The following is a 57671-nucleotide window of genomic DNA, read 5'->3' as shown; positions in this document are numbered from 1 at the left end:
GGTCGTGGGCGGCGCTGCGGTCACCGAGGAATTCCATCCCGGCTTCCGCAACTCGGTTGCTGCCTACACCGTCAGCCTGCTGAACCCGCAGGTCATCGCCGACCTGAAGCTGCACGCGCATGGGCTGCGCATTGTCGAACGACGCGCGCAGAATTTCCTGCCTGCGCCCGACGGCAGCTACCTCCTGACCGGCGAAGGCCGCACGCAGGCATCCATCGAAAGATTGAGCGGACAGGACGGCGCCGTCTATGCGGCCTTCACGCGCGAACTGGAGGCGATCGCCGACGTGCTGCGCAAGCTCGTGCTGCGCGCACCGCCGAACCTCGTCGACGGCTTCGGCCTGCCAGCCATGCGCGAAGCCGTCAGCGCGCTTGGTGCCGCAAATCTCCTGCGCGGCCTCTCACTCGACGACAAACGAATGCTGCTCGACCTGATGACCTGCTCAGCCGGCGAGATGCTCGACGAGCGGTTCGAGAGCGCACTGGTGAAGGCGCTGTTCGGCTTCGATGCCATTGTCGGCAACTATGCGAGCCCCTACACACCCGGCTCGGCCTACGTCATGCTGCACCACGCGTTCGGCGAGGTGAACGGCAGGAAGGGTGTCTGGGGCCACGCCATCGGCGGCATGGGTGCGATCTCGCAGGCCATGGCGAAGGCGGCCCGCGCCCACGGGGCGGACATCGAGACCGACGCCTCCGTGAGCGAGGTCATCATCGAGGGCGGGCGCGCTGTCGGCATCGCGCTCGCCGACGGTCGCGCCATCCGCGCAGGCAAGATCGTCTCGAACGTCAATCCGAAGCTGCTTTACACGCGGCTGCTGCCGGCAGACGCCCTGCCGGGCAACTTCCTCGCGCGCATGAAGAACTGGCGCAACGGCTCCGGCACGCTGCGCATGAACGTCGCCTTGTCGGCCCTCCCCTCGTTCACGGCGCTGCCAGGCGAAGGCGATCACCTGTCGTCCGGCATCATCATCGCACCAAGCCTCGGCTACATGGACCGCGCCTTTCATGACGCGCGCGAGCGCGGATGGAGCCGCGAGCCGGTGGTCGAGATGCTCATTCCGTCGACGCTGGACGACACGCTCGCCCCGCAAGGCGCACACGTCGCCAGCCTGTTCTGCCAACATGTCGCACCAGAACTGCCTGACGGCAGTTCGTGGGACGATCATCGCGACGAGGTGGCGGACCTGATGATCGCCACCGTCGACCGCTACGCCCCGGGCTTCGCACGAAGCGTGATCGGTCGCCAGGTGCTGACCCCGCTCGATCTGGAGCGCGAGTTCGGCCTCCTGGGCGGCGATATCTTCCACGGCGCGCTGACATTGAACCAGCTGTTCTCGGCGCGGCCGATGCTGGGCCACGCCGATTATCGCGGACCGATCAAGGGGCTCTATCACTGCGGCTCCGGCGCGCATCCGGGCGGAGGCGTCACCGGCGCGCCCGGCCACAATGCTGCGCAGGTGATCCTGCGTGACCATCGCGCCCTGTTCGGATGAGCCCGCTGGATAACCATTGGGACAAGCCGGGCATAACCAGCTGGACAACGGTGTTGGCAAGCTGTTGAAGACCTTGGGGACAGGCTGTGCAAAAGCCCGGGATGAAATGTGGATAAGTTGGCGACATGAGCTCTGAACGTTCCACCCGCGCAATCCTGGCGATGGCCGACGAGCACAATGCGCGGCGCATCGCCGATATCCTGTCGGAAGCGTTCGATAACGGCGAGACCGCGGTTGCGACCTTCGAGAACGCCGGCGGCGGCTGGGACATCACCATCCATTTTGGCGAGCCGCCGGACGAAACGGCTGTACGCCACCTCGTGGCGCTGGCTTCAGACGATGCCACCGCGGCGACGATGCGCTTCGAGGCGGTCGAGGCGAAGGACTGGGTGAAGGCAAGCCTTGAAGGGTTGCAGCCGGTCGAGGCGGGCCGCTTCATCGTGCACGGCTCGCACGACCGGCATCGCGTCGCGGGCAACCGGATCGGCATCGAAATCGAGGCGGCGCTCGCCTTCGGCACCGGCCATCACGGCACGACGCGCGGCTGCCTCGAACTGCTCGATGACGTGCTGCAAGTGAGGCAGCCGCGACGGGTGCTCGATCTCGGCACCGGCACCGGTGTGCTGGCGATCGCAGCGGCAAAGGCCTTGCGTCAACGCGTTCTCGCCAGCGACATCGATCGGCGCGCCGCAATCACCGCGCGCGAGAACGCGCGCCTGAACCGGGCCGGCAATCTGATCGAAGCAATCTGCGCACCGGGTTTCGGCGCGCCGGCGTTCAAGCGTCGCGGCCCGTTTGATCTGGTGCTCGCGAATATTCTGGCCAATCCACTGAAGCGGCTCGCCACGCCAATGCGCACACATCTCGACAGGACGGCGACCGTGATCCTGTCTGGCCTGCTGCCCTCCCAAGCAAACGGCGTTGTCAGCGCCTACCGCGCAAACGGGCTGATCTTGCAGAGGCGCATCGAACTGGAGGGATGGACGAGCTTGCTGCTGAAACGCGGATAAGATGCCGGCATCAAGCTCACCGCTGCTTGCGGTATTTATGCCTCAATCTTTGAATTTTACGAAACTGGCTTTCGCGAACCTGGCCATCGGGTTTCCGCAGCCGTGCTGCCGTCAGCCGGTCAAAAAAACGGGCGATTGCACTCCGGCGTGCAGGAGCAGAGATCGATCCGTGCGTTTCGAGCTCGGCGGGCGGCGAAATCTTCTCGAACGTAAAGGCAGGCATGGTGCTTCCCCTCGTCGTTGAGCTGGAACACCTCTAAGGCATTTCCCCAGTCGCGTTGTCATTGAAACGTCGTATGTTTAGTCAGTTCCGGGCCGGCTGGCAAAGCCTTCGGGCGGTTTTGCGCATGCAATCCTGTGCGGGTCCTGAACGTGCTATGCATGGATCGTGCGGGATTTTGACGATAGAAACGCGATGATGTTTGAAGCGCATTTCCAGACGTTCGAGGATCCGGAAGGCGGCGTGGCGCTGGGCGCCCGCTTGGCCGCCCTGCGTGAGGAGCTGACGCGCCGCAATCTGACGGGATTCGTGGTCCCCCGCGCCGACAGCCATCAAAACGAGTATGTCCCGCCCTCGGACGAACGCCTGGCCTGGCTGTCGGGCTTCACAGGGTCGGCTGGGCTTGCAGTCGTGCTGGCCGACCGCGCGGTGCTGTTTGTCGACGGCCGCTATACGCTGCAGGCCGCCCAGCAGATCGACACGGCCGCCTGGACGGTTGCTTCACTCGTCGATCCGCCGCCGGAGCTCTGGCTGGCGCAAGAATTGAAGCCCGGCGATCGCCTTGGATTTGATCCCTGGCTGCACACTTCGGCGGCAGTGGAGCGGCTGCAGACCGCCTGCATCAAGGCCGGCGCAGAACTGGTCGCGGTGGAGACCAACCCGGTCGATACGGTCTGGCTGGAACGGCCGGCCCCGCCGCTCGGACAGGTCTCGGTGCATGAGCTGAAGTTCGCAGGTGACGCTGAGACCGTGAAGCTCGCCCGCATTCACGACGAGATCGCGAAAGCGCGCGCCGATGCACTGGTGATGTCCGATCCGCACGCGGTGGCATGGACGTTCAACATTCGCGGCGCCGACGTCGCGCATACGCCGCTGCCGCTCTCCTATGCGCTGGTGCCGAAGGACGGGCGGCCGACGGTGTTCATCGACGCGCGCAAGCTGTCGAACAGCGCACGCGATCATCTCGAGCGCAATGCCGACGTTACCGAACCGGATCAGCTTGTGCCGCATCTGAGGCGCCTGGCAGAGAGCGGAGCTGCGATCGCCATCGATGCCGCCACCGGCGCCGATGCGTTGAGCCGCTTGATTATCGAGGCCGGCGGCAAGCCCTTGCGCGGCAGCGATCCGGTCGCGCTTCTAAAAGCGGTGAAGAACACGACCGAAATTGCCGGCACCCGCAGCGCGCATGAGCGCGACGGCGCGGCGCTGGCGCGGTTCCTGTTCTGGCTGGATCGCGAGGCGCCCGGCGGCCAGTTGACGGAGATCGATGCAGTCGAAGCGCTAGAAACCTTCCGCCGTGACACCGGCGCATTGAGGGACGTCTCGTTTCCGACCATCGCCGGCTCAGGCCCCAACGGCGCGATCGTGCACTATCGAGTGACGCGCAGGACCAACCGCCGCATTCGCCCCGGCGAGCTGCTGCTGATCGATTCCGGCGCGCAGTATCAGGACGGGACCACCGACGTGACGCGCACGATAGCGGTGGGCGAACCGACCGCGGAAATGCGCGACCGCTTCACTCGCGTGCTGCGCGGTCATCTTGCGATCGCGCGCGCGATTTTCCCTGATGGCACGACCGGCGCGCAGATCGACGCCTTCGCGCGGCAATACCTCTGGCAGACGGGCCTCGATTTCGAGCACGGCACCGGGCATGGCGTCGGCAGCTACCTGTCGGTGCATGAGGGTCCGGCGCGCATATCCAAGCTTGGCACGACACCGCTGAAGCGCGGCATGATCCTGTCGAACGAGCCGGGCTACTACAAGACCGGCGAATACGGCATCCGCATCGAAAACCTGGAGCTAGTTGTGGCGAAGGAGATCGTCGGCGCCGAGAAACCGATGAACGGTTTCGAGGCACTCACGCTCGCGCCGATCGACCGACGGCTGATCGATGTCGCCTCGATGAAAGACGAAGAAATCGCCTGGCTGGACGCATACCACATGCGCGTGCGCACCACGTTGCGCGGCGCGCTCGATGATGCGACCCGTGACTGGTTGGATGCGGCGACCATGCCGCTTGCCGGCTAGTTCCATCACATCGAGGTTGCGCGTCGCAGGCTTTGCCTGCGGTCCCGGAACGTCGAGGCGATCCTGGATTCTCATCGCGGTGACTGACGACACACTCAAGGCCGACAGTGCCGCCTCGAAAGCTGCAGCGACCCCTGCCACAGGTGTACCGGCCGGATTTCTGGTCCTGCTGATCGCCATGAGCGGCCTTGGGCCGATGTCGATGCAGGCGATCATGCCGGCGCTGCCGGCGCTTGCCGCCTACTTCCGCGAGGACATCGCGGTCGCGCAACTGACCATCTCGCTTTATCTCGTCGGGCTCGCCTGTTCGCAACTGGTGGTTGGACCTCTATCCGACAAATTCGGCCGAAGGCCGGTGATCCTCGCCGGCCTGCTTCTGATGGTGGTGTCGAACGCTGCGGGCATTTTCGCCGAAACGCTGCCGCAGGTCATCGCTGCGCGGATCGTGCAGGCGCTGGGCGCAGCCTCCGGGCTCGCCGTCGGCCGCGCGATGATTCGCGACCTCTATGACCGGGACCGTGCCGCATCGATGATCGGCATCGTCGTCGGCAGCATGATGATCGCACCGATGATCGGTCCGTTCTTCGGCGGCGTGCTCGAGACTGTCTATGGCTGGCGCGCGATCTTCTGGTTTCTCGGCGCGGTGTCGTTGTTGGTTTTCCTGTGGGCCTGCGTGACACTGCCGGAAACGCGCCGCGCTCCCGCCGGTCCCGGCCCGGCCGGCTTCCTGTCGGACGTGCGGGCCTTGATCGCGAGCCCGCAATATCATGGCTTCGTCATCGCGCAAGCGCTCGCGGCGGCAACGTTCTTCATCTTCGCCTCCGGCGGCGCCTATGTCGCGATTATTCAGATGGGCCGGTCCAGCGCCGAGTACGGCGCCTGGTTCGCGCTGGGATCGATCGCCTACATGGCCGGAAACCTCACGTCGGCGCGGCTGACACCGAAGCTCGGCGGTCACCGCATGATCTGGATCGGTCTGGTCATGCAGATCGCCGGTTCGGCATTGAACCTGACGTGGGGCCTTGCCGGCCTCAACACCGACCCGGCGTGGTTCTTCGTCACGCAGATGATCGTCGCTTACGGCAACGGCTACGTCATGTCGAACGTCGCCGCAGGCGCCGTCAGCGTACGACCGCAGGCGGCAGGCACCGCGTCCGGCGTGCTCGGCTTCGTGCAGATGGGCTTCGGCGCTATCGTCTCGCAGGTCGGCGCGCATCTCGGTGGCGACTATGCGACGACAGTGCCGCTCAATCTGGCGGGCCTGATCCTGTCGCTGTTGTGCGCGGCCGTGGTGGCGGTGCTAATCTCCAGATACGAGCGGCGATAGCCGTCGTTGCGAGGCATAACCGTTCGAAGAACGGCGTCGCCATGGCCATTCTCGTCATTGCGAGGGCGCCGCCCGAAGCAATCCAGCGCGGCGGCCGCGGCAGACACAGTGCTGGATTGCTTCGCTGCGCTCGCAATGACGAACTCGGGGCAATGACGGAGCAACTACCACGTCGCGCGAGCCGCCGTTGCCTTGCACGATCTCCGCTATGCCTTCCCGATCAACTTGAACCAGTCGTCCTCGGAGAGAACTTGCACGCCATGCTTTTGCGCGTCCTTCAGCTTCGAGCCGGCGCCGGGTCCCGCGACCACGAGATCGGTCTTCTTCGAGACCGAGCCCGACACCTTGGCGCCGAGCCGCTCGGCCATCGCCTTTGCTTCCTCGCGCGTCATCTGCTCCAGCGAACCGGTGAACACCACCGTCTTGCCCGACACAGGTGAATCCTTCGCCGCCCTCTCGGCGGCCAGCACCTCGATTTCCTCGAGCAGATCGTCGAGGGCCTTGATGTTGCGCGGCTCGGCAAAGAACTCGACCACCGCATCGGCCACCACCTCGCCGACGCCTTCGATCGAGTTCAGGTCTTCGTAGGCTTCAGTGGTGTTCGCATCCGCCGACTGTCCCTTTGCAGCCGCGCGCATCGCTTCGACGAAGGCATCGAGCGTACCGTAGTGCCGTGCCAGCAGCTTGGCATTGCCCTCGCCCACGTGGCGGATGCCGAGCGCATAGATCAGGCGATGCAATTCTATTTTGCGCCGGGCGTCGATCGCGGCGAACAGGTTGCGAATCGATACTTCGCCATAGCCTTCGCGATCTTCGAGCTTCTTCTGCGCGCGTGCATCGCGCTTTTCCAGCGTGAAGATGTCGGCCGCCGACATGATGATGCCCGCTTCATAGAATTCCTGCACCTGTTTGTCGCCGAGCCCGTCGATGTCGAAGGCGTTGCGCGAAACGAAATGCTTCAGCCGCTCTACCGCCTGCGCCGGACACACGAGTGCGCCGGTGCAGCGGCGAACCGCCTCACCCTCCTCGCGCACCGCATGACTGCCGCAGACCGGACACTTCTGCGGAAACTTATAGGGCTTCGCATCCTTCGGTCGCTTGTCCAGCACGACGCTGACGATCTGCGGGATCACATCGCCGGCGCGCTGCACCACAACGGTGTCGCCGATACGAATATCGACACCGTCGCGGATCGGATTGCCGTCATTGCCCACCGCGCGGATATAGTCCTCGTTGTGCAACGTCGCGTTGGAGACGACCACGCCGCCGACCGTGACCGGTGCGAGCCGCGCCACCGGTGTCAGCGCGCCGGTACGACCGACCTGGATCTCAATGTCATTCAGGACCGTCATGGCCTGCTCGGCCGCGAACTTATGCGCGATCGCCCACCGCGGATTGCGCCCGGCAAACCCTAAACGCTGCTGCCAGTCGAGGCGGTCGAGCTTGTAGACGACGCCGTCGATATCATAGCCGAGCTTCGCACGGCCGGCGCCGATTTCTGCGTAGAACGCCAACACCTGCTCGATGGTCTTGCAAAGTTTCGTCAGCGGATTGGTGACAAGCCCGGCCTTCGCGATCCACTTGAGCATGCCCGACTGGGTGTCGTGCGGCATTTCGCTCATCTCGCCCCAACTATAGGCGAAAAACTTCAGCGGGCGCGATGCGGTGATCGACGCATCCTTCTGCCGCAGCGAGCCTGCCGCGAAGTTACGCGGGTTCGCAGCCATCTGGATGCCGGCCTTCTCGGCTCGCTTGTTGAAGCCGATGAAGTCCTTGCCAAGGATATAGACCTCACCGCGGATCTCGCAGACCGCAGGAACGTCTCTGCCTTTGAGCTTGTGGGGGATGTCGGATATGGTTCGGACGTTGGCCGTGACGTCCTCACCGATGGTGCCGTCGCCACGCGTCGCGCCGCGTACGAGCTCGCCTTTCTCATAACGCAACGAGAGCGACAGGCCATCGATCTTCGGCTCGGCCACTATGGCGGGCATGTCGTTGTCGGGAAGCCTCAAGAATCGCCGCACACGATCGACAAAATCAGCCACGTCCTCATCGCTGAAAGCGTTGCCAAGCGAGAGCATCGGCATTGCGTGCTGCACCTTGGCAAACCGGCCGGACGGCGCCGCACCGATCTTCAGCGACGGCGAGTCTTTTGTCACCAGTTCGGGAAACCGCTCTTCGATCGCGCTGGAACGCGTGCGCAACGCGTCATATGCGGCGTCCGATACGGTCGGCGCATCGTCCTGATAATAGCGCTTGTCATGATCGGCGATCTCGGCCGCGAGCCGCTTTAGCTCCGCCTTCGCCTGCGCGGCGGTGAGATCATCGATCGGAAGCTTGGTGGTGTCTTTGGTGGCCATCTTTCTCATGGCCAGTATATCCGGCCATCCAAGTCTCATCGAAAAGGAATTTCTTGTCGGAAGGGAATTTAGAGGCGCGGACGCCCGGGACAAGCCCGGTCAGGAGGCCAAGGCGCACAAACTATCCCGCCGCCGCCTTCATCAGCCGCTCCGCGGCGGCGCGAGCTTCGGCGGTGATCTCGGCGCCGGCCAGCATGCGCGCGATCTCCTCGCGACGCTTGTCCGCGGCAAGCGCTGCGACGCGGGTCGTCACGCGCTTGCCCTTGTCGAGCGCATCCTTGGTGATGAGCAGATGCTGGTCAGCACGTGCAGCCACCTGCGGCGCATGCGTTACCGCCATGACCTGCACCTTCTGTGCAAGCCGCGCCAGGCGTCCGCCGATGGCATCTGCAACTGCCCCACCGACGCCGGTGTCGATCTCATCGAACACCAGCGTAGGCGCCGAGCCGCGATCGGACAGCACCACCTTCAGCGCCAGCAGAAAGCGCGAAAGCTCGCCGCCGGAGGCGACCTTCATCATCGGCCCCGGACGCGTGCCCGGATTGGTCTGCACCCAGAATTCCACGCGATCGAAACCGCTCGGCCCTGCGCCTTGCGGATCGGTCTCGACCTGGGTCGAGAATTTCGCCCGCTCCAGCTTCAGCGGCGCAAGCTCGGCGTTGACGGCCTTGTTCAGCTTCTCCGCCGCCTTGGTCCGCGCGGCCGAGAGCTTTTCCGCCGCCGCCCGAAAGCGTTTGTCGGCCTCAGTGGTGGCCTTCTCCAGCTCCTTCAGCCGTTCAGCACCTTTGTCGATCAGCACCAGGTCGGCCGCGAAGCGCTGCGCGAGCACCGCCAGGTCGTCGACCGGCGTCGAGAACTTTCGCGAAGCGGCACGCAACGCGAACAGCCGCTCCTCGATCCGCTCCAGTTCTGCCGGATCGAAGTCGGCTGCGCTGAGCGCGGCGTTCAGGTGCTGGTCCGCTTCCGCAAGTGCATTGAGTGCGGCATCGATGGCGGCGATTGCCGGCTGCACCAGTTGCGGCGAGTTCGCAGCGCGGCGTTCCAGCTTGCGTGCCGCGGCCGCCAGCAGCGGCACCGGCGATTGCTGACCGCCGACCGCAGCCTGCGCCTCGCGCAGGTCACCGGCGATCTTCTCGCTCTGCATCATCGTCGTGCGCCGTTCGGCGAGCGCGGTTTCTTCGCCAGCCTGCGGCGCGAGCCGCGTCAACTCTTCTGACGAGTGGCGCAGATAATCGGCCTCGCGCGCGGCGCGTTCGATTCCTGCGCGATGCGCCTCGAGCGCCGACGACGCCTCGCGGCGCGCCTCCCACAACGCGAGAACGGTTGCGGCGTCCTTCTCGAGACCTGCGAATGCGTCGAGCAGCCGACGGTGCGTCGAGGCATCGACCAGCGCGCGCTCGTCGTGCTGGCCGTGAATTTCAACCAGCGCCGCACCGACGGCCTTGAGCGTCTGCACGCTGATGGCCTGGTCGTTGATGAATGCGCGTGTGCGGCCGTCCGCCAACTGAACGCGGCGCAGAATCATCTCACCGGTGTCGTCGAGACCGTTCTCGCTAAGAAGTTTCGCGGCCGGATGCTGCTTGGGCACGTCGAATGCCGCAGTCACCTGCCCCTGCTCCACACCCTGCCGCACGAGGCCGGCATCGCCGCGCCCGCCGAGCGCCAGCGCGAAGGCGTCGAGCAAGATCGACTTGCCGGCGCCTGTCTCGCCGGTCAGCACCGCAAGGCCGCGCGCGAAATCGATATCGAGCCGTTCGATCAGCACAATGTCGCGGATCGAAAGACGCGAGAGCATTCAGGGAGAACCTCAGCCGAGACCAATCTTCCGGAGCGCCCGGCTCATCCAGGACCCCTTGTTCTCGCTCGGTTCGAGACCCTGCGATTTTACAAGATTATACGTGTCCTTGTACCACTGGCTTTCAGGAAAGTTGTGGCCAAGCAAGGCAGCCGCAGTCTGCGCCTCGTGGACGATGCCGATCGCCATATAGGCCTCGGCCAGTCGCGCCAGCGCCTCCTCGACGTGACGCGTACGTTGATATTGCGTCACCACGGTCTTGTAACGATTGATCGCACCGGTGAAATCGCGCCGCTCCATATAATAGCGGCCGATGTCCATTTCCTTGCCGGCGAGCTGGTCGCGTGCCGATTCCAGCTTGCGCCGTGCGGCGCCCGCATATTCGGAATCCGGATACTTGCGCACGACCTCTTCCAGCGAGGCGATCGCCTTTTCCGTGCGGCCCTGATCGCGGGCGATGTCCGGAATCTGGTCGAAATGCGAGGCGGCGATCAGATACTGCGCATAGGCGGCATCCGGGCTGCCCGGATGCAGCGTGATGTAGCGCTGAGCCGCACCGATCGTCGAATCATAGTCCTGCGCCTCGTAATGAGCGTAGGCGGACATCAGCAGCGACTTGCGCGCGAGGTCCGAATAGGGATGCTGTCGGTCCACTTCCTCGAAGCGCTTGGCGGCGGCGACCGACTTCTTCTCCTGGTTGAGAAGGTAAAGTCCTTCGTTGTAGAGCTTGTCCGCCGGCTGATCGATCGGCACGTCTTCCTTGCCGAAAATCTTGTTCCAGGCGCCGCCCATGCTGTCCATGGAGCTGCCCAGAGAGCTACCGAGAGAGCTGCAGGCGCCAAGCGGCACGGTCAGCGCCAGCAGGGCTACCCCAAACCGCAGTTTGCGCCCGCCGTTCGCTGGAGATTTCAAGGGTTCAGCCTTCATACGCAGGGCCAAGCAAGGTCCAGTCACTGGTCAACGGAAAATAACCGAAAAGTCTACCCCAACCAACCGGATACGCAGACATTTCGCCCGCATTAAGGCGGCATGGTTGAGAGCCTCTCGTCATCCCCTGCGCTGGGTGCTCGCCGGCGACGTCAGAGCAGACGAACCGCGTCAGGATACGTCGGGGCCATATGCCGGCGCAGCGAGGCCGCCGACGGCCTCCACATGGCCGCGCGCGCGACGCGGACGCTCGGCCTCGACAATCCGCCACGCAGTCCGATCAGCCATCAACGCGCACAGCACGGCATGATTGAGCTTGTGGCCACCGCGCACCGAGCGGTACGCGCCGAGCAACGGCAGGCCCGCAAGCGCAAGGTCACCGATCGCATCCAGCACCTTATGCCGCACAAACTCGTCGGCGTAGCGCAGGCCTTCAGGATTGAGGATACGGTCCTCGTCCACGACGACCGAATTCTCGAACGACGCGCCGCGCGCATAGCCTGCGCTCCAGAGCTTCGCCACGTCGGCCATGCAGCCGAATGTACGGGCCCGGCAAATATCCTTGCGGAAAGCTTGCGGCGTCACATCGAGGCTGTAGGCCTGACGACCGATCATTGGATTGTCGAAGGCAATTTCGAGCTCGGCGCGGAAGCCGTTTGCATAAGGCCTGATTTCACCCGACGACTTGCCGGAGGTGACCTGCACGGTCTTCAGCACCTCAATGTAACGGCGCGGCGCCGACAGTTCGACGATGCCGGCCTGATCGATCGCCGCGACAAACGGCGCGGCGCTGCCGTCCATGATCGGCGCTTCCGGGCCGTCGACTTCGACGATCGCGTTGTCCACACCCATGCCACGCAGCGCGGCCAGGATATGTTCGGCGGTCGAAACCAGCGGGCCATTCCGGTCGCCGAGCACGGTCGCGAAATCGGTGGCGATCACGGCTTCAGGGCGCGCGGAAATTTCGCGGTCACTGCCATCGAGGCCTGTGCGAACGAAGACGATGCCGCTATTGGCGTCGGCGGGATTGAGGGTCAGGGTGGCCGGCTGTCCAGAGTGAACGCCGAAACCGGCCGCACTGACGGGCAACCTAAGCGTGGTTTGCCGGCTGAATTTCATCCCCGCGTCGCCTACTTCTGAACACGGCCAGCTCACGGAGTGGGCCGGTTCAACCCCAAAATTTGACGTTGATTCCCCGAACGTCGCGGCGAACATACCGACAAAGGTAATTTTCGCCACTCACGCTTGCTTACCGATTGTTACCCAAAACCCGCCGCAATCACGCCCGGGCTTAACCAGATTTGGACCACCGCTTGCGCTGCAGAAGTTCGGCTGGGCGTTCAAAAATATCGCCAAGAATCAAAGAGTTAGAAGGTCAGAACGAACGCGTTGCGGTGAAGAAAGTATCCCGGCTGCGAGGAGCCGGGATACGCGTGGCCTGTGGCCGATTGTTACAAAAAGTCAGTTCGTTTGCCGCCGCAAAAAGGCGGGGATATCGAGATGATCCTCCGCCGGTTGCGGACTGACGGGAGCCTGCCGGCCGTGCGAATCAAGTCCCTGCGGCGGCGCGCGTCGAGCATACTCTGATACCGGATCGGCCGGCCGGTGTTGCTGCTGCGGCACCGGACGTTGGGGCATCGGCATGCGCTGCGGCGCCTGCGGCATGGTGGGCATCGCCGGACCTGAGGCGCGGGCGGCGATCGGCGGCTCGCTCTCCTCGTCCCGCCGGCCGAGGCCGACATTTGCCAACCGCTGCAGCAGCGAGAGCCTGGTCTTCTGCGGATGGTCGGCCGCCACCTCGCCCCGCGCCTGGCGGATTTCGTTCTGCGCAGGCATCGGCAGGTCCTCGAACTTCGGCATCCGCGCAGGCCGGACCGGCATCTTCTCCGGCGCGGGCGGGATGAAGTTTGCAGCCGGCTCTTCATAGTGCGCCACCGGCTCCGGCTTCGGCTCCGGAAGCATCGACGGCTTCGGGGGCACGGGACGAATCGAGACGTCGCCGTAGGTCGCCGGTGCCGCATGCGCAGCGGCCGGAGCCACCGCGGCGGCGATCGCCGCCAGCGCACCGCGTTCGTGCTCGGCCGGCGCGCGGTTCTGCGGGACTTCCGCCGAACGCGAGGCCTCCTGCGGGTGGGCGGCACGCTCGACCATCCGGGCGGTGTCGGCACGCAGTCGCGCGGTCAGATCGGCAAGACGGTTTTCCGGAGCGGCAGGCGCTTGCCCCGTCGCAGGCGCCGGCTTCGCGCGCGCAACCGGTTCGGCATCGATGCCGGTCGCCACCACAGACACGCGGATGATTCCCTCCAGCGTTTCGTCGAAGGTCGCGCCGACAATGATGTTGGCGTCGTGGTCGACTTCCTCGCGGATGCGGGTCGCAGCTTCGTCCACCTCGAACAGCGTCAGGTCCTTGCCGCCGGTGATCGAGATCAACAGACCGCGCGCACCCTTCATCGACGAATCGTCGATCAGCGGATTGGCGATCGCGGCTTCGGCGGCAGTCAACGCACGCTTCTCGCCGCCAGCTTCGCCGGTGCCCATCATCGCCTTGCCCATCTCGCGCATCACCGCGCGCACGTCGGCGAAGTCGAGATTGATCAGACCTTCCTTGACCATCAGATCGGTGATGCAGGCAACGCCGGAGTACAGGACCTGGTCGGCCATCGCGAAGGCGTCAGCAAACGTGGTCTTTTCGTTGGCGACGCGGAACAGGTTCTGGTTCGGGATGATCAGGAGCGTATCGACGCCCTTCTGCAGCTCGACGATGCCGTATTCCGCCGTGCGCATGCGGCGCTGGCCTTCGAAGTGGAACGGCTTCGTCACCACGCCGACGGTGAGGATGCCCATCTCGCGCGCGGTCTTGGCGATCACCGGTGCGGCGCCCGTGCCGGTGCCGCCGCCCATGCCAGCGGTGACGAACACCATATGCGCTCCAGCGAGGTGATCGCGGATCTCGTCGATGACCTCGTTCGCTGCGGCTGCGCCGACGTCGGGCTGCGACCCGGCGCCGAGGCCTTCAGTCACCTGCGTGCCCATCTGGATGATGCGCTCGGCCTTCGACATGCTCAGCGCCTGGGCGTCGGTGTTGGCGACGACGAAGTCGACACCCTGAAGCCCCGCTGTGATCATGTTGTTGACGGCATTGCCGCCGGCGCCGCCGACGCCGAAGACGGTGATGCGCGGCTTGAGCTCGCGAATGTCGGGAATCTGCAGATTGATCGTCATGGTTGCCTCTCTTACGCGCGCGGCGTGCCGGGGGACGCTCCGTGCTCCGACGAAGTCCGGATGGTGAATTGGCGGGTGAATGTGCTCATGGCCGTCAGAACCCCTCGCGAAGCCATCGTCCGACCTTTCCGAAATAGCCGTCCGTTCCGGTCGCGGCGCGGCGCCTCGGATGCGGTTCGGTGAATTCGAGGTGCGCGAACTGCGGATAGACCAGCAGTCCGGCCGGCACGGCGAATGTCGCGCTTTTGGCTTCGTTCGGAAGCCGGCTCAGGCCGAGCGGTCGGCCAACGCGGGCGGGACGATTGAGGATGCGGCTTGCGAGTTCCGGTATACCGGTGAGCTGCGACGCACCGCCGGTGAGCACCACACGGGCATCCGGCTCTGCCGCGAACGGAGAATCCGCGAGTCGATCACGGACCATCTCGAAAATCTCCTCGGCCCGTTGGCGAATGATGTTTGCGATCCTGCCGCGCGACACGATCTGCGGGGCGTCCGCCTCGTGACCGCCTGCCGACGGAACGGTCATCAGTTCACGTGCATCGGAGCCGCCAGTCAGAACCGTGCCATATAACGTCTTGATTCGCTCGGCATCTGCAATGTTTGCGCCGAGACCGCGGGCAAGGTCCATCGTGATGTGATTGCCCCCGAGCGCAAAACCGGCGGAGTGAATGAAGCGGCCGGCGGAATAAACCGCAATTGTCGTCGTTCCTGCGCCCATTTCGACCACGGCCGCGCCGAGCGCGGTCTCGTCGTCCGCCAGCACCGACAGGCCTGCGACATAAGGACTCGCCACCACCGCCTCGATCATCAGGTGGCAGCGTTCGACCACCAGCATGAGGTTGCGGGCGACCGCAGCGTCCGACGTCACCACGTTCATCTCGATGCCGAATTGCTTCGCCACCATGCCGCGAGGATCGCGAATGCCCTTCACGCCATCGAGCGAATAGCCGACCGGCAGCGCATGCAGCACAGTGCGCCCCTCCCCGGTCGCATACATCACTGCCGTGCTCATGGCGCGCGACAGATCGTGCGGCGTCACCGTACCGTCGCGCGCGTCCGCGCTGGCTTCGATCAGTTGCCCATGCATACGCCCGGCCGAAACCGACAGCAGAACCGACTCGACCCGCACGCCGGCCATCTGCTCCGCGAGCGCCACGGCCTGACGAACGGACTGCTCGGCTTCGCCGGCATCGACCACTGCGCCGGCCTTGATACCGCGCGATTGAATGTGGCTGATGCCGATCACATCGATGGCATGGCTGCGTCCGACCAGCGCGTCGCGCGGCTGACACGGCCGCAAGCGTCCAATCAGGCAGGCCACCTTGCTGGTGCCGATGTCGAGGCCGGCGACCAGCGTCGCGCGATTGCCCGCGACCGGCCGCATCTTCGGCGTGAGACCGCGATCGAGCCCCGTCATGCTTCGCTTGCCTTCTTCTTGCGGGCCTTTTCCTTCTCCTTCAGCAGATCAGCACGCGCTTTCGCAGCGTCCTCTGACAGCCGCACGGTCAGCCGATCGGGCAAGCGCAGATCGATCGCCGTAATGTCGCGCGAGAACAGCTTCTCATCCTGGTCGAGCTTCGTGAGGGTTACGAGCGCCGTGTCGACGCCCTTCTCCGGCAGGCGCACGTCGATGCCGTCTGCGAGCCGCAAATTCCAGCGCCGCTCACCCACATAGACGACGGCCTTCACCTGCTGCCGCACGTGCGGGTACTGCGCCAGCAGATCAAGGAAGTCCTTGGCTTTCGTCTCGGCCCCCTTGCCGACCACGAGGGGAAGCGAGCGGAACGGGCCTGGCGCATAGGGCTGCAGCACGATGCCCGTCTCGGAAATCACCGACACTGCCCCGTTATATTGCCAGAGCGCGAAGGCATTGCGCTCGACGATGTCGATCTGGATGCTGTCGGGATAGAACTTCAAGACCGTCGCGTCGGCGATCCAGGGGCTCGACTTCAGTTTTTCGCGCACGTCGGCCGGATCGATGAACAACAGCGAACGGCGTCCGGTCACGCCGCCGATCGCGAGAATTTCGTCCTGCGAGAGATTCTTGCGGCCCGAGATTCCCACATGGGCTATGCGAAATCCCGCGGCATTGGCGACCGCGTCGCGCGCATCGCGAAAGGCCTCGACCGCCAATTCCACGTGGCCGCCGCGCACGATGCCGACGGTGAGGCTGCCGAGCAGAATGAGCAAGGTTGCGACCGTGCCGAAGTTGCGCGGCAGCTTCGCCTCGAGCCTGGCGATAAAGCGATCGTCGCGCTCGCTACCAACGCGAAGCGGCGCCGGCTTGCGGCTGAACTGACGGCCAACCAGACGGCCAAGCCGGCTGCGGACAGAATTCGCCCCTGTCTGTCTCAGCGACCCAGCGAGGCGTCCTCCACCATCCATTGCACGAGCTCGTCATATGTTGTGCCCGCATCGGCTTGCGGACTCCCGGAACACGTGACGCATGGCTCACGCCCGGCAACCAGGCGCACGATGCGCCGCCAGCGTTAACCTTCGGGCTTCCTGGTAAACAAAAGGTAAATTCGGGGAAGGTAGGGCGCATTTTGATACGCCTTTTGAATACTTTGCCCCGCGATCGCTCAAATGCTCCCTATGGAACCCAGCGTGCGCCGCTCCGCCAGGGCGATCTGGCCGGTCAGGAAATCGATGAAGGCGATCCCCTGGGCCTTGAGCGCCTTCGGATAGAGCGAGGCCGCCGTCAGGCCCGGCAGCGTGTTCGTCTCGAGGTACACCGGACCATTGTCTGTGATGATGAAGTCCGAACGGGAATAACCCCTGCACGACAATATCTTATGGGCCCTGACGGCATGGTCCATGAGCTGGGCGCTGACCTGTGGCGAAAAGCGGCCGGGGCAGATCTCCTGGGTGCTTTTGGCGATGTATTTCGCGGTGTAGTCGAAGGCCCCTTCCGCAGGAATGATTTCGATCGGCGGCAACGCCATGAGCGCGCCGTCCGGCTGCTCCAGGACCGCGCAGGTCGCTTCCACACCAGCGACATACGGCTCGATCAGGTACTCTTCCGCTTTCGCCGCTCTTCGAACGGCAACGAGATCCTGCTTGGCATTGACGAAGATCAGGCCATAGCTCGATCCATCCCGCGCCGGCTTGGCAATCAGCCTGCCGTACTCCGCCAGGGCCGCATCGACGTCGTCCAGTTGCAAGGTTGTCGTGGTCTTAAGCCCCGCAATTCGGGCAAAGCGCTTTGCCGCGTCCTTGTCGAAGGCAAGATACGACGACGCCGACCCCGAACCGGTAAACGGGATGCCGCGCAGTTCGCACATGGCCTGAAGCTCGCCATTTTCCGCCATCCCACCGTGCAGTCCGAGCACCAGCAGGCGGCTCTCGGCCTTTGCCCGGTCGAGTGCCTGCGCGATCCCGCCAAAAGCCGGATTGCCGGAGTTGAAGGGCTCTTCGAAAGGCCGCTTGTGGCTTTGAAGCAACTGCGCCTGCGTCTCGTGCACGGTGTCACCAACGTCCCAGAACCACAGGTCGGCGTCCGGCAGCGCCGCATTCAGGGCCTGGGTGCTGGCGACAGCAACAAGGCGCTCCCGGTTCAGGCCGCCGAAAAGGATGGTCGTCCGCATCATGTTGTTCCGCCGATCTTCCGCCGCAGGATTTCAACCCGACGCTTTCTTGACAAACAAAGACTTCCGCGCTGTTAAACCACGATCGAAATTAGGCGTCAGATTTCACCCGGTTAGCAACGACATTTCACCGATTTCCTCGATTCGGAGAAGTGCTATCGCCCTCGCATCGAAGCCCCCGAAATGACCACAACCGCGAAGCGGCTCCGCGTCGCGATGATGATCTCCGGTACCGGCATCAACGGCGCAATCATTCACACCCTGCTCCTGACCCGCTACCTCGCGCGGCAAGGCCACAAAATTCTGCTGCTGCACCGGCCCAATGCATGGATCACCCAGCAATCGGGCCTCAATGAGGTGGAACTGTTCGAAACGAGCTTCGGCCGGTCACCGCACGAATTGATCCGCGTGACGCGTCGTATCAATCGCTTCGGACCCGAAGTGATCCAGACCCACATGAGCAGCGCCCATACTTACGGGATGCTGACCCGGATCCTGAGCCGCCGGCCGGTGGTCGCAACCGCGCACTCGCAGTCGATCCAGTTGCACTGGTGCTTCAATAATATTGTCATCGCGACGTCACCCGGGGCAGCCGAACACCATCGCCGCCGCAATCTCGTGCCGCGTTCAGCCTTGCGCGTTCAGGCCAATTTCATCGAGACGACACGGTTTCCGCTGGCTTCGGACGCGAAGCGCAAGGAAGCGCGCCGGGCCTTCGGCTTCGATGAGAATGCCTTTGTGATCGGTTCGGTGGGCTTCATCGATGATCGCAAGAACCAGCTCGATCTGGCGCGGGCGCTTGGAGAAATCGTTCGCGCAGTACCTGAAGCGCGGCTGTTGCTGGTTGGCGGCGAGGAGCCCGACTATGGGCGAGAAATCCGCCGCACCGCGGAGCAGCTGGGCGTCTTACAGCAGATCGTCTTCACCGGGCCGCGGCAAGATATTGCCGATGTGTTGGCGGCGATGGACACGTTCGCGCTGGTGTCGCGCAAGGAGACCGGTCCGCTCGCCGCACTCGAAGCGATGTCCTCCGGGCTGCCGGTGCTTGCGACCAAGATCGGCATGCTGCCGGACTTCGTTCGCGATGGCGCGGCCGGTTTCATCGTCGAGGTCGGCGACATTCCGGCAATCGCCGACCGGCTGATCACGCTCGCCCGCGATCCGGCCCGGCGACGAGCGATGGGACATGCCGCCCATGAGATCGCGCGCAACGACTATGACGTCGACATCGCCGGGCCGAGGATCGAGGCCATTCTCGCCGAGGCGGCGCAGATCAAGAACAGGCCATTGCTCGGCTTTGTCGCAGGGCTGTGCGGGAAGGAATGAGCCGCAAACGGAACGCTGCTACGCAGCCGTTCCGATCCGCTTGATCTCCCACTGCAACTCGATGCCGGAGTTTTGCTTCACGCGCGTCCGAATCGTTTCGCCAAGCGTTTCAATATCATCGCCGGACGCATTGCCAGTGTTGATGAGGAAGTTGCAGTGCATTTCCGACACCTGCGCGCCGCCGACGCGGAAGCCGCGCAGGCCGGCCGCATCGATCAGCTTCCATGCGCTGTGGCCGGGTGGATTCTTGAAAGTCGAACCACCGGTCTTCTCGCGGATCGGCTGTGCCGTCTCGCGATGCTGTTGCACCTCGTTCATCCGCGCACGGATGCTCTGCGGATCGGCGACACGTCCGCGGAACCGCGCGGAGGTGAAGATCACGCCCTCCTCGACGCCACTGTTGCGGTAGACGAACTTCATGTCGGCGTTGGAGAAGACGCGCTTCTCGCCCTTGCGGGTGACACCGGTCGCTTCGACCAGCATGTCCTTGGTCTCACCGCCATTGGCTCCGGCATTCATGCGCAGCGCGCCGCCGATCGAGCCCGGAATGCCGAAATAGAACTCGAGGCCGGCGATATTCGCCGAAGCTGCGACTTCCGCCACACGCTTGTCGAGCGCCGCGGTGCCGGCATGCACGGTGTCGCCCTGTGCCGTCGTCTCGCCAAAGCCGCGCGGCGAAAGCCGGATCACGACTCCGGGCACGCCGCCGTCGCGAACGATCAGGTTGGAACCGACGCCGACCGGATAAACCGCAATATCCTGCGGCAGCCTGGCCAGAAAATACGCCAGGTCATCCTCGTCCGCCGGCGTGAACAACACCTGTGCCGGCCCGCCAACACGAAACCAGGTCAGCGGCGCCATCTCCTGATTGGCTGCAAGTCGTCCTCGCAGCTCGGGCATGTCGGCCTTGAGAGCGGCGGTGATGTCGGGAAAACTCATGCCGCTCACCCCAACGCCTTCAACTCGCCCGGCAGCGCGTAGGCCCATTGGGTAATGTTGCCAGCGCCGAGGCACACCACGTAATCGCCTTCCGCCGCGAGCCCGCGGACGACGCCGGCCAGCGCCGCAGAGTTTTGCAAGGGGATCACCTCGCGATGGCCATGCGCGCGCAGGCCCAGCACGAAATGATCGCGGTCGATGCCGGCGATCGGCGCCTCGCCCGCCGGATAGACCTCCGCGACCACCACCGCATCCGCGTCGTTGAAACAGGTGCAGAATTCATCGAACAGCGACTGTAGGCGGGTGTAGCGGTGCGGCTGCACCACGGCGATCACCTTGCCCTTGGCGGAATCGCGCGCGGCCTTGAGGACCGCGGCGATCTCCACCGGATGGTGGCCATAGTCGTCGATCACCGTAACGCCCTTCCACTCGCCGGTCCTGGTGAAGCGCCGCTTCACGCCGCCGAATCCCGCCAGTGCCTTGCGGATCGCATCGTCGGAGAGGCCGAGCTCGCGCGCGACCGCGATCGCCGCCGTCGCGTTCGACGCGTTGTGCCGTCCCGGCATCGGCAGCACGAGATCCTTGATCTCGTGCGTCTTGCCGCTGGTCCGGTCGCGGAAGATCACATTAAAACGCGAGCCGCCGTTCGCGGCGGACAGATCAGCCAGTCTGACGTCGGCTTGCGGATTGATGCCGTAAGTGATGATGCGGCGGTCTTCGATCTTGCCGACCAGCGACTGCACCACCGGATGATCCGTGCACATCACGGCGAAGCCGTAGAACGGCACGCCTTCGACAAAACTTCGGAACGCGTCCTGCACGGCATCGAAGGTTTTGAAATGGTCGAGGTGCTCCGGATCGACGTTGGTGACGATGGCGATATCGGCCGGCAGCTTCAGGAACGTGCCGTCGCTCTCGTCGGCCTCGACCACCATCCAGTCACCGGCGCCGAGCCGCGCGTTGGTGCCGTAGGCATTGATGATGCCGCCATTGATGACGGTCGGATCAAGACTTCCCGCATCGAGCAGGGTCGCGACCATCGAGGTCGTGGTGGTCTTGCCGTGGGTGCCGGCGATGGCGACGCAACTCTTCAGCCGCATCAGCTCTGCCAGCATCTCGGCGCGGCGAACCACAGGTATCCGCTGAGCCCGCGCGGTCATCAGCTCCGGATTGTCGCGCTTGATCGCGGTCGAGACGACCAGCACTTCGGCACCGCCGACATTTTCGGCGCGATGGCCGATGCTCACAACTACGCCCTTCTCGCGCAGGCGGGTCACATTGGCGCCTTCCGAAGCATCGGAGCCCTGCACCGTGTAGCCGAGATTGCACAGCACCTCGGCAATGCCGCTCATGCCGATTCCGCCGATGCCGACGAAATGAATGGGACCGATCTGGCTCGGCAGTCTCATGTCTTATCCCTGATCACTATCCTGGTCGCATCGCCGCCGAGGCGCGCTTTTGCTCAAATTGCGCGAGATTTACAGCTGCTGTCAGGCCTTGGATGCCTTGCTTCTGCAGGCCGTGACAAGCCGAAAAATGCCGGAAAGCGCCATAATCTTAATGACGCATGACCTTTTGAACCAAGTCTGCAAGGCGATCCGCGGCATCGAGGGTCCCCGCTGAACGCGCGCCGCGCGCCATATCCGCCAACCGATGCGGCTCGGCGGCAAGCGCGGAAATTTCGGATGCCAGCCGATCCGGCGTGAATTCGCTCTGCAGCAAGCGGATCGCGCCGCCCGCCTGCATCAGCACACCTGCATTGGCGAACTGATCCTGGTCGATGGAACCCGGCAGCGGCACGAGGATCGAGGGCCGGCCGACGCCAGCAAGTTCGGCCACCGTCCCCGCTCCGGAACGGGAAACCACGAGATGCGCCGCGGCAAGCCGCGTCGGCAGGTCGGTGAAAAACGCCGCCAGTTCCGCTTCGATCTTCAGCCGCTCGTAAAGCGAACGCACCCGCGGAAGATCCTCTTCGCGCACCTGTTGCACCAGCGACAACCGCCGCCACAAACTGGGCTCGAGCCGTTCGATAGCGGGCGGCACGATATCTGCCATGATGCGCGCGCCCTGACTACCGCCCACGACCAGCAGCCGAAGCGGACCATCCACCTCCGGCATCGCATAAGGCTCTCCCGCCGCCGCCAGCACCGCAGGCCGTAGCGGCGTGCCGGTCAGCGTCGCCTTCGACGCGAGCGCAGGATCACGATCGAACACGCCGGGCAGCGACGTGGCGATCGCTTCGACGCGCGTCGCAAGGAAGCGGTTGGCGCGGCCGAGCACCGCGTTGGAATCGTGGATCAAGGTGGGCACGCCCATCAGCCGAGCCGCGATCAACGGCGGCACCGTTGGGTAGCCGCCGAAGCCGATCATCGCTGCAGGTTTCAGCCTGCGAACCAGATTGAGCGCGACGGCCGTCCCCGCCGCGAGCATCATGCCCGTACGTGCGAGCGATAGCGGACTTCTTGAGCGGACGGTTTCACTCGGTACCACATCGAACATGCCCTCGGAGAACAGTCCGCTGTAGCGCACCGCACGCTCATCGGTGACGAGTCGAACGCGCAGACCGCGCTGGATCAGCACCGAGCCGAGCGCCTCGGCCGGGAACAGATGGCCGCCGGTGCCGCCCGCTGCAAGCAGAATGAGCGGTGCGTCAGGCATAGCGCGCGACGCCGGCGCCACCGGTGGCCTCGAGCTCGATCGGCGACCGCTGGCGCGTCAGCGCGAGCAGCATGCCCATGCCGTAAGCGAGCGAGATCATCGACGAGCCGCCATAGGAGATGAACGGCAGCGTCATGCCCTTCGCCGGAATGAGGTGCAGGTTCACCGCCATGTTGATCGTCGACTGCATGCCGAACAGGATCGCGAGCCCCGAGGCGGCGAAGCGTGTGAACAGGTCCTCGGTGCGATAGGCTGTCTTCAGCGTGCGGATCACGATGAACGCGAACAGCGCGACAAGCGCCAGGCAGAGAACGATGCCGAACTCTTCCGCGGCGACGGCGAAGACGAAGTCGGTGTGACTGTCGGGCAAAATCCGCTTCACCGTGCCCTCACCCGGTCCCTGCCCGAACCATCCGCCGCGCGCAAAGGATTCGGTTGCCATGTCGACCTGGAAGGTATCGCCGGACGCGGGATCCATGAAGCGTTTGATACGGCGGGCGACGTGCGGGACGAACAAGTACGCGCTGAACAGCCCGGCCAGGGACGCCCCGGCAAGGCCCACCACCCAGATCATGCGCATTCCAGCCATGAAGAACAGCGCACCCCACACCATCAGGATCAGCAGGGTCTGGCCGAAGTCCGGCTCCAGCACCAACAGCGCAACCACGAGCAGCAGCGCCGCAAGTGCGAGCGACGTCGCGGGCATCTCGGGCCGGCGCGCCGATTCCGAGAACAGCCAAGCGACCAGCACCACGAAGGCGGGCTTTGCAAATTCTGACGCCTGGATGCTGATGCCGGCGATGGAAATCCAGCGACGCGAGCCCTTCACCTCCGCGCCGAATACCAGCGTGGCGACGAGCAGCACGACGCTGACCGCAAACATGATGAGCGCCGACCGCCGCACCTGCCGCGGCGACAGAAACGAAATGCCGATCATCACCGCAAATGCCGGCAAGACGAACATCACGTGCCGGTTGAAGAAGTGAAACGGCTCGAGACCGATGCGGGTCGCGACCGGCGGGCTGGCCGCAAGCGACAGGATGATGCCGCCGAGAATGAGCGTCGTCAGAGCCGCGAGCAGCAGCCGGTCGACCGTCCACCACCACTGGCTGAGGGGAGTGCGTCGGTCGCGCGAGATCATGGGGCTTTCCTGGAAGATACCGCTCTAGTGTCCCGAATCCGAAGTTCGCAATACTTCGCGGCCGCTCAGATCGAACTTCGGATTCGATAAGGACACTAGCAAAATCATAATTCTAGTGTCGTGGTTCAGAAATTCGCTCCTCAGAGTTGCGGCAGGCGACGGAGCGAATTTCTGAACCACGACACTAGTGGTCCACCATCGTGGTTTACGAAGGGTTAAGAGAATCGATCAAAACGCTGCGACGACGCCAGGCAGCGCGTTGACGAGGTCGCGGAAACAGTCGCCACGGATTTCGAAGTTCCGGTACTGGTCGAACGAAGCGCAGGCCGGCGACAGGAGTACCACCGGCTCGGCGAGGCCTGAGGCTTCCGCATCGCGTGCGGCGGCGGCAACGGCGTTGTCGAGCGTCTGCGAAATCTCATGCGGCACAGCGGCGCCGAGCGTCGCGGCAAACTCCTGCGCCGCCTCGCCGATCAGATAGGCTTTGCGGATGCGCGGGAAGTATTCGGCGAGACTGGTGATGCCGCCCGTTTTCGGCTTGCCACCTGCGATCCAGAAGATGTCATCGAACGACGACAATGCGCGCGCGGCCGCATCTGCATTGGTGCCCTTGGAGTCGTTGACAAACAGCACGCCGCCGCGCCTGCCCACCTGCTCCATGCGGTGCGCGAGCCCCGGAAAACTGCGCAAGGCCATCTGGATGGCCTCTTCCTTCACATCAAGCGCCAGCGCTGCCGCAGCGGCACATGCGGCATTCTGCGCGTTATGCTGACCGCGCAACGAACCGATGCCACCGAGACGCGCAATTTCGCTCCTTGCGCCGCCGGCGGCGCGCACGATCAGGTCACGTTCGACATAGATGCCGTCCGCGAGCGGCTGGCGGACGGAGACGCGGACGACATTCGTCCCGGCCTGCTCGATCCGGTCAGCTGCAGCGCGGCACCAGTTGTCATCAACGCCGATAACGGCGGCCTTCTGGACGCTGGCCACCAGCCGCTCCTTCACGGCTGCGTAATGTGCAAGCGTACCGTGCCGGTCGAGATGGTCCTCGGTGACGTTAAGTAGAATGCCGACAGAAGGATCGAGCGACGGCGTGAGATCGATCTGATACGACGACATTTCGATCACGTGCACGCGCCCCATCCGCGGCGGCTCAAGCGACAGGATCGCCGTGCCGATATTGCCGCCCATCTGCGCATCGTGCCCGGCTTCTCGCATCAGATGCGCGACCAGCGCGGTGGTCGTCGACTTGCCGTTGGTGCCGGTGATCGCAATGAACGGCGCGTTCGGCGCATGACGTTTGCGCTCCAGACAGAACAGCTCGATATCGCCAATCACCGGAACGCCAGCGCGTTGCGCGGCGAGCACGGTCCAATGCGGTGTCGGATGGGTCAGCGGCACGCCCGGCGCGAGTACCAGCGCGGCGAAACCGTCCCACGAAATCTCGCGCAGGTTCGCGGTGGTGAACCCCGCCTTCGCCGCTTGTGCGAGGCTTTCTAAGTTGTCGTCGCTCGCGACGACGTTGGCACCGCCCGCCTTCAGCGCGTGACAGCTCGCAAGTCCGGAACCGCCGAGTCCGAACACGGCGACCATCTTGCCTTTGAAGCTCGTGACGGGGATCACAACGTCACCGCAACTTCAGCGTCGACAAGCCGGCAAGCGCCAGCACGACGGAAATGATCCAGAAGCGGATGACAACCTGCGGCTCGGTCCAGCCCTTCTGCTCGAAGTGGTGATGAATCGGCGCCATCCGGAATACGCGCTTGCCGGTGAGCTTGAACGAGGTGACCTGCACGATCACCGAGATTGCCTCCAGCACGAACAGCCCGCCGATCACCGCCAGCACGATCTCGTGCTTGGTCGCGACCGCGATCGTGCCGAGCATGCCGCCCAGCGCGAGCGAGCCCGTATCGCCCATGAAGATCGAAGCCGGCGGCGCGTTGAACCACAGGAAGCCCAGGCCGGCGCCGAGTACAGCGCCACACAGCACCGCAAGCTCGCCAGTGCCGGGCACGTAGCGGATCTGCAGATAGTCGGAGAACACAACGTTACCTGCGAGGTAAGAGATCATGCCGAAGCTCGCCGCCGCGATCATCACCGGCACGATGGCGAGCCCGTCGAGACCGTCTGTCAGGTTCACCGCATTGCCTGCGCCGACGACGATGAAGGTGGAGAAGATGATGAAGAACCAGCCGAAGTCGATGATGAAATCCTTGAAGAACGGCACCGCGAGCGCCGTCGACAAAGTCGGGCGTCCGATCCAGATGATGGCAAAGCACGCCGCGCCGGCGATGATCGCCTCGATTGCGAGCCGCGTCCGTCCCGAAAAGCCGGCGTGCGACTGTTTGGTGACTTTCAGATAATCGTCGTAGAAGCCGACGAAACCAAAGCCGAGGGTGACCGCGAGCACGATCCAGACGTAAGGATTGCGCAGGTTGCCCCACAGCAGCGTCGAGACGACGATCCCCGACAGAATCATCAACCCACCCATCGTCGGCGTGCCCTTCTTCGCGATCAGATGCGATTGCGGGCCGTCCTCGCGGATCGGCTGGCCCTTGCCCTGCCGCAGGCGCAGGTGATCGATGATCCACGGGCCGAACATGAAGACGAACAGCGCGGCAGTCGCCATCGCGCCGCCGGTGCGGAAGGTGATGTAACGAAACACATTGAAGATCGGCACCGAACCGGAAAGGTCCACCAACCAGTAAAACATCGTATCGCCTCAGACGGCCACGTCGTCGATTGCGCCCGGTGCGGGAAAGCGGCGCCGCAGCGCTTCGACGATCGGTTTCATTTTCATGCCGAGCGAGCCTTTGACCATCAAAGCGTCGCCGGCGCGTATCGCGCTGACGACATCCTGTTCAAGTGCCGCCGAGCTATCCGCATAGCCGCCCCGGAGGTTCGACGGAAGGGCCTCCCACAAGGATCGCATCAGTGGGCCGCAGCAAAACACCCGATCGATGGCGTTCGCCTTCAGCGATTCTGCAAGCGCGGCATGAAGTTCCGGCCCGGTTGGCCCCAGTTCCAGCATGTCGCCGAGAACGACGATGCGCCGGCCGCGCGCACCGACGGGCGCGCTGCCCAGCACGCTGATCGCCGCGCGCATCGAAGCCGGATTGGCGTTATAGCTCTCATCGATCAACAGTGCCTCGCCGCCGGACACGCCGAGGCGGATCCGGACGCCGCGACCGGCCGGCGCCTGCATCTGCGACAGCGCCAGTGCACTCTGCGCGAGGTCGGCACCTGCAAGCGATGCTGCGGCCAGCACCGGCAGCGAGTTGATTGCCATGTGCCGGCCCGGCACGCCAACCTTGTATGTGATGTCGTGACCGAGAACGCTGGCATGCACAGCCGAGCAATCTGCATGCAGCGACACGTCGATCAGCCGCGCGTCTGCCGCCGCATCCTCGCCAAACGTCACGATGCGATTGATGCCGGCCTTCCGTGCAGCATCGCGCAGCCGTGCGAACTGCGAGCTGTCGAGGTTGAGCACCGCTGCGCCGCCCCGCTCGACGCCGGAGAAGATTTCCGCCTTGGCGTCGGCAATGGCTTCGAGCGAGCCGAAGAATTCGAGGTGGACCGGTTCGATTGTGGTGATGACAGCCACATGCGGCCGCACCATCTTCACCAGCGGCTCGATCTCGCCCGCGTGGTTCATGCCGATCTCGAAGATGGCGTAACGCACCTCAGCGGGGCAGCGGGCGAGTGATAGCGGCACGCCCCAGTGATTGTTGAAGGAGGCTACCGACGCATGCGTCGCGCCTTGCGCTGCGAGCACGCGGCGCAAGCCCTCCTTGGTAGACGTCTTGCCGACCGAACCGGTGACGGCAATGACCCGACCCTTCAATCTTGCTCGCGATGCGCGCGCGAGCTCGCGAAGACCGTCGAGAACATCAGGAACAATGAGGAGCGGAAGATCGCCCGCGAACTTGTCCGCCTGTGCGCGTTCGACGACCGCGACACCCGCGCCGTTCTTGACCGCCGCCTCGACGAAGGCATGGCCATCGTGCACGTCGCCCTTGATGGCGAAGTAGGCCTCGCCTGCGGTGATCGTCCGGCTATCGATGGAAAGACCGGGGATTGTGGCCGGCACCGGCCCGCGCGGCCCGGCGCGCATCGCCTCGACGATCGCAGAAAGGGTCCACAGCGGCGCTGTGCTCATGTCGCCTGCTCCGCAAGGGCCGCCGCCGCGGCATCGTGATCGCTGAAAGGAAGTGTCTTGTCGCCGACGATCTGACCTGTCTCATGGCCCTTGCCCGCGATCACCAACGCGTCGCCCGGCTGCAACTCGGCGACCGTGACGCGAATGGCCTCGGCGCGATCGCCGATTTCCCGCGCACCCGGCGCAGCGCGAAGGATTGCCGCGCGAATGGCCGCAGGATCCTCGCTGCGCGGATTGTCGTCGGTGACGATAACGCTGTCGGCACCTTTGGCGGCAATTTCGCCCATTACCGGCCGCTTGCCGGCGTCGCGGTCGCCGCCCGCACCGAACACGACGACAAGCTTGCGCTTGGCATAGGGTCGCAGCGCAATCAGTACTTTCTCAAGCGCGTCCGGCTTGTGCGCGTAATCGACAAACACTGCCGCGCCATTTTTCTCGCCGATCAGCTCGAGCCGGCCCTTGGCGCCCTCCAGCCGCTCGAGCGCTGCAAACGCCTTTGCAGCGTCGGTGCCGGTGCCGATGGCAAGGCCTGCGGATACCAGCGCATTCTCGATCTGGAATTCACCCACCAGAGGTAGTCGCAGCCGGGTCGTCTTGCCCTCGTGTTCGACGGTCATGATCTGGCCGAAGCCGTCAATCGCAGCATTCACCAGACGAATGTGCTCGCCCTTGCGGCCGACCGTCATCACCCGCAGACTCCGTTTGCGCGCCGCGGTGACAACCGCATCGGAATGCTCGTGATCGGCAACGATCACCGCCGCCCCCCCGGGTTGCACGAGGTCAGTGAACAGCCGCAGTTTTGCGCCGAGATAATGTTCGACGGTCGAATGATAGTCCATGTGATCGCGCGACAGATTCGTGAACGCACCGGCATCGACGCGCACACCGTCGAGCCGGTGCTGGTCGAGCCCATGCGATGACGCCTCGAACGCGAGATGCGAGACGCCTTCGCCTGCGATCTCATCGAGCATCTTGTGCAACGAGATCGGATCAGGCGTCGTCAGCGAGCCGTAAACGGTGCGCTTCGGCGAGACCAGACCGATCGTGCCGATGCTCGCAGCGTCGAATCCGTTCTGCATCCAGATCTGCCGGGTGAAAGCTGCGACCGAGGTCTTGCCGCTGGTCCCCGTGACAGCCGCAGTGGTTTGCGGCTGTCGCGGATAGAAGCGCGCGGACGCAAGCGCGAGCGCGCGCCGCGCGTTTGCAGCCTTGATGAACGGCACACTCAGCACGGTGGTCGGCGCGTGCTCACCCACGATGGCTATCGCGCCGTTCGCTATTGCGGAATCGATGAATTTTGCGCCGTCAGTCTTTGCTCCTGCGAGCGCAAAGAATACGTCGCCCCGTTTCACATAGCGGCTGTCGACAGCCAGTCCCGACACAGCGATCTCGCTGGCGCCCGCGGCCGGCGCCGCATCGTCGTTCAGGAGATCGTGAAGCTTCATTCTTCCTTCCAGAGGTCAGGTGCCTTTCGCGCCGACCGGGTTATCTTGTTGCCGCAAGAATAAGGCGCTCGGACGGCGGCAAGTCGAAGCGCGGCTCCAGGCCGAGCAGCGGCGCGATGCGCGCGATGACTTTGCCACCGGTCGGTACCGTGTTCCAGCCCGAGGTGATGAAACCATACGTCTCGGCAAGCGGCTGCGGTTCGTCGAGCATGATCAGGATCTGATACTTCGGGTTGTCCGACGGCATAATGGCCGTGAACGAATTGAGCACCTGCTTGCGGGAATACCTTCCGTTGACGACCTTTTCCGACGTGCCGGTCTTGCCGCCGACATAATAGCCGGCGACGTCCGCCTTCTTTGCTGTGCCGATCTCGGCATTCAGCCGCATCAGGTGGCGCATCTTCTGGCTCGTCTCCGGCTTGATCACCTGTTTGGCGAACTTCATTGCCTCGGTTTCGCTACGCTTGAGCAACGTCGGCGGAATGAGGTAACCGCCATTGACCAGCGCGTTTATTCCCATCACCGCCTGCAGCGGCGCCACTGACAGACCGTGTCCGAAGGCGATCGTCACCGTGTTCAATTCACCCCAGCGCTTCGGCACGATCGGTTCGGCGCTTTCGGGAAGCTCGGTGCGCAACCGGTCGAGCTGCCCGAGTTTCTTCAGGAAGGCCTTGTGCGCCTCGACGCCTTGCGACAACGCGACGCGCGCAGCCCCGATGTTCGACGAGTAGGTGAACACTTCCGAAAGCGAGATCGCGCGGCCCATTGGATGAGTATCGCGGATGTTGAAGCGGCCATAGCGCAGCGAGCCGCGCGCATCGTACATGGTGTTGAGCGTCGCCTTGCCGGAATCCAGCGCCATCGCCAGCGTCAGAGCCTTGAAGGTTGAACCCATTTCGAACACGCCGGTGGTGAGGCGGTTGATGCGGGTCGGATCGTTCGCTTCACGTGGATTGTTCGGGTCATAGTCAGGCACCGAGACCATGGCGACGATCTCGCCGGTCTTCACGTTGGAGACGAGCCCGGCCGCAGCCTTGGCCTTGTATTTCTCCTTCGCCTTCAAGAGCTCATCGCGCAGCGCGTGCTCGACGCGCAGATCGACCGCCAGTTGCACCGGCTCCTGCTGCCGGTCGTTGGCGAAGCCTGCCATGTGCAGGTCGGCAAGACCGTTGCTGTCGAGCCATTTCTCGATGCCGGCGATGCCCTGGTTGTCGATGTTCACATGACCGATGAGATGCGAGACCACGGGCCCGGATGGATAGACGCGCTTGTTCTCGCGCAGGAAGCCGATGCCTGGAATGCCCAACCGATGAATCTGCCGCTCCTGCTCGGGCGTGATCTCGCGCTTCAGCCAGACGAAGCCTTTGCGAGTGCCGAGGCGCTGCCGCACCTCGGCGACTTCCAGATCAGGCAGCGTGCCGGTCAGCAGCTCGACGGCCTCGTCGCGATCGACCAGACGCCGCGGTTCGCCGAACAGCGATGAGGTCTTCACGTCGGTTGCAAGGATCAGTCCGTTGCGGTCGAGGATGTCGGGGCGCGCCGTCGCGGTGGCATCCTGCGCGGCCCGCCTGCTGGCCTCGTTACTTTCGGCGCTGATACCAAACAACATGAGCTTGCCGGCGATGATGGCATAGATCGAGACGAAGGCGATGATCGCCAGGCCGACACGCGCCCGCGCCTTCACGTTACGATCGACGTTCTTGCCGTACAGCAGCGTGCGGATCAGCCGCTGCCGCCAGTGTTCGGCGCGTGCAGGCTGCGCTGCGGGCGTCTCGGGGCTCATCGCGGCGCCTCCGATTGCGTTATCGAACTCGTGAGATCAGGATCAGCGGCCTCGATCATCGTGCCGATCGGATCGGGATCGTTCGGCTTGATGAAGCTCGGCGGACGCTCCGGCAGATTCTTCAGGTTGTCGTACTGGGTCGCCTCGATGAAGCGCAGCTTGGTGTGACGTTCGGCAAGACCTTGCAGCCGTCCCGGCGATTCGAGCTTCGCCCAGTCTGCATGCAGGCGGGCGATCACGTCGCGCTCGGTGCGGATATCGGCGCGCAGCTTGATCACACGCTCGGTGCGCACGGTCGATTCCATCTTGATGCGGTAGACGTAAGCGGCGGCGAACACCAGCGCGCAAATCACGAAGAGGTGGATGATGCGCATGAGGTCAGGCTCCCCTCATCACGTCGTCGAGCGACGGCAGACCAAGCTCTCCGCCTTCGCTTCGCTGTGGCGGAGCGTCGGTGCGCTCGGCCGCGCGCAGCTTCGCGGAGCGCGCGCGTGGATTGGCGGCGATCTCCTCGTCATCGGCGACCAGCGGCCGCTTCGTCAGCACCTTGAAGCTCGGCGGCGCGTGATGGACTTCCGGCTGATGCCGCGATCCACCGCCGGTGCGCGAGCGCTCGGCCAGGAACGTCTTGACGATGCGATCCTCCAGCGAATGGAACGAGACGACGACCAGCCGCCCACCAGGTTTCAGAATTTCTTCCGCCCCGCGCAGCGCGGCCTGCAACTCGTCGAGCTCCTCGTTGATGAAAATGCGCAGCGCCTGAAACGTTCGCGTCGCGGGATGGATTTCGCCTGGACGCTGCCGCACGACGCGCGAGACGATGTCGGCAAGAGCGCGTGTCGTCGCAATCGGCGCCTCCTTCCGCGCTTCGACGATCGCGCGGGCGACAGGGCGGGCGAATTTCTCTTCGCCGAGAACGGTGATGATGCGCGCGAGATCTTTTGCGGGCGCCGCGGCTATCACGTCCGCCGCACGGGGGCCATCGTGTCCCATCCGCATATCGAGCGGTCCGTCCAGACGGAACGAGAAGCCGCGCTCCGCAGAATCGAGCTGCATCGACGAGACGCCGATATCCATGACGACACCGTCGACAGCATCGCGCCCCTGCGCGCGGCAGACTTCGGCGAGTTCGGAGAACCGGTCCTCGACCAGCTCCAGCCTTCCGTCCGAGCGATCGACCAGATCGAAGCCGGCGGCGATCGCGGTGCGATCACGGTCGATGCCGATCACCTGTGTGCCGGGAATTGCAAGAATCGCGCGACTGTAGCCGCCCGCACCGAACGTGGCGTCGACATAGATGCCATCGCCTTCAGGTGCGAGCAGGCGTATCGCCTGTGTCAGCAATACAGACACATGACGCGCCGTCTGGCCCGATGCGGAGGTTTCGCCGTCCGCGATCATTCCCCTGCTCCACTCCGTGCCAGAGATGCGCGCCGCCCATCCACCTCCGGACCTGCCATGCCGGTCCCTAAGCGCCCGTAAACTTTTGGGATTCCGTACGCCGTCGGCTGTGGAAAACGCGCCGCGCGGGAGGTGTCGGAAAACCGGTGCGCGCAAGTGTGTCGCTGCAGCCATAGGTCGTTTCGGGGCGTCAAACACATTGCTGCCTCCCCTGCACGGTTCGGCTTGCTCACTCCTCAGTAACAACCGTTAACGTTAAAGAACCGTTGACAGGGCGCAGTAGTGCCAGTCGTTGCATGTCCGCCTCAGGCGCATAGCGCATAGGCGTCCCTGCCACAGGTCTTAACCAATCCACACCATTCACACGGACGTGCGATTGTACGGCAACCTTCGATGGGCTTTAGTGGGCCGTCGCCGCACGGCGCACAGCTTGCTGGCGACATCATCCTGCTGTGAACGTGCATGTCCCAGGGCCAATTCTTGCAGGCTGCATCGACGTTTCAACGCAGAATTGCGTTGCCGTCACCCTGGGCTGCGAGTGAAATGAAGTTCATCCCTGATTCGTCCGTCGTTTCCGACGTCATCCCCTCGGCCAATTACGGCGACCGGCGCGGCGAGCGTGCGCCGGATATGATCGTGCTGCACTACACCGGGATGTCGGATGCCGAAGTCGCGATTCGCCGGCTGACGAACGCAGGAACAGAGGTCTCAGCACATTATATCGTGCGCGAAGACGGCCGCATCATCCAGTGCGTCCCCGAAAGCCTGCGCGCCTGGCACGCGGGCGCGGCGACGTGGGGCGCAGACACCGACGTCAATTCCTGCTCGATCGGCATCGAGATCGTCAATGGCGGGCACGATTACGGCCTGCCTCCCTACCCGCTCCGGCAGATCGCCGCCGTGATCGCCCTCTGCAAGGGCATCATGATCCGCCGCAACATCGTGCGGGAGCGTGTCCTTGGCCACTCCGACGTCGCCCCCGGCCGCAAGCAGGATCCGGGCGAGAAGTTTCCATGGCAACTGCTCGCCGATTCCGGTGTCGGCCTGTACGTGCTGCCGGCGAAGATCGTTCCGGGGCCAACATTGCAGATCGGCGAGACGGGCGCGGACGTGTTGGCACTGCAGGAAGCGCTCGCCGGATACGGCTACAGCGTGACCGCCAGCGGTCAGTACGACAGCACCACACGGGACGTGGTCGCCGCGTTCCAGCGGCATTTCCGTCCCGCGCGGGTTGACGGCATCGCCGATCCCTCGACGCTCACCACTTTGCGCGACCTGCTCAGGGCTCGCGGCGCAAACGGCGCGCGCACGTAAGCATTTACCACCTTATGCACAACACTGCTTGACGGCGGCAGGCCTGAGCCTCATCTGAGATATATCAGTCGGCCGGACGGCCGCTCTCGCATGTGCCGAAAGGCCGCGAGGGAGGAAAGTCCGGGCTCCATCGACAAGCGGTGCCGGATAACGTCCGGCGAGGCTGTTGCGGCGCGAGCCGGAACAATCTCAGGGAAAGTGCCACAGAGAACGAACCGCCTCGCCACGTGGTCTCCATTTGGTGCGGCAAGGGTGAAAAGGTGCGGTAAGAGCGCACCGCGTGGTCAGCAATGACGACGGCATGGCAAACCCCACCGGGAGCAAGACCGAATAGGAACGGCGCAGCAGGAGGTTCGCGAAAGCGAACGCCTGTGAGGCATGTCGGGCCTTGCCGTTCGGGTAGGTTGCTTGAGACGGCGCGCAAGCGTTGTCCCAGAGGAATGGCCGTCACGTACCGCCCGCGCAAGCGGCGGTGCCCTACAGAACCCGGCTTACAGGCTGGCTGATGCTGCAAACGAGGGGTCCGGCGCGAACACGCCGGGCCCCTCGCCAGTTTGCCATCCAGCGCGCTGCAAGGTGCTAGACCTTGGCGAAATACGGCACGATGTGGTCGGTGAACTTCTCGAAGCGTGCTTTCACCCTGTCGGCGATCCTCAGGTCACGATCGCCGTGGCCCATCATGCGGAAGCCCTCCGCGGCATCGACGAGGACGACCGCGTAGGGAACGTGCGCCCGCGCTTCCGCCGTCGCGGCGCGTGTGACAATGGAGATCGCGAAAACGGTGCCCTCGCCCGACGCCTTCAGATCAGCGACATCGTCAGCGCCGCACGCGGGGCAAAAGCCGCGGCGGAAATACCAGATGTGTTTGCACGCCCTGCACGACTGATAGGCGATCAACTCGGCGCCGCTGGTCCAGTCGGCGACCGGCTTTGATGTACCGCTCATCGCACGCGCTCCACAAACATACTGACATGCGACGAGAGAATCCCGCCGTCGCCATGCAGAAGCGCGAGCGACGCGTCGCGCACCTGGCGCACCCCGGCCCGGCCGGTCATCTGCAAATGCGTCTCGACCACATGCGCCATCGCCCCGCCGGTGCCGCAGTGGCCGTAGGAGAGCAGCCCGCCATGCGTGTTCAGCGGCAGTCTTCCCGTGATCTCGAACTCGCCGTTGGCCGCCATCAGTGCCGCCTCGCCGCGCTTGGCGATACCGATCTCTTCGAGCAGGATCGCAAGCGTGATGGTGAAGCTGTCGTAGACCGCAGCATAGTCGACGTCACCGAGATCGACGCCTGAGGCGGCCATCGCCCGACCGCAGGCGTCCGACGCACCGTACCGCGTCACGTCACCGGCAAGCGTCACGTGCTGGTGCCGGTGCGCCTGCCCGCAACCCATGACGCGGACGCCGAACTCGTTCACCGGCTCGCGGCTGACGATGAAGGCCGCGCCGCCGTCCGACACCGGACAGCAATCGAGCAGCTTCAGCGGCGTCGCGATCGAACGCGACGCCATCACGTCGGCAATCATGATCGGGTCGTGAAATTGCGCGCCGGGATGCAGGCATGCGTGCCTGCGCATCAGCACCGCAAACGCGGCAAGCTGCTCCTCGGTGATGCCAAACTCGTGCATGTAGCGCGAGGCTACAAGGCCGTAATAGGCCGGGATCGTCGGCCCGAGCGGCACCTCGAATTCGGGATGACCAACCTGCGCCAACGTCTGGATCGCCGAGTCCCGCGCCTGTCCGGTCAGCCGGTTCTCGCCGGCGACTACCAGCACGTTGTTTGTGACGCCTGCCTCGACAAGCTCGTGCGCGAGCATGCCCATCGCCAGCCCGGTCGCGCCGCCAACCTGGATCGCATGCGCGTAGTTCGGCTGGATGCCGAAATGCTCGGCAAACACTGTCGCGAGCATCAGGTGCGGCATGGTGGTGGAGTAGCCACACAGCACGCCGTCGATTTCACTGCGCTTCAGGCCAGAGTCCGCAAGCGCAAGCGTCGCTGCTTCGCTCATCAGGTCCAGCGTCGAACGGCCCTCATGCTTGCCATATGCCGTCAGTCCGACGCCGCTGATGAAGCTCATGCCGTTCCCCCCGCTCCGTTATTTTCGCACCACTCATATCGACTTTCCGGGTTCGTCGCATCAGGTCGGCCAGCCGACCTGATGCGACGTGTCGGAATGACGGCGAGCAGCTCAACCCGCCGCGGACGCGCGATCGAGCTCTGTGCCGCCGAGCTCCACCACCTGCCGCTCGAACAGCCCGCGGTAGATGCCGCCAGCGGCGACGAGCGAGCGATGGGTGCCCTCCTCAACGACCTGGCCGCGGTCGAACACGAGGATGCGGTCGAGTGCGCGCACGGTCGACAGCCGATGCGCGATCACGATCGATGTGCGCCCGTGCATCAACCGCTGCATCGCCTCCTGGATCAGCGCCTCGGATTCCGAATCGAGGCTGGAAGTCGCCTCATCCAGGATCAGGATTGGCGCGTCCGCCAGGAACGCGCGCGCCAGTGCGACGCGCTGCCGCTCGCCGCCCGAGAGCTTCACGCCGCGTTCGCCGACCAGCGTGCCGTAGCCCTTCGGCAGCCGCTCGATGAACTCGTGCGCGTTGGCAAGCCGCGCCGCTTCGACAACCGCCGCAAAGCTAGCGCCGGGTCGGCCATAGGCGATGTTGTCGGCAAGCGATCGATGGAACAGGATCGGCTCCTGCTGCACGATCGCGATCTGCCGCCTGAGCGAGGCCTGCGTCGCCTTCGAGACGTCCTGACCGTCAATCAGGATTTGCCCGTCGGTGACGTCATAGAGACGCTGGATCAGCTTGACGAACGTCGTCTTGCCCGACCCGGAGCGTCCGACCAGGCCGACGCGCTCACCGGCGGCGATCTCCACCGACAGGTCGCGGTAGAGCGGCAGCGGATGTCCACGGTAGTGGAACGTCACGCGATCGAACCGGATGTTGCCGCCAGCGACCCTGAGCACCTTGGCATCGCTCGCATCGAGAACGCCCGGCACCTCGTCATGGATCGCCACCAGCTCCTCCATATCGTTCACCGAGCGCTGCAGGTTGTTGACGTGCATGCCGACGTCGCGCAGGTACCCATGGATGACGAAATAGCTCGTCAGCACATAGGTCACGTCGCCCGGCGTCGCCTTGCCGGCCATCCACAGCAGCAGCGCGCCGCCGACCACGGACGTGCGCACGCCGAGCAGCACCACGAGCTGGATCGTGCTCGTCGCGGTGTAGCGCATCCACGTGCGCCGCACGCGCTTGCGCCACTTGCCGATCACACGCCCGAGCCTCTCGTCCTCGCGCTCTTCCGCGCCGAACGATTTCACCACCGGATTGCAGGTCAAGGCGTCGGCGAGCGTGCCGCCGACCTTGGTGTCCCACGCATTCGACAGCCGCGCCGCCGGCGCGATGTACTGGGTCGAGAACCACACCGTCATCGCTATGTAGGCGATCGCGCCGACCGCGATCACGGCGCCGAGCGCGGGCCAATGCAAGGCGAGCAGGATCGTCGAGCCGGCCAGCACCACCACCGACGGCAGCAACGCCAGCAGCACCGTGTCGTCGAGCAGATCCACCGCCCACATGGCGCGCGTGATCTTGCGCACCGTCGAGCCGGCAAAACTGTTGGCGTGCCAGTCGGTGGAGAAGCGCTGCACAACGTGAAACGCGTCGCGCGAAACATCCGACATCACTTGCAGCGTGAACGGCACGATGCCCCAGAAGCCGAGATGACGAAGTGTCACTTGCGCGAGGCCGAGCGCGATGATCGCGGCGAAGGCCGTGATCGCGCCCGCCTTGCCGGCCTCGAAATCAGTCGCGCCCAGCGCGATGGCGTCGACCAATCGGCCTGCGAACAGCGGCATGAACACATCCGAGACGGTCGCGCCGACGATCGCCAGCGAAATGCCCGTGCCGAGCCACGGCTGATTGCGCCAGTGACGGAAGATGAACCGCAGCACCGCGCGGATCGCAGTGGGACGGTCTTTGCGTTTATCGATCATGACACGTTCCGGCTGCGCCAAACGCAAGCCGGCTCCATTCGATTGCGGCGCCAAAGGGCGCGCACGCCCGACGGCACCAAAGTAGAATTCTGGATTTGGAAGAAGGTCGGGGCGTCAGACCCGACCGAAACGAACCGGAAAGCCTAAGCGGCTGCGCTGCTGTCCAAGAGACCGGACATGCGGCCGGATACGAAACCGGACGCGCGCGAAGGAGCGACAAGCAAATACATCGAAATCATGCATGTCCTCCTCGGTTCACTACTGGAATGCCGAAGGTGATACGCCCGAGTCGACGATTTGGCAACACGCGGATCGTCGACGACCGCATTTGCATAGCAATCGATGCAACAGCGCATCAGCGAACCTGTCTCGGCGCACGTTTGTTTCGAAATCGCCGACCAGTTGTTTTCGATTGTGGCGCGGGGCCGCGGCGCTCGTGCCTTACCGGCCGTTGTCCTTGATGTGGGACTCGTCCTCAATGCCGTCGTCGGCGCTGGGGCGATAGGACAGCGCGCGTCGTTTCGCGCCAATCGAGCCGGTGACAGCGGGATCACGTCCTACGTAGCGGCCGCCCGACGCACGCGCGGCGATCAGTTCGCCGGATACCGCCGCCGGATTGCAGATCGCGCGGCCGGAGGAGCGGCGCATCAGGTCCACATGGATATGGTCGTAGTGATAGATGTTCGAGCCGGGCGCGAGCACCGTGTTGAACATCTGGCAGGCGGCGCCCTGAATATCGCGCAGGAAACCCTGCTCTTCCGGCAGCCCGCGCCAACCGTCCTTCACCGAGATGCGCCGTCCGTCGGCAAGCGTGAAAGCCGAGATGTCCAGCGCATTCCCGAACGCGTGCTCGGAGATGCGCGCATTGGAATTGCCGTTCATGCCGCGACAGGAATAGGCCGAGATCTGCCGGATCTCGGCGACCGGCTGGTTGAACCAGCGCAGTGCTGCCGGCTGAACCGACTCGATGATCCAGCGATCGAGCGCAGACACCAGCGGACAGGCGAGCGTCGCGGCCGGCTTGAACGCCACCGGTCCGATTGAGGCGACCTGATCGTTGCGCTCGGGCCCGAGCCGCGGCAGCGGCGGCGCGGGCGACGTGCTCGAATATGGCTCGCGCGGCGAAGGACCGCTCGGAGCGCCATTGGTCGGCGCACCGAGGCGCGGCGACTCTCTATAGAGCTGACCTTCCGAGGGCGGCCGGGGCCCGCGCGGATAGCCCCCCTGCGAGTGCTCGAATGCTGCCGAGTCTTCATCGTCAGGCGGTACTTGGCCTGGCGCATGCAACGACATCGGCACCTGCGGCGACGGATAGGTCTGCGGCTGCGGATCGTAGGACGGAGCGCGGGCGGCCTGCGACGGATAGGGCGCCACCGGCTGGGAACCGTACATCGGCCGGTTATTGGGCTGCTGATTGATGGGCCAGCGCGGCTGGCTCGACGCATTGGGGATGCGGCCCGGCGGGCGCAACTCGCCCATGTAGCTCATTGCGACGGCGCTGCCGAGGGCGGCGACTTTCAGCGGAAATTCCGCACCGCAGGCGCCGGGGCCGGAAATCGGCGAGACGCGGACCACAGTCGCGCTCTCTTTGATCGTGCCGGATTTCATACAGGCGGCTTCCGCCTCGGCACGCCATGCATCGCGCTCCACGGTGAAGAAACCGCGGCCGCATCCTGCAAGCGATACGAGGACGAGCGAGCCAACGAGATACCAGGGAACTCTGCGCGTCATGGCACGCAGTTTTGCGCAAATTTATTTAAGGACCTGTCAATACGTTGTTTTCATTCATTTTTTACCATGTTGGCCGGTCGGGAACGATTAACGTGTTCACGCGTTCTTGAGCGGATGGAGCAGTGGCCCTGACTTTTAGGCCGATTCCACCCTGGTAGCCTTGGGTCTCAGGCAGAGGCAGAGGAGACCAGCAAGCATCACGAGCCGGGAGCAGTTCCCATGAATTTCGTCGCGAAACTCAACGTCGTCGCCGCGTATGCTGCGTTCGCGTTTGTCTGCGCCATCGTGCTTGGGATGATCTAACGCTGAACGGACGATAAGCAGCGACTGAAGCTCACGAATTGCAGATCCGGGACGCGCGTGAAGCGCGAGGCCCGGATTTTTCATGTGCACGAAACACTTCGTCACGCTGACGAAACCATTTTACGGCGCACACGAAAAAATCGCGAAACGGCGACGCCCTATTGAGAGTCCAACGACACGCCGCAAAGGCGAGCACGGCACTCAAAACAGGGACTCGGCCATGTTCAACCTCACACGCATTTTCGGACGCAAGAACCAGGCTGCCGCAGCAGCGCTCGGCGCATTCGCCCTCACCCTGACACTGGCTGCGCCCGGACACTCCGCGCCGCTGCATCCGTTCAGCTATCCGCAACCGCTGCCACAGGTCGAGGAGGACGCGGACGCGAGTCAAGTGCCCGCGCGCTTCAAGCGTCAGATCGTCGCCTACCAAGGTTCCGAAGCGCCCGGTACCGTCGTCATCGATACACCCAACACGTATCTCTACTACGTACTGGGCGGTGGCCGCGCGATCCGTTACGGCATCGGCGTCGGTCGCGAAGGCTTCACTTGGTCCGGCGTTCAATCGATCTCGAAGAAGGCCGAATGGCCGGACTGGCAGCCGCCGACCGAAATGATCGCCCGTCAACCATATCTGCCGCGCTTCATGGCCGGCGGCCCCGGCAACCCCCTCGGTGCGCGCGCCATGTATCTCGGCGGCACCATCTACCGCATTCACGGCACCAATAATCCATCCAGCATCGGCGGTCGCGTCTCGTCAGGATGCATCCGCATGACGAACGAGGACGTGGCCGATCTCTATGCTCGCGTCAGCATCGGCACCAAGGTGATCGTCAAGCCGATGGATCGTCGCGCAGAAGTGAACTGACGCATAAGTGAGCCAACCGCTCTCTGTTCGCGCCGGACAAGAGGGCCCGGAATCCACGCTGTCTTCCCTGCTTGTTTTCGAACGATAGTTGAAATCGATCATTATCATCGCAAGTGTAGCGCTACACACGGCGAAACAAGCAGGGATCCCGCTATGGCACGAAGTGTTGCTGAGCAGTTCATCGAAGCGCTCGCTCAAGTCGGCGTCAAACGCATCTATGGAATTGTCGGTGACAGCCTCAACGGCTTGACGGATGCGATCCGCCGTCAAGGACGGATCGAGTGGATTCATGTCAGGCACGAGGAGGTTGCCGCTTTTGCGGCCGGCGCCGAGGCACACCTGACGGGCGAGCTCGCGGTTTGCGCGGGAAGCTGCGGTCCGGGCAATCTGCATCTCATCAATGGCCTGTTCGATTGCCACCGCTCGCGGGTTCCCGTCCTTGGTATCGCCGCGCATATTCCGTCGGCAGAGATCGGCAGCAATTATTTTCAGGAGACGCATCCGCAAACACTGTTTCAGGAATGCAGCCATTATTGCGAGCTGGTGTCGCGCCCGGACCAGATGCCGCGCGCGCTCGAGATTGCGATGCGTGAAGCGACCGGCAAGCGCGGCGTCTCCGTGCTGGTGCTGCCCGGCGACGTCGCGCTGCAAGATGCCGTCGACACGCCCGTGAAGATCGATGGATTGACAGCGCGGCCGCCTGTGGTCGCGTCGTCAAGAAATGACCTTGAGCGCCTGGCCGGCCTGCTCAATGGCGAAAAGCGCATCACCATTCTGTGCGGCTCGGGATGTGAAGGGGCTCATGATGAGCTCCTTGCCTTAGGTGAGCGGCTCAAGGCGCCCATGGTGCATGCTTTGCGCGGCAAAGAACATGTCGAATGGAATAATCCCTACGATGTCGGCATGACCGGACTGATCGGCTTTTCTTCCGGCTATTATGCAATGCGCGACTGCGACCTCCTCTTGATGTTGGGGACCGACTTTCCCTATCGCCAGTTCTATCCGCAAGGAGGCAACGCACGCATCGCGCAAGTGGACATTCGTCCCGAAAATATCGGTCGCCGCGCTCCCGTCGATCTCGGTATCGTCGGCGATGTGCGTGCGACGCTTACCGCGTTGCTGCCGCTGCTCGATCAGAAAGGTGACGCGGCGCATCTTGTCCGCGCGCAGGCGCATTACGCGAAAGCGCGCAAGGCGCTTGACGATCTCGCAACCGGCACGCCCGGCAAGCGGCTCATTCACCCGCAACAGGTCGCAAAAGCGATCAGCGACCAGGCGTCGGAGGACGCCATCTTCACCTGCGATGTGGGCCTGCCGACCGTGTGGGCGGCCCGCTATCTTGCCATGAACGGACGGCGGCGGCTCCTCGGATCATTCTGGCATGGCTCCATGGCGAACGCGATGGCGCAGGGGGTTGGCGCGCAAGCAGCCTTTCCTGGCCGGCAGGTGATCTCGCTTTCAGGCGACGGTGGCTTCACCATGCTGATGGGAGATATTCTTACGCTCAATCAGCATCGGCTTCCGATGAAGGTCGTGGTGTTCAACAATGGCGCGCTCGGGTTTATCGAACTCGAACAGAAATCCACCGGCTTTCTCGATTTCGGAACGGAGCTCAAGAATCCGAATTTCGCAGCGATGGCCGAAAGCATTGGCATCCGCGGGATCAGGCTGGAAGATCCGGGCGATGTCAACGACGGGATCGCGGAAGCATTTGCGCATAACGGTCCCGTTTTGATCGACGCGGTGGTGAACCGCACCGAACTGGCTATGCCGCCTTCGATCACGCTGGAAATGGCGAAGGGCTTCACGCTCTACATGGTGAAGGCGGTGATCAACGGCCGCGGCGATGAGGTGGTTGATCTGGCGCGCACGAATGTCTGGCGATGACGGGGACGTCCGGCGTCCGAAGATCTTTTGGATTGATACCAGTACGACCATCAAACCCGCGCACTGCTAGCGCATGATGAGTTCAAGTCGAACCCCTGTCGTCAGGCTCGAAGGCTTGCATCCAGTACGCCGCAGCCTCTGTGATGAAATCACTGACGCTCTGGGATACTGGGTCCTCGCTTTCGCGAGGACGACGCTGAGTTAGGGGTAGCGCCTATCGACACCCTTCAGCGCGCACCGGTCGTCCGCTCTCCGACTAGTATCCTCATCTGATCGTCGCTCAATTCGCCGCTTCCAACGATTCGGAAGATGCTGTTGGGATCATATCCTTGCTGGCTCTGCGTTCTGGAGCGGCGGCGTTCGTTGTTTTCGTTCGCGGGCGCCTCGCCATCGCCGCCACCGAAACCAAGGACTTCGACGATGATGATCGACGGCTGAGCGGAAGCCGAGTTCTGGGTCGGAACTGCCGCCTGTTGAGCTGCGGCACCAGCCGCGCCGGATGCTTCCGTTAGCCCGCCGATGTTCGGGACCTGGACCTGCGGAACGCCCGTCGTGTTGCCTTGCGCCTGGATGTTCGCAGCATTGACGATCTGCAGCGCGGCAACGTTGATGTTCGCTTCACTTCGGATGCCTGCCTCGCCTGCGTCGATCGTGCCTAAAGGCGCGATCAGATCGATGTCGCCCGAAGAAAGGCCGGGGATCGGATTGAGCGCGGCGATGCCGGCGCCCGACGTCGGCGCGTTCGGTGACAACGTCACCGTGCCGTCATCGTCGTAGACCCGCTTCGGCGGCGTGTAGACGATCGTCGTCTTGGCGCCGCGGCCGGCGTTGATGTCGCCTTCGGCCGACCAGGCGAGGATGTCGCCGCCGAAGGTCGTCATGATGCGCGACAGACCGAGCAGAATCGAGCCCTTCGCGTAGAGCTCGATATCGCCCGAGCCCTGGGTGACGATGCCGGCGCTCGCCGGCGGCACTTCGCCTTCGACGCCGACCACTTGCTGACCGCCCGGCGTCAGCATCTGGATGCCACCGCCGAACAGGGTCCGCACGCCGGCGCCGCCGAAGATCGTGATGTCGCCATCGTAGGCCGCGCCCTCGGGAAACAGCGCCGCAATGGCGTTGCGGCCGCGCAGATACGAGCCGAAGCGGCTGCTCTCCGGATCGTTGTATTCGCGACCTCCCGCCTTCAGCTCGGCGAAATAGACCTGGCGCAGGAAGATCGCCTGCTGCTCCGGCGCGAGCGCCATGAAATAGGCACGCGCCTCTTCGTCGGTCGGCGCTTCGAAGCTGTGGCGCTCCCCGAGCCAGATCTTGAGCTCCTGCTCATAGGTCTTGGCGACCTTGCCCGTCTGGTCGGCGAGAGGCGTGCCGGTCACCGCAAGGTTGGCCGGATCGAGATAGGGCAGCAGCCCCGCATAATTCGGCCCCGATGCGCCTGCGCCCGCTTGCATCAGGATCGACGCGCCGGAGCGGGTGTCGCCGGCGGGCAGCGGTCCGATCGAGACAATGGAGCCCTTGTCGCCGAGATAGAGGTTGCGGCCGGCGACGACTTCGAGCGAACCCGGGCCAGCGACCTGCACCTGCGCGTAGAGAATATCGCGGCCTGCCTCGATGATCGAGACATCGGTCGCATCGTTGTTCAGGATCAGGCTTGGGGTATCTTTGAGTTTTGCGTCGGCCTGTTGGTTGCGATAAGCGTTCTTGCCGAAATTGACGATGTCGCGTCCGGCATAGATGCGGGCCGGCATGGCCGCGCGATAACGGGGCAAAAATTCGCCGTTCACGTTTTGCGGCGTGGGATCGCCGAGCGTGAAATTGACGATGTCGCCGGTGAGCGCATAGACGCGGATGAGCTTGTCATCGCCCTCGTGCAGGTTGGTGGTGACGGTGTCCGGCTGGAACTGGAAATAGGAGTTGTTGTTTCCCGGCCGGAACGGATTGGGGATCGAATTGGGATCGGCCAGAGCGCCCGAGACGCTCCAGGCGGCGGGGTTGGAATTCCCGCTGATACCCGCCGCGTAAATCGAGTCGCCGGCCAGAAGCTCGAGATAGCCGTCGCGAGACGGCGCCAATTCAATGCGCCGCACGCCAGCCCAGTAGAGGCTGCCCTGTGCTGCGACTGCCTCGAAGATCGGCGTCATCATCGCCCGGTTCGTTGTATCCTCGCTGCCCCACTTTTCGTTCGCGCCGTCATACGATGAGAGGTTCAGCGGCACCATGTTGCCGCCCGCCGAGAACAGCGTGATCGCGCTGTCCGGGCGCCACAGCGAGAAGGCCGGGCCGGGGGTGTTAGAGATCATGCCGGGATCGCCGGCGGCACCGAAGACGAGGTCGCCGCGCGCCCGCAGGCTGGCCGATCCGTCGCCGATGACGACCACCGGCCCGCCGACGCCGCCGTCGGTCTGGAGCATCGTCGCCCGATAGAGATCGACGGCCCGCGGATCGTTCAGCGCGCCGACGCCGTAGACCAACTTGGCCGCGCCGATGGCGCCGGCCTGCACGGCGATGTCGCCGCGCAGATTGGTGAAGGAGCCGTTGAGATCGTCCGTCGTAGCGGCTGTCGCGGTGAACGGGTTGAGCCGGCCGCCGATAGCGACGGAGAGGTCGCCGCCGCCGGTCTGCAGCAAAGTGCCGCCGGTCACAACGCCGTCCGCCGTCTTCGTCACCGCGGTGACTCGGCCGCTTCCGCCCACCGCGAAGACGACACCGGTGCTGAGAGTGATCTGGCCGCCACCGTTTGTGAACGCGCCGAGCACACCAGCATCGCCGCCGGCGTCGACGTTCAAATTGCCGCCGCCGAGAGTGCCGAAGCCGGAGAAGGCATAGAAGATGTTGGCGCTGGGTCCGCCATAGGCCCCGAAGCGGATGCCCCAGGCCGCCGGAGTCTCAGCGTCGCCCTGGCGCACCAGCCAGTTGCCGACCGAATAATTATTCGTGCCGCCGCCCCCGGACGCAGGATCCTCCACCTTGAGAGAGCCCGTGAGATTGCGCCCGGCCGCGATCGTCAGATCGCCGCCGCCTTGCGTGAAATAACCGCCCTGCGAGGTGACGCCGGAATAGGCGCCGCCGACATCGATCTGCGTGCCCGCGGTGTAGACGCCGAAGGGCGTGTCCTGGGTGAGGTCGCGCCCGGCGATGAGGTCGAGATCGCCGGTGCCGGTGCGGATCACGCTCGGCAGGACCTTGCCGCCCACGTTGGTGAGGGGGTTGGAGAGCAGCATGTTGCCGCCCACCCCGAGCGCCGCCAGCGATTGCACCGCCCGTGTGTCCGCGCTGGTGGTGTCGGCGCCGCTGACGAGGCGGATCGACCACGACTCGCTGCCGGCATCCAGCATCGGCGCGCGCGCATAATTGGCGATGGGCGTCGATGTGACGAGCTCCATTCCCACCGGCAGGATGTCGCCGGCGGACAGCGTCTGGCCGGCCTGCAGCGTGACCATGCCATTAGCGTTACCCATGACGGCGGCGAGATTTGTCCCCTCCGGAATGGTCGTCGTGCCGGCCACGATCCCCAGCGTGCCCGAACCCGGCAGCCTGCTTTGGGCGCCGTAGATCGTACCGCTCGGAAGGATAAAGTTGGTGGAAGTAGGGATAAAACCGATATTGATGACGGTCCCGGCCGGCAGGACCGTGCCCGCCGGTATGACCTGACCCGCGACGTATGTCGTTGTCGTTCCACCCGGACCCGGCACCACGACGGTGCGGGTCGGAATCTCTGGGATAAGCCTAAAATCGGCGACGAGGGTGATCGACCCGGTCAACTTCCAACGGCCGGGCACCCCCTCGTCGGACACCGAATCGGCGCGAACGCTCAGCTGGCTGCCCGTGAACCCGAACGGGATCTCGACACCACCGCGCTTAACGGAATTGCTCGCTCCTGCGACGATGTCGAGTTTCAGCGTCGTGAACGGAATTCTCGATCCTGCTGCGACGGTGATCGCCTCAGTCAAGGTCCGATCGCTGGTCAGCTTCTCGGTGCTGTTTCTGATGTCGTTCGGATTCGCGACGGGATTGCCGAAGCCGTCCGTGATGCTGCCGTTCACGGTCAGGTTGCCCGGCGCGCGGATAACGAGCGAGCCCGATTCCGTGGCGCTGTAGGCCTCGTCCGAGGTGCGCAGGCTCGCGAGATCGAGATTGCCCTTGACCGTGAGGTTACCGTTTGAGGACGAGCCGCCAGTGATCTCGACGCCCGGTCGCAGGTGATAGGCGTCGCCGTAAGCGGACAGGCCGGCGGTGCGGCCGGCAAGACCGGCATTGGCGAGCGCCGCGTCGATGAACAGCACGTTGCGCGCACCGATCTGGTCGAGACCGAGCGCGCCATCCGCACCCACCGGATCTGAACCGCCGTTATTCTGCACGATGCTGCCGTCGGCATCGCTCGGCGAATAGGTCCAGAAAGCGTTCAGCGCGATCTCGCGCGCGCCACGGATGTCGAGCGGGGACGTGGCGTCGATGCGCGCGTCGCCACCCGTCTCGCTCGTACGGCCGACATTGAGCGCCACCTTGCCGCGCCTCACGCCATCCGGCGAGCTCATGTCCAGGCCGGCGCCCTGATTGAGGCGAAGCCACCCGGTCGTCGCGGTCAGCTCGATGCTGCCGCGGTTCTTAGCCTCGATAGCGACGCCGTCGCTGTCGGTCTGCAGCTCGGTGCCATGCACGTCGAGCACGGCGCTGGAGGCAATGGTCAGATCGTTCTTGGCCGAAAGCCGGATGGAGCCCGGCGCCGCACCGCTGGCGTCGATCCGGCCGAGTACGGCCAAGCTGCCACTGTCGACGGAGACGACGACATTGCGCGCCCTCACCTCGTTGCCGATGGCGAGATCGCCTCGCTTGAGGGCGAATTCCCGCGTCTGGAAGAACCCTCCTGCATTCAGGGCCACGTTGATGCGCGCGAAGCCTTCGCTCTGGCTGGCGGAACCGGCAAAATGACCGCTGAGCGTGAACGAGCCGCTCTCGTAACCCGCGGTGGACGAGCCCTTAAATATGCCGTCGAGCGACTGCAGCGGCGTGCCGTCCCGGTTGAGGAAGGCGATGCCGCCAGCGGATGCATCGGTCGCCGACAGCGCGATCGAGCCGGCATGGTTGTTCGCCGCGGAAACGTCGAAGGTCGCGCCGTCACGGACCACGATGCTGCTATGCGTGCTTTCCAGGATGACGTCGCCGCCCCACGAATACTTCGTCACGTCCTTGAAGGGGATGGCGCGGCCGGCCAGGTCGATGCGCGCGCCGCTATCGATCTGAAGGCTTTGGTCCGCGGTCACCGTCAGCTTGCCGGAGGGCAGCGCGACTGCCGTATCGAGCTGAACCGAACCCTGGACCGATGCGAGGTTGATCGTGGCGCCGAGTGTGTCCGCCGAAGCGATGCCGGCGGGCGCTCCCTGCGGCGCGACGACACGCAGTGCACCACCGGCATAGACCGACAGCGTCGATCCGCTGTCGCCGGTCAGCAGCGGCGTGACCAGGTTCAAGGCTGCCTGCTCGCCAGTATAGGTGGCGGGATCGAAGGACGAGGTCGGGCTCGCCCCGGTCCGCCAGACCGCGAGCGTGTTGATGTTGTTCGAGGTGATGCGCTCCGAGGCGTTGAGGTTCACCGTCCCGAAGCCCAGCATCAGCCGGTTGAACTGGACCGTGTTGAGCGGCCGCGACCGTTCGAGATAGCCGAACAGGATCTCGCGGGCGTCGACATTGAAGACGCCGTGGCCGGTGCCCGGCCCGTTGGCGATGATCGCGCCGGGCGCGGCAGGGCCATAGACCGGCTGGCCTGAACCGGTCGCACCCGTCCGCAGCGAACGGCTCGACCACACCAGCCGTTCGGTGGTCAGCGTGACGCTGTCATCCGCGCCGCCATGGCCATAGATCGCGGGCGTGCTCAGCACGAAGCTTTCAAGGACCGACTTGCCGCTCTCGTCGAGCGTGGAGAGGCTTACGGAGCCGTAGAAGTTGATCGAGTTCACCGCCGACAGGATGAGATTCTTCATCCCCGGGGCGCCGGTCTGCGGATCGCCCCGCACCAGCCTGTCGAGCACCGCCTGATTGAGCGACAATCCGCCCGGCAGGATGCCGGCGGCCGCCGCGGCCGCAAGCTGCTCCGCGGTGCCGATATTGATATAGGGCAGCGCCAGTTCGAGATCGCGCGTGCCGAAACGCGCACCGTCCTGCAGGACGACGCCCTGGCCGGCAGTGAAGGCGATCGACCCTTCGCTGTAGAGCGACGAGCCGTCCTCGAGCGTGATCCTAGACGGCGTGTTTTGCTGGTACGGTTCGAGCGAGACCGAGCCGTTCGAGACCGCGAGCAACGCGGGCGCGCTGAACAGCAAGCCGGTGGCGGCCGTGTCCGGCGCCTGCAGCCCTTGGCCGATCGTATTGACCGACGCGCCGGACTTCACCGTGATGCCGCCGTGCTGGGCCACGAGCATGACCTGCGAGCCCGTCAGCACAACCCCGCTTTCCAAGGTCAGCGAGCGGACGAGGCCGTCATTGACCGTGAATTCGAGCACCGGATTTCCAGCCGCATATCCGGGCTTGGGCGCGGAGCCGATATAGAGATTGGCCGCTCCGATGTCGGCGATCTCGGAGGCGGCAACGGTGGTGACACTGCTGCTGCGGAGCGTCGTGCTGCCCGCTCCGGTGATCACCATGTCGGTGTCGTACGAACGGTTGGCACCGCCGCGGCCGGAGACCGCCAGGGTGCCACCATAGCCGCCCTCGCCGGGGGTGAAATCGGCGAAGCCGTCGAAAATGAGCGCCGATTCCAGGCGCGGCGCGCTGCCCGTATCCAGTGTCGACAGATTGAGGGTCAGGAACTTGCCGTCGACCGCCAGTAACGGGCGGGCCACGCCGAAGGTCGCCGCCTGCGCGAGCTGGAAGGCTTCGTAGCCCTGCTCGTTATATTGCGAATAGGTGCGGACCGTGCTGCCTGGCGTGACGATCGCCGAGGTCGTCAGAGTATCGGCGATTGCGGTGGTGGCCACGCCGCGCGTCGCGCTCGTGATGTAGGACCCGTTCGGCAGCGACTGGGCCGCGGCAAATCCCGTCGTCCCGCGCGCGCCGAGCTCGACGCGGTAGGCCCCGGGCAGCAGCGCATAGTTCGCCGGCAGGAGCGTGTAAGTGCCAGCCGGCAGGCCCGGCACACCAGCCGGGATCGTGATCTGCTCGCCGATGCCCGGCGCCGCGCCGGTCCAGGCCGTGGAGTAGCCGCCCACCGGCGGCGCGATATCGATGCCCGGCACGATGGCATAGACCGGATTTCCGGACTTGCTGAAGCCATAGCCGGGATTGGCGTCGGCGAGCGCATTGACCAGCACGTCGACCGAACCACCGCGGCCGGAGACGAAGGCCGCGCCCGCCAGCGTGCCGCCGCCCGACAGATCGAGCACCGAGCCGGAATGGCTGACGACGTTGTGCCCCGTCGCGGTGATCCCGAGCCGCCCGCTGGCGCTGTTGTTGAGGTAATTGCCGTCGGCATCCTTGACGATCGTTCCGGTGAGGAGATCGTAGGGGATCGGCTCGCTGCCATCGACCGTGAAGCTGACGCCATCCACCGTGCCGCCATAGGGAATGACGAGCCCCTTGGCGCTGACCGAGGTCAGGCTGCCCGGCAGGAATTCGACGAGGCCTCGCGTCACCATCTGCGTGTCGACCGTGGTAAGCGAGATCGCGCCGAGCGGGGCGAGCAGATTGCCGCCTTGCCGGATCGTCCCGGCTGTCAGGCTGAGCGAGCCGAACACTGAATAGGGCACCGCGACCGGCCCATCGTCGTGGCGTGCGATCGTTATCGTGGCGTCATTCTGCGTGCCGGACGTAAGCAGCGGCCGGCCGCTAACATCGATCGCGGTGCCGGCATAGAGTTCCGCCCTGGCGCCGGTCACCGGATAGATGCGCTGCGCGATCAGGTCGAGATCGCCGGTCACGGCCAGCGTCGATGTCGAGAAGCGCAGGTCGCTCCGGCTGTCGAGCGTCAGCTTTCCAGCATAGGCGTTCATTCGGCCAGCGACGTCGATCAGCCCGCCGTGGACGGCGAGCGTCCCCGTCGTTGGATAGACCGGCAGGAGGGAGGGGAGCACCTGCCACTGTCCAGCCTGGCGCACGAACCGTCCATCCAGCGTCACATAGGGCGCGGATGCGCTCGCGTGGGCGCCGTCGACGGAATTGTAGAGGCCCGCCGTGCGCAGCGCGACGCTGCGGCCCGCGACGAGGTTCACGTCGCCTTCGAACACGATGGCGGTGCGTGCGAACAGCGACAGGTCGTCGAAGCCGCCTTCCGCGACCTGCTCTGCGCTCAGCCTCGCATAGCCGGGCCTCAGGCCGTCATGGGCCGCGCCCGCCTGAAGAGCGGCCGGCAATGCGCTCGGCTGCTTTGTCTGGGAGATCCGCAGCGCCCTGCCCGCCTGCAGGCGCGAAGGGACGATGTCGCTGGGAGTATGGCTGTAGATTGGCGCTTCGAAATTGATCGTCAGCGTGCCGCCCGAGGCGCCAGCGCCGCCGGCGCGGGCGAGCATCGTGCCGTCATTGTAGATGCCCTGATAGGAATCCAGGACGATGCTGCCGCCATTGCTGGCGACGGCGCGGCGCGCGACCGTGCTCCGTCCCGCCGCTCCGATGGTGGTGATGTCGAGCTCGGCGCTGGTGCCCGAGACGTCGATCACCGCGCCTTCGCGCACCACGACATAGGCGTCGGCGGAAAAGTAGGCGTTCTCGTACAGCGTGTCCTCGCCGCCGCGGCTGCCGAGCACGACCTTGCCGCCGTCGGACACCACGCCATAGATCCGCCCCCGGATATCGACGGCGGTCGCCGCCCGAGCCGAGGCGTCGAGCCGCGCATACTCGCCGATCCAGACCGAAAGTCCGCCGACGTCCTTATTGCTGAACCGGTTGGCGTTGAGGACGGCGATCTCGCCGCCATGAGCGGTGATCGAGCCGTCGATGACGATCTGCCCGCCGCTGGCGACGGTGACCTTGCGGCCGGGATCGACGGTGATCGACGCGCCCTCTGCGATCGTCACGCCGCCGCCGGAGAGCCACTTGGTGTCGCCGCCGAAGCTGCCGCCCGACAGCAGCTCGAGATCGACGCCGCCGCGCTGGATCAGCTTCCCCCCCACCGGATCGGCGCGAAAGGCGTCCGGAAGCCAGAGGCTCAGCGCGGCCGACGGATCGCTGCCGGTCGGCGCCGCAAAGCTCGCGCTGTCGAATCGGTAGACGGGCATGACGGGAGCGACAATGGCGCCGGAGGCAACGACCAACCCGTTTTCGCCATTGATTGAATACTTGGAAAAGCCGCGGCTCAGGAGGCCATCGGCGACATGCAACGTCGCCGACGGCTCGATCCGGGCTTCCATCGGCAGAAGCGTGCCCGCCCGGATCACCGTTCCGGCCGCGATGGTCACGTCCAGCGGCGCGGGCGTCCCGGGCATGAAGGTCACGACCTGCGGCGCGATCAGCCTCAGGCCCGTGGGAAAGACGTTGGCGGGCAGCACGTAGCCGCCGGGCAGGACCGGTGTTAGCGTGCTGTATCCACGCACCGTCGAGCCGACCGGGATGACGGTGCCGGGCGGTGCCGCAGTCACCCTGAAGTCTCCGGGCAATATATAAGCGATGCTGACTGCGCCGGCGGGCACCACCCACTCCGCCGCGATCGTCGTCGTTACAAAGGGCACGTCGGTGGGCAGAGTCGCGCCTGCCGCGATCGCGGTGACGGTCTGGTTGTAGGCGGCGGGAAGCGGCGTCCCCGCCGGAATGAACAAGGCTTCCGTCAGCCTCACATCGGCCGGTGTCACGCTGCCGGCCGGCAATGTCGACCCAATCTCGTAACTGGCGTCCCCGATGACCACGAGGCCCGACGTCGACAGCGCCAATGTCCCGCCACCTTCGACTCCGTATCCGTGGACATCGCCGTTCAACGTCAGGACGCCCTCGCCACCTCCGTTGAAATCGGCAAGCAGGGCAACGTCCCCGCCCTTGCCGCCCCTGGTCTTGCCGTCGGCGAGGATAGCGCCGCCGGATGAGGTGTCGATCGACGAGCCTTCCTCCAGCGTCACGTCGCCGGAAGAACGCAACGTGACTGCGCCGCCGTCGATGAAGGCGAGGCCGCGCAGATTGGCTCGATCGCGCAGAGCGTTGGTCCATGTGCCGCTGGTGTCGATGGTCGCGCCGCTGTGCAGCGTCACGCGCGACATGCCGTCCCGGAGCAGATCGGTGGCCCTCGTGAAGATCGAGTCGCCCTGAGGCTCACGCGTCGTCAGTTGATTGGAGGCGCTGACACGCCCTCCACGCACGGTGACATTGGTGCGGATGTCGATGATGGGTGCGACGAGGTCGATGGATCCTCCATCGGCGAGCGTAAGGTCGCTCTCGATCGTCATGTTGCCGCTTGTGGCCAGATCAAGTCCGCCGAGCAACTGGTCGTTGAGGTGGCCGGCGTCGAGCCACAACGTGCCGGTGCGGCCCGCAGGCATGGCGGAGGCGGCGTCGAGGCCCTGGGTCATGTTGGCGACGTCGCCGATCACCACCTCGGTGTCATGGACCCCCATACGGCCGAGCGCACCGTATTGTCCAAGGATGAGCGTCCCTGCTTTCGCCGTCTGGTTCTGGCCGAGCTTATAGCCGTCGGCGACGTCATCCGGTCGCGCCTCGGTCTGGCGCGAACCCTGAACGACATCGGCGAGGATATCGCCTTCGAATACCGCGGTCGGTGTCGACAGGATCAGCGTGCCGGCATCGCGGCCGACCGTGTAGCCGTCCTCCCAGCGCCTGCTGACCCTGCCCTTGCCAAACGGGCTGGTCCACACCTCGGTGATGCCCCAGCGCTCATTCTTGCGGATGAAGCCGTGGCCGAGACCGTAGAACGTCATGTCGGCGCGGGCATCATTGATGTTGTAGATACGCCCGTCCGGCCCTAGAAAGTTCGAGGTCAGGATGTAGCCCGCCTCGTATTTGAGCGAGCCGCCGGAGATGTCGAAGATCGAACCCTGCTGGGCGATCACCTCTTGCGCCGCCAGGGTGATCGTGCCGCCCACCGACGACCATTCGCCGATCGTGTGCGCGGTATTGGCGAGGTGGCCGCCGACTTCGAGCAGCCCGCCTGGCGTGTAGTAACGGTTGCCCTCATAGCCGCCCGTTCCCGACGGTACATAGATCAGATCACGGATGTCGACCCAGACATCGGCGTTCTTCAGATAGTCATTGTCACGATTGACCGGGCTGTCACGCAGCTCGTTGCCCTGGATGTTGACCAGGATGTTGTTCGACGACATCGCAAGGACGACGTCACGCACGCCGGAGACGTCGATGGTCGCTCCGCTTTCAGTGAAAATGCGGCCGCCGGCCGAGACGGACACCTGCCCGCCCTGCGCGATTGTGACCGAGCCGCTCCCCGCCGAGGCACTGCCCTTGAAGATCACGTTGCCGCCGGTGACGATCTCGATCCGAGACTGATCGAGCCGGTCGGCGAGCAGCGACAGGTTATCGAACGGACCACTCGCCGCGCCTGCCCGTTGCAGGTTGGCTGCCTCCGAAGCCGCAATCAATGCGTCACGCTGGCTGTTGAGTGCGGTTTCTTCGCTTTCGAGCTCGGGAATGATGGTTGTGACGCTGTTGGCGCCCAGCGTGACGCTGCCGTGCGCGTCGGTCGCCGAATTGAGGAGATGAATCGTGCCGCGCGTGTTGACCGACGTGGATGCGACGAGGATGCCGTTCTGCTCGATCGTTCTGCCGGCCAGGGTGATGTCGCCCTGCGGACTGGAGATGAGACCGTCATTGCGAACAAGTCCGGCAAGGCTCCCGGCATCGAACAGCGGGGCGATCTCGTTGCCGCGTGTCGTCGAGGCGATGTTCTGGTCAGTGCCGTAGCCGCGCCGAAGCACGAAGTCGTCGCCTGCGGCAAGCTGGGTCTGGCCGTTGGGTGTCGTGATCGCACCAGCATTGACGACCTCGCCGCCCATCAGCAGCACGAAACCGCCGCCGGACGTCACCGACGACGGCGCATGCGTTTCGATCTGCGCACCCGCCTCGACCTTGACGACACCGCCGCCGGCGCCGTTGCCAAGCAACGCCGCCGCATCGGTAAAGCTCGGGTTCCAGCTGGCGCCCCTCTGCGTCGAGTAGATGCCGCTCTGGAATTGTTCGTTGGAGATCTTCGCGGTGGAGGCGATCAGCGCACCGACATTCACCTGCGACGCACCGCCGAAGACGATGCCGTTCTGATTGATCACATAGACCGCGCCGTCAGCCTTGATGTTGCCAAGGATCTGGCTCGGCCGGCCATCCGTGCCGAGCACGCGATTGAGCACCACCCAGTCGCGGCGACCTTGCTGGTCGAAGGCGAGATCGGTCTTGCCGCCGACGTTGAAGGTGTCCCAGGTGAGGATCGCCTTCTGCCGGGTCTGCTCGACATTGACCCTGACGCGATCGCCATCGGCGAACTCCGTCGGCAGCTTCGCGCCTTGCCACAGCTCGGTATTGACGGCTCCATTGGGACCAACCACTCCGATGCCGATCTGCAGGCCGCCCGGCCGCAGGCCGTTCGGCACGGCGTTCGCTTGAAGCGCAGCCCGGGCCGCATCGCGCGCGGCCTGTTGGCTCGCCTGCTGCGCCTGGATCGAAAGGGTCGCACGCTTCAGCGAATTGGCGGCCGCGCGCGCAGCTCGCGCCGCTTCCTGAGCGCCCGATTGCGCCGCCGCGATCGCCGCAGCGGAGGGTGCCGGTGCCGGTCCGCCCAACGGACGCGCCAGCGCCTGCGGGCTGGCCATGAACAGTGCCGCTACGCTGACGCTGGCGAGGAGCAGGCCGCGTTCTCTTAAGCGGGATCGCGTAACAGTCGCGCAGACTGGCGGACGCGAAGCGGAAGCGCGAGCGGTCACGGGCAGCTCTCCAACAATTCACGAGGCCGCGCACTGCTCATGCAGGCCCCACCGGACATCAACAAGTCCCTACCTTGATGACGAATGAGCGACTCCAAACCCGCACGAGATTTTTTTGCTTCGCGTCAGAACGCGATTGGGCGGGTCGCAACGAGCATCAGCTCAGCAAGACAACGCCGCCGGGCAGCGATCGCACCTTCGTGCCAAACGCCTGTTCGATTCTGCTCAGAATTTCATCCAGGTTATCGATCCGGAACCGGCCGCTGACCGGAGTCCGGGCGATCTCGGGATTGATGACGACGATTCGTCCCGGACGGTAGCGATTGATCTCGTCGACAGCGTCCGCGAGCGGCGTAAAGCGGAACACCAGGACGCCGCGCTGCCAGGCGGAAGCGACATCGGGATCGACGGCTTCCACGTATTCGGCACCACGGCCATCATAGCGAAGCTGCTGTCCGGAGACGACTGTCGTTACTTGGTTTCCGTGCTCGACACTGAGCTTGCCCTGCAGGCACGTGATACAGACCGATGGTGTGCTACGCCCGTCGAGGCGGACATCGAACTGTGACGCACTGGAGGTGATCCAGCGATCGGCCGCCAGAACGGCGAGCGTGCGTCCATCGCGCCCACGCATCGAGAACGACGCTTCGCCACCGATCAACTCCACCCGCTCGGTGCCGTTGTCGGACGGTTGGACGGCGATGCTGGTCCGCGTGTTCATCTTGATCGAGACATCGGCCGACAGCAGCACATCGCGCTGTTCGCCTGTTTCGGTCCGGTAGTCTGCGCGCAACTCCGTCCAGGACGGCCACATGCCCAAGGGCGGATTGACAACGGCGTAGACCCCCGCCGCAGATGCAGCCGCAAGGCCGCCGCCGAGCAGAAAACGTCGGCTCACGGAGGAGTGGCGCGGCGCTTCGTCCGTTGCTGTGGAGGAAAAGGCTGCGCGCCGCCGCCGCCAGGAGCGACCTGCGGGTTCAAGATCTTTCCACAGCCGGCTCGCCGATGCGAAGGCCGCCGCATGGTCCGGACTCCGGTTGCGCCAAAGCTTCAGGGCATCCGCATCCGCAGTCGTGACCTGACCGGATGTCAACAGCCGGACCCAGGCGATCGCCTCTCGCTCCAGGGGATCGACACCGGAGCGCATTCCGTTCAGGTTGAACGGAACGTGCTCCGGATTCCTTTTTGTGGTCGCATCTTCTTGCGGAAAGCCGGTGTCCACCTTTCCGGAAAATGCTCCAGTGTTTCGGTCGCTCATGCAGGTCATTGTCTTGCGCCGCAAAAGACAGACATCCGGACGGACTGATCGCCGGTTGTGTCACTCTCTAATGATAAGACGTTTTTCATCGACCCAAACCGCATCTCATTTCAGCATCCGGGCGCGACGCGCAAGACAATGTTCCTGGGCGAGCTGAAGCTCCTTTTCGACGAGACGCAGTGAAATGCCCAGACGACGGGCAATCTCCAGCCGCGGCGTCCCGTCCAGGCGGGCGGCAAGCAGGATGTCGCGCTGGCGCGGCGACAGTTCCTGCAGAATGCCTTCCAGAAGCCTCAGATCGGACCGCGCTTCTGCAGTGCGCGACGGGTCGGGTACATCGTCGGCAAACTCAAGCAGCTCATCGATTTCGGTCGCGCTCAGATGGCGGTTGTTTACGTCGCGCATGCGATCGCGCGCCGCATTCATGGCGACGCCGAAGATGTAGTTGCCGGGGTTGCGAACGACACCCACCGTGTCGATGCGGGCGATCTTGATCCACGCATCCTGCAAGGCATCGCCCGCCAAATCTGACGATCCAAGCCGCGCCGTCAACCGCTGCTTGAGATCGCCATAGCGATCGACCAGAAAGCGCCGAACAAGCGCGAGAGACGATTCGGTCATGGCGC

35 protein-coding genes, 1 other RNA gene and 1 pseudogene (2 of these 37 only partly in view) are annotated in these 57671 nt (G+C 64.5%); 9 read left to right on the top strand and 28 right to left on the bottom strand.

What is annotated here, in order from left to right; genetic code table 11:
• The 4 genes from RCO31_RS08925 to RCO31_RS08910 all read left to right on the top strand — a co-directional run.
• A protein-coding gene (locus tag RCO31_RS08925; RefSeq protein WP_308967952.1) for an NAD(P)/FAD-dependent oxidoreductase crosses the window boundary here: on the top strand, nucleotides 1–1495 show its 3' portion. The gene continues 107 nt to the left of window position 1, outside the view; only the last 1495 of its 1602 coding nucleotides appear in the window; its start codon lies off the left edge, out of view; the stop codon is at nucleotides 1493–1495.
• A 125-nt stretch (nucleotides 1496–1620) separates the two neighbouring features.
• Nucleotides 1621–2505: a 50S ribosomal protein L11 methyltransferase gene (locus RCO31_RS08920; protein WP_308967951.1), complete on the top strand. Its 885-nt coding sequence runs from the start codon at nucleotides 1621–1623 to the stop codon at nucleotides 2503–2505.
• A gap of 418 nt (nucleotides 2506–2923) precedes the next feature.
• Nucleotides 2924–4753 carry an aminopeptidase P family protein gene (locus RCO31_RS08915; protein ID WP_308968040.1) on the top strand — a complete coding sequence of 610 codons (1830 nt, stop codon included), beginning with the start codon at nucleotides 2924–2926 and terminating at the stop codon, nucleotides 4751–4753.
• Between the two features lie 79 nt (nucleotides 4754–4832).
• Entirely contained in the window at nucleotides 4833–6080 is a 1248-nt protein-coding gene (locus RCO31_RS08910) for a multidrug effflux MFS transporter (protein ID WP_308967950.1), read from the top strand.
• A gap of 206 nt (nucleotides 6081–6286) precedes the next feature.
• Here RCO31_RS08910 and ligA read toward each other — a convergent pair whose 3' ends face one another.
• The 9 genes and pseudogenes from ligA to RCO31_RS08865 form a co-directional block, all read right to left on the bottom strand.
• Nucleotides 6287–8440 carry an NAD-dependent DNA ligase LigA gene (ligA, locus tag RCO31_RS08905; protein ID WP_308968039.1) on the bottom strand — a complete coding sequence of 718 codons (2154 nt, stop codon included), beginning with the start codon at nucleotides 8438–8440 and terminating at the stop codon, nucleotides 6287–6289.
• A 121-nt stretch (nucleotides 8441–8561) separates the two neighbouring features.
• Nucleotides 8562–10235 (bottom strand): DNA repair protein RecN, encoded by a 1674-nt coding sequence (gene recN / locus RCO31_RS08900; RefSeq protein ID WP_308967949.1) that lies wholly within the window; start codon nucleotides 10233–10235, stop codon nucleotides 8562–8564.
• Between the two features lie 12 nt (nucleotides 10236–10247).
• Nucleotides 10248–11162 (bottom strand): outer membrane protein assembly factor BamD, encoded by a 915-nt coding sequence (locus tag RCO31_RS08895; RefSeq protein WP_308967948.1) that lies wholly within the window; start codon nucleotides 11160–11162, stop codon nucleotides 10248–10250.
• A 171-nt stretch (nucleotides 11163–11333) separates the two neighbouring features.
• Nucleotides 11334–12281, bottom strand: a complete 948-nt coding sequence (gene lpxC, locus RCO31_RS08890; protein ID WP_308967947.1) for a UDP-3-O-acyl-N-acetylglucosamine deacetylase — start codon at nucleotides 12279–12281, stop codon at nucleotides 11334–11336.
• A 342-nt stretch (nucleotides 12282–12623) separates the two neighbouring features.
• Complete coding sequence (ftsZ, locus tag RCO31_RS08885; protein WP_308967946.1) at nucleotides 12624–14384, bottom strand: cell division protein FtsZ; 1761 nt, start codon at nucleotides 14382–14384, stop codon at nucleotides 12624–12626.
• A 94-nt stretch (nucleotides 14385–14478) separates the two neighbouring features.
• Nucleotides 14479–15801: a cell division protein FtsA gene (ftsA, locus tag RCO31_RS08880; RefSeq protein ID WP_308967945.1), complete on the bottom strand. Its 1323-nt coding sequence runs from the start codon at nucleotides 15799–15801 to the stop codon at nucleotides 14479–14481.
• Nucleotides 15798–16769, bottom strand: a complete 972-nt coding sequence (locus RCO31_RS08875) for a cell division protein FtsQ/DivIB (RefSeq protein WP_308967944.1) — start codon at nucleotides 16767–16769, stop codon at nucleotides 15798–15800. Before RCO31_RS08875 ends, ftsA begins: the two co-directional genes overlap by 4 nt.
• Nucleotides 16736–16964 (bottom strand): annotated as a pseudogene (locus tag RCO31_RS08870) (D-alanine--D-alanine ligase); the annotation flags it as partial. The pseudogene RCO31_RS08870 and the gene RCO31_RS08875, both read right to left, overlap by 34 nt.
• A 2-nt stretch (nucleotides 16965–16966) precedes the next feature.
• Nucleotides 16967–17971: a D-alanine--D-alanine ligase gene (locus RCO31_RS08865; protein ID WP_308967943.1), complete on the bottom strand. Its 1005-nt coding sequence runs from the start codon at nucleotides 17969–17971 to the stop codon at nucleotides 16967–16969.
• A gap of 183 nt (nucleotides 17972–18154) precedes the next feature.
• Between RCO31_RS08865 and RCO31_RS08860 the strand changes: the two genes are divergently transcribed.
• Nucleotides 18155–19297 (top strand): glycosyltransferase family 4 protein, encoded by a 1143-nt coding sequence (locus RCO31_RS08860; protein ID WP_308967942.1) that lies wholly within the window; start codon nucleotides 18155–18157, stop codon nucleotides 19295–19297.
• An 18-nt stretch (nucleotides 19298–19315) separates the two neighbouring features.
• Here the strand turns inward: RCO31_RS08860 and murB are convergent, their stop codons facing one another.
• The 11 genes from murB to rsmH form a co-directional block, all read right to left on the bottom strand.
• Nucleotides 19316–20236: a UDP-N-acetylmuramate dehydrogenase gene (gene murB, locus RCO31_RS08855; RefSeq protein ID WP_308967941.1), complete on the bottom strand. Its 921-nt coding sequence runs from the start codon at nucleotides 20234–20236 to the stop codon at nucleotides 19316–19318.
• Between the two features lie 5 nt (nucleotides 20237–20241).
• Nucleotides 20242–21645, bottom strand: a complete 1404-nt coding sequence (gene murC, locus RCO31_RS08850) for a UDP-N-acetylmuramate--L-alanine ligase (RefSeq protein WP_308967940.1) — start codon at nucleotides 21643–21645, stop codon at nucleotides 20242–20244.
• A 148-nt stretch (nucleotides 21646–21793) separates the two neighbouring features.
• Nucleotides 21794–22894, bottom strand: a complete 1101-nt coding sequence (gene murG / locus RCO31_RS08845) for an undecaprenyldiphospho-muramoylpentapeptide beta-N-acetylglucosaminyltransferase (RefSeq protein WP_308967939.1) — start codon at nucleotides 22892–22894, stop codon at nucleotides 21794–21796.
• The gene (ftsW, locus tag RCO31_RS08840) at nucleotides 22887–24035 is read right to left on the bottom strand and encodes a putative lipid II flippase FtsW (RefSeq protein WP_308967938.1); all 1149 of its coding nucleotides are present in this window, start codon (nucleotides 24033–24035) and stop codon (nucleotides 22887–22889) included. Before ftsW ends, murG begins: the two co-directional genes overlap by 8 nt.
• 228 nt (nucleotides 24036–24263) lie before the next feature.
• Nucleotides 24264–25658 (bottom strand): UDP-N-acetylmuramoyl-L-alanine--D-glutamate ligase, encoded by a 1395-nt coding sequence (gene murD / locus RCO31_RS08835; RefSeq protein ID WP_308967937.1) that lies wholly within the window; start codon nucleotides 25656–25658, stop codon nucleotides 24264–24266.
• 4 nt (nucleotides 25659–25662) lie between these two features.
• Nucleotides 25663–26748, bottom strand: coding sequence for a phospho-N-acetylmuramoyl-pentapeptide-transferase (gene mraY / locus RCO31_RS08830; protein ID WP_308967936.1), 1086 nt, complete (start codon nucleotides 26746–26748; stop codon nucleotides 25663–25665).
• A 9-nt stretch (nucleotides 26749–26757) separates the two neighbouring features.
• Nucleotides 26758–28197, bottom strand: a complete 1440-nt coding sequence (locus RCO31_RS08825) for a UDP-N-acetylmuramoylalanyl-D-glutamyl-2,6-diaminopimelate--D-alanyl-D-alanine ligase (protein WP_308967935.1) — start codon at nucleotides 28195–28197, stop codon at nucleotides 26758–26760.
• Nucleotides 28194–29642 (bottom strand): UDP-N-acetylmuramoyl-L-alanyl-D-glutamate--2,6-diaminopimelate ligase, encoded by a 1449-nt coding sequence (locus RCO31_RS08820; RefSeq protein WP_308967934.1) that lies wholly within the window; start codon nucleotides 29640–29642, stop codon nucleotides 28194–28196. Before RCO31_RS08820 ends, RCO31_RS08825 begins: the two co-directional genes overlap by 4 nt.
• Nucleotides 29643–29682: 40 nt before the next feature.
• A complete protein-coding gene (locus tag RCO31_RS08815) occupies nucleotides 29683–31425 on the bottom strand; it encodes a penicillin-binding protein 2 (protein ID WP_308967933.1) in 1743 nt (580 codons plus the stop codon).
• On the bottom strand, nucleotides 31422–31799 hold the full coding sequence (locus RCO31_RS08810; protein WP_308967932.1) for a hypothetical protein: 378 nt from the start codon (nucleotides 31797–31799) through the stop codon (nucleotides 31422–31424). Before RCO31_RS08810 ends, RCO31_RS08815 begins: the two co-directional genes overlap by 4 nt.
• A gap of 4 nt (nucleotides 31800–31803) precedes the next feature.
• A complete protein-coding gene (rsmH, locus tag RCO31_RS08805) occupies nucleotides 31804–32826 on the bottom strand; it encodes a 16S rRNA (cytosine(1402)-N(4))-methyltransferase RsmH (RefSeq protein WP_308967931.1) in 1023 nt (340 codons plus the stop codon).
• 462 nt (nucleotides 32827–33288) lie between these two features.
• Between rsmH and RCO31_RS08800 the strand changes: the two genes are divergently transcribed.
• Nucleotides 33289–34140: an N-acetylmuramoyl-L-alanine amidase gene (locus RCO31_RS08800; protein ID WP_374991452.1), complete on the top strand. Its 852-nt coding sequence runs from the start codon at nucleotides 33289–33291 to the stop codon at nucleotides 34138–34140.
• Nucleotides 34141–34204: 64 nt separating this feature from the next.
• Nucleotides 34205–34650: RNase P RNA component class A (rnpB, locus tag RCO31_RS08795), an RNA gene on the top strand.
• A 69-nt stretch (nucleotides 34651–34719) separates the two neighbouring features.
• Here the strand turns inward: rnpB and RCO31_RS08790 are convergent.
• The 4 genes from RCO31_RS08790 to RCO31_RS08775 all read right to left on the bottom strand — a co-directional run bounded on the left by RCO31_RS08790 (nucleotide 34720) and on the right by RCO31_RS08775 (nucleotide 39878).
• Nucleotides 34720–35085 carry an OB-fold domain-containing protein gene (locus tag RCO31_RS08790; RefSeq protein WP_308967929.1) on the bottom strand — a complete coding sequence of 122 codons (366 nt, stop codon included), beginning with the start codon at nucleotides 35083–35085 and terminating at the stop codon, nucleotides 34720–34722.
• Nucleotides 35082–36218, bottom strand: a complete 1137-nt coding sequence (locus RCO31_RS08785) for a thiolase family protein (RefSeq protein WP_308967928.1) — start codon at nucleotides 36216–36218, stop codon at nucleotides 35082–35084. Before RCO31_RS08785 ends, RCO31_RS08790 begins: the two co-directional genes overlap by 4 nt.
• Before the next feature lie 111 nt (nucleotides 36219–36329).
• Nucleotides 36330–38147, bottom strand: a complete 1818-nt coding sequence (locus RCO31_RS08780; RefSeq protein ID WP_308967927.1) for an ABC transporter ATP-binding protein — start codon at nucleotides 38145–38147, stop codon at nucleotides 36330–36332.
• 441 nt (nucleotides 38148–38588) lie between these two features.
• Complete coding sequence (locus RCO31_RS08775; protein ID WP_308967926.1) at nucleotides 38589–39878, bottom strand: extensin family protein; 1290 nt, start codon at nucleotides 39876–39878, stop codon at nucleotides 38589–38591.
• A 523-nt stretch (nucleotides 39879–40401) separates the two neighbouring features.
• Here RCO31_RS08775 and RCO31_RS08770 point away from each other — a divergent pair.
• Together RCO31_RS08770 and poxB are read left to right on the top strand one after the other, a co-directional pair.
• Nucleotides 40402–41046, top strand: coding sequence for a L,D-transpeptidase (locus RCO31_RS08770; RefSeq protein WP_308967925.1), 645 nt, complete (start codon nucleotides 40402–40404; stop codon nucleotides 41044–41046).
• 153 nt (nucleotides 41047–41199) lie between these two features.
• The gene (gene poxB, locus RCO31_RS08765) at nucleotides 41200–42933 is read left to right on the top strand and encodes a ubiquinone-dependent pyruvate dehydrogenase (protein WP_308967924.1); all 1734 of its coding nucleotides are present in this window, start codon (nucleotides 41200–41202) and stop codon (nucleotides 42931–42933) included.
• Between the two features lie 227 nt (nucleotides 42934–43160).
• Here poxB and RCO31_RS08760 read toward each other — a convergent pair whose 3' ends face one another.
• From RCO31_RS08760 to RCO31_RS08745, 4 genes are all read right to left on the bottom strand, one after another.
• The gene (locus RCO31_RS08760) at nucleotides 43161–55787 is read right to left on the bottom strand and encodes a filamentous haemagglutinin family protein (RefSeq protein WP_308967923.1); all 12627 of its coding nucleotides are present in this window, start codon (nucleotides 55785–55787) and stop codon (nucleotides 43161–43163) included.
• 157 nt (nucleotides 55788–55944) lie between these two features.
• Nucleotides 55945–57045: a DUF4880 domain-containing protein gene (locus RCO31_RS08755; protein ID WP_308967922.1), complete on the bottom strand. Its 1101-nt coding sequence runs from the start codon at nucleotides 57043–57045 to the stop codon at nucleotides 55945–55947.
• A 105-nt stretch (nucleotides 57046–57150) separates the two neighbouring features.
• Nucleotides 57151–57666, bottom strand: coding sequence for an RNA polymerase sigma factor (locus RCO31_RS08750; protein ID WP_308967921.1), 516 nt, complete (start codon nucleotides 57664–57666; stop codon nucleotides 57151–57153).
• Nucleotides 57663–57671, bottom strand: partial view of a TonB C-terminal domain-containing protein gene (locus tag RCO31_RS08745; RefSeq protein ID WP_308967920.1) — the final stretch only. 711 nt of this gene lie beyond the right edge of the window; only the last 9 of its 720 coding nucleotides appear in the window; its start codon lies beyond the right edge, outside the window — the gene reads right to left on this strand; it ends in the stop codon at nucleotides 57663–57665. The genes RCO31_RS08750 and RCO31_RS08745 overlap by 4 nt, the downstream gene beginning before the upstream one ends.

This window comes from Bradyrhizobium sp. LHD-71, from assembly GCF_031157255.1.
Classification (GTDB): Bacteria; Pseudomonadota; Alphaproteobacteria; order Rhizobiales; family Xanthobacteraceae; genus P52-10.
Note: the sequence above shows the minus strand (reverse complement) of the source record. Positions and strands in the feature narration are given on the sequence as shown.

What these genes read in the sequence shown, in the direction of transcription:
- RCO31_RS08920 (WP_308967951.1), top strand. Translation starts at nt 1,621, where the DNA reads ATGAGCTCTGAACGTTCCACCCGCGCAATCCTGGCGATGGCCGACGAG.
- RCO31_RS08915 (WP_308968040.1), top strand. Translation starts at nt 2,924, where the DNA reads ATGTTTGAAGCGCATTTCCAGACGTTCGAGGATCCGGAAGGCGGCGTG.
- ligA (WP_308968039.1), bottom strand. Translation starts at nt 8,440, where the DNA reads ATGGCCACCAAAGACACCACCAAGCTTCCGATCGATGATCTCACCGCC.
- recN (WP_308967949.1), bottom strand. Translation starts at nt 10,235, where the DNA reads ATGCTCTCGCGTCTTTCGATCCGCGACATTGTGCTGATCGAACGGCTC.
- RCO31_RS08895 (WP_308967948.1), bottom strand. Translation starts at nt 11,162, where the DNA reads ATGAAGGCTGAACCCTTGAAATCTCCAGCGAACGGCGGGCGCAAACTG.
- lpxC (WP_308967947.1), bottom strand. Translation starts at nt 12,281, where the DNA reads ATGAAATTCAGCCGGCAAACCACGCTTAGGTTGCCCGTCAGTGCGGCC.
- ftsZ (WP_308967946.1), bottom strand. Translation starts at nt 14,384, where the DNA reads ATGACGATCAATCTGCAGATTCCCGACATTCGCGAGCTCAAGCCGCGC.
- ftsA (WP_308967945.1), bottom strand. Translation starts at nt 15,801, where the DNA reads ATGACGGGGCTCGATCGCGGTCTCACGCCGAAGATGCGGCCGGTCGCG.
- RCO31_RS08875 (WP_308967944.1), bottom strand. Translation starts at nt 16,769, where the DNA reads ATGGATGGTGGAGGACGCCTCGCTGGGTCGCTGAGACAGACAGGGGCG.
- RCO31_RS08865 (WP_308967943.1), bottom strand. Translation starts at nt 17,971, where the DNA reads ATGCGGACGACCATCCTTTTCGGCGGCCTGAACCGGGAGCGCCTTGTT.
- RCO31_RS08860 (WP_308967942.1), top strand. Translation starts at nt 18,155, where the DNA reads ATGACCACAACCGCGAAGCGGCTCCGCGTCGCGATGATGATCTCCGGT.
- murB (WP_308967941.1), bottom strand. Translation starts at nt 20,236, where the DNA reads ATGAGTTTTCCCGACATCACCGCCGCTCTCAAGGCCGACATGCCCGAG.
- murC (WP_308967940.1), bottom strand. Translation starts at nt 21,645, where the DNA reads ATGAGACTGCCGAGCCAGATCGGTCCCATTCATTTCGTCGGCATCGGC.
- murG (WP_308967939.1), bottom strand. Translation starts at nt 22,894, where the DNA reads ATGCCTGACGCACCGCTCATTCTGCTTGCAGCGGGCGGCACCGGCGGC.
- ftsW (WP_308967938.1), bottom strand. Translation starts at nt 24,035, where the DNA reads ATGATCTCGCGCGACCGACGCACTCCCCTCAGCCAGTGGTGGTGGACG.
- mraY (WP_308967936.1), bottom strand. Translation starts at nt 26,748, where the DNA reads ATGTTTTACTGGTTGGTGGACCTTTCCGGTTCGGTGCCGATCTTCAAT.
- RCO31_RS08825 (WP_308967935.1), bottom strand. Translation starts at nt 28,197, where the DNA reads ATGAGCACAGCGCCGCTGTGGACCCTTTCTGCGATCGTCGAGGCGATG.
- RCO31_RS08820 (WP_308967934.1), bottom strand. Translation starts at nt 29,642, where the DNA reads ATGAAGCTTCACGATCTCCTGAACGACGATGCGGCGCCGGCCGCGGGC.
- RCO31_RS08815 (WP_308967933.1), bottom strand. Translation starts at nt 31,425, where the DNA reads ATGAGCCCCGAGACGCCCGCAGCGCAGCCTGCACGCGCCGAACACTGG.
- RCO31_RS08810 (WP_308967932.1), bottom strand. Translation starts at nt 31,799, where the DNA reads ATGCGCATCATCCACCTCTTCGTGATTTGCGCGCTGGTGTTCGCCGCC.
- rsmH (WP_308967931.1), bottom strand. Translation starts at nt 32,826, where the DNA reads ATGATCGCGGACGGCGAAACCTCCGCATCGGGCCAGACGGCGCGTCAT.
- RCO31_RS08800 (WP_374991452.1), top strand. Translation starts at nt 33,289, where the DNA reads ATGTCCCAGGGCCAATTCTTGCAGGCTGCATCGACGTTTCAACGCAGA.
- RCO31_RS08790 (WP_308967929.1), bottom strand. Translation starts at nt 35,085, where the DNA reads ATGAGCGGTACATCAAAGCCGGTCGCCGACTGGACCAGCGGCGCCGAG.
- RCO31_RS08785 (WP_308967928.1), bottom strand. Translation starts at nt 36,218, where the DNA reads ATGAGCTTCATCAGCGGCGTCGGACTGACGGCATATGGCAAGCATGAG.
- RCO31_RS08780 (WP_308967927.1), bottom strand. Translation starts at nt 38,147, where the DNA reads ATGATCGATAAACGCAAAGACCGTCCCACTGCGATCCGCGCGGTGCTG.
- RCO31_RS08775 (WP_308967926.1), bottom strand. Translation starts at nt 39,878, where the DNA reads ATGACGCGCAGAGTTCCCTGGTATCTCGTTGGCTCGCTCGTCCTCGTA.
- RCO31_RS08770 (WP_308967925.1), top strand. Translation starts at nt 40,402, where the DNA reads ATGTTCAACCTCACACGCATTTTCGGACGCAAGAACCAGGCTGCCGCA.
- poxB (WP_308967924.1), top strand. Translation starts at nt 41,200, where the DNA reads ATGGCACGAAGTGTTGCTGAGCAGTTCATCGAAGCGCTCGCTCAAGTC.
- RCO31_RS08755 (WP_308967922.1), bottom strand. Translation starts at nt 57,045, where the DNA reads ATGAGCGACCGAAACACTGGAGCATTTTCCGGAAAGGTGGACACCGGC.
- RCO31_RS08750 (WP_308967921.1), bottom strand. Translation starts at nt 57,666, where the DNA reads ATGACCGAATCGTCTCTCGCGCTTGTTCGGCGCTTTCTGGTCGATCGC.